The sequence below is a fragment of the Priestia sp. P5 genome (assembly GCF_029522155.1).
In the GTDB taxonomy this organism is placed as follows: Bacteria; Bacillota; Bacilli; order Bacillales; family Bacillaceae_H; genus Priestia; species Priestia megaterium_E.
In genome coordinates, this window is the sequence record NZ_JAKWFJ010000010.1 from 1 (window position 1) to 49,375 (window position 49,375).

Genomic DNA, 49,375 nt, shown 5'->3' on the forward strand with positions numbered 1-49,375 from the left:
CCGTTCCCATACCGAACACGGAAGTTAAGCTCTTTAGCGCCAATGGTAGTTGGGACTTTGTCCCTGTGAGAGTAGGACGTTGCCAGGCACCTGAAAAAGGACTAGCTATTTTAGCTAGTCCTTTTTTTATTATTCACAGAGTATAAGCTATCTACATAAAATGGGGTAAATGAACTGCATAAAGACGTTACATCTTGTCGATACTTAATTAGTGGAGGTGGAGAGTAATGGAAAAACAAATTAAAACATGTTCCGTTTGTCATGAACAGCATACAAAGGGTATTGAGGTGTTTTCCAGCTTTATATGCCAACACTGCGAGATAGAGATTGTAGAGGTGGATTCATCTCATTTTCGTTATCAATTGTTAGTAGATCAATTAAAGAGAATATCAGGAGCGTTTTCTTACTAAAAGCCCTTTTTTATAAGGGCTTCTTTATATGGCTCAAAAAAATCAACTAAGTTTGTTATAATGAAAGAAAAATCAATTTTGATAGGAAAAATACTTACATATTCTTTTATCAAGTTAACAATGTTATATTTACAAAAAGTAAGGAATGGATGTATGGATACATATTTACCTTTATATAACCGTTTAGTAAGGCACAGCGAAAAGAGGTCACTCTCTTATCACGTGCCCGGCCATAAAAATGGTCAAATTCTACCTTCACATATTCAGTCTTCTTACGCAGACTTTTTGCAATATGATCTAACAGAAATTAGCGGATTAGATGATTTACATGAAGCAGAATCTGTTATTAAAGAAGCACAAGAGTTAACGGCAAAGTTGTATGGAGTAGATGAAAGCTTTTTTTTAGTTAATGGTTCTACTGTAGGCAATCTCGCCGCGATTTTATCTCTTTGTCAAGAAGGAGATAAAATTGCTGTTCAAAGAGATTCTCATAAATCTATTTTTAATGCTATTGCTTTATCAAAGGCATCACCTATTTTTTTAGCTCCTGAAATAGATTCAAAAACACATCTTAGTACAGGTGTATCCATTAAAACAATTAAAGCAGCTTTAGAGGGTTCTCAGGATATAAAAGCATTTGTATTAACAAATCCTACTTACTACGGGGTAGCGCGAGATTTAAAGGAGATCATTGATTTTATTCATGGCTACAATATTCCTATAATTATTGATGAAGCTCATGGAGCCCACTTTATTTTAGGTAATCCTTTTCCGTCGTCAGCTGTTACGTATGGAGCGGATCTTGTTGTTCAGTCAGCACATAAAACGCTGCCAGCTATGACTATGGGTTCTTATTTACATATGCAGGGGACGTTGATAAATAAGCAAAGCGTTCGGCATTACCTACAAGTACTGCAGTCAAGCAGTCCCTCATACCCTATTATGGCTTCTCTCGATTTAGCAAGGTATTATCTGCAGCAGTTTACTCAGCATGATATTGATAGAATGACTGACAATATTCATTCGTTTGTTGAAAAGATTAATGAGATTGATACACTTTCAACTATTGATGTGGAAACAGATCAAACTGTTACCGACCTTTTGAAAATGACGTTGACTTGTTCGGCTGCAACAGGATATCATTTGCAAAAGGAACTGGAAAAGCAAGATATTTATACAGAACTAGCTGACGTTAACTATGTATTGTTTGTTCTACCTTTAAGCAGCAGATGGGATTTTAATGATACAATTAAGCGGGTTAGACAAGCAGTAGAGAATATACAGCGTAAGTCATATGAAAAACCACTAATCAAACCATTTCGTTTTTCAAGAGCAACGGTTCTCCTGCCTATGGAAGAAAGAAAACTAAGATCAAAGCATATGTGTTCGTTTGAAGAAGCGATTGGGCGTGTAAGTGCACAATCTGTTATTCCATATCCTCCTGGAATTCCTATTTTAATGGAGGGAGAAACGATTACGAGCAATCATATTGACTATATTTTGCATATTCAAAGGTTAAATGGTCATATTCAGGGCGGCTCTTGTATGGAAGAAGGAAAGATAGAAGTATTTAAATAGAGAAAGGAATTTATACATGTCAGGAACGTTTATTACATTCGAAGGGTCAGAAGGTGCTGGTAAGACGACGATCATCCATATGGTTCAACAAAAATTAATACAAGAGGGCTATAATATTGTATTAACAAGAGAGCCTGGAGGCATACGAATTGCTGAACAAATTCGTGAAATCATCTTAAATCCATCTAATACGGAAATGGATGCCAGAACCGAAGCACTTCTTTATGCTGCGGCTAGAAGACAACATCTTGTAGAAAAAGTGATTCCTGAGCTAAATAAAGGGAATATAGTATTATGCGACCGTTTTATTGATAGCTCACTTGCTTATCAAGGAAATGCGCGGGGTATAGGCGTAGAAGATATTTTTGCTATCAATCAATTTGCTATTGAGCAAACGATGCCACAGGCCACTTTATATTTTGACATTGAGCCTGAGGTAGGGTTAGAAAGAATTAATAAAGGTCGAAAAGATGAGATTAATCGATTAGATTTAGAATCCTTAGACTTTCATTACAAAGTACGAGATGGATATTTATCTCTTTTGAGTGAATTTCCAGAGCGTATTCGACGAATTGATGCAAATCAATCCGTTGAAAAAGTCTGTGAAGAAGCTTATAAACAAATAAAATTGATTTTAAAATAAATACAGATGATCGTTATTCTTGCTATACTATTCTTAACAAAAAAGTAAAATGAGGTGTTATTCATGAAATTAGTAATGGCCGTTATTCAAGATTCAGATAGCTCAAAGCTTTTAAATGCACTTGTAGAAAGAGGGTTTCGTTCAACCAAATTATCAAGTACGGGCGGATTTTTAAAATCAGGGAATACAACAATTATGATTGGTACAGATGATCATAAAGTAGATGAAGTACTTGATATTATTAAGGGCCAATGTGAAAACCGCAGACAGATGATTTCTCCTGTGGCACCGATGGGCGGTAATGCAGATTCATACATTCCGTATCCTGTTGAAGTTGAAGTGGGCGGAGCTACAGTATTCGTACTACCAGTAGATCAATTTCATCAATTTTAAGAGAGAAGATTTTAAATAGAAAGTGATGATTGAATGGGAAATACATGGGAACAGCTTGAAGCTCTTCAGCCGAACGTATTAAAGATTTTACAAAACAGCTTGCTTAAAGAGCGAGTTGCTCATGCTTATTTATTTGAAGGAAGCAAAGGAACAGGTAAAAAACAAATTAGTTTTTTGTTTGCTAAAGCACTGTTTTGCCAAAATCCAGTTAATCATAGGCCATGCCATGAGTGCAGTAACTGCCGGCGAATTGATTCAGGTAATCATCCAGATATTCACTTGATTGAGCCAGCTGGTCTATCGATTAAAAAAGAGCAAATTCAATTCTTGCAATCAGAATTCACAAAAACCGGTGTTGAATCTAATAAAAAGTTATATATTGTGAATCATGTTGATAAAATGACAGTAAGCGCAGCAAATAGTTTACTGAAATTTTTAGAAGAGCCTGGCAACGGAACTTATGCAGTTTTATTAACAGAAAATATACAGCGCTTATTAGATACGATTATCTCACGTTGCCAAGTAATATCATTTCGATCTCTTACACCAGAACAGTTAGCTGAAAAACTAGTAGAAAATGGCCTTTCCGCAGTAGATGCGTCCATCTTGTCTAATTTAACAAACAGCATTGATGAAGCAATTGAATTAAGTAAAGATGAATGGTTTGGACTTGCAATAAAGTTAGTGATACAATTATATGAAGTGTTAACAACGAGACCTCAACAAGCTCTTCTTTTTATTCATGAAAAGTGGGTAACACATTTTAAAGAAAAAGAACAAGCACATATTGGTTTAACTTTATTGATGCTTCTTTATCGTGATTTGTTGACGCTGCAAGTTGGACAAGAGTCTAAAATCGTCTATCGTCATAAAATAGAAGAATTAAAACAGCAAGCTCTTCAGACAACGCAGGAAAAAGCGATTTATCGCTTAGAGGTTATCTTGAAGGCCAAAAATAAATTAAATTCAAATATGAATCTACAGTTATTAATGGAACAGCTGGTGTTGGATTTGCAGGAGGGATAAAAGCTTGTATGATGTAGTAGGCGTTCGCTTTAAAAAAGCGGGAAAAATATATTATTTTGACCCTGGAGAACTTACAATTCCAGATGGTGAGTTTGTTATTGTAGAAACAGTTCGTGGTGTTGAATTTGGCAGAGTGGTTATTAATAAGAAGCAAGTAAGTGAACACGATGTCGTACTTCCTTTGAAAAAAGTAATCCGCATTGCTGAACAAAAAGACAGGCTGATTGTGGATGAAAATAAACAGGCTGCTAGAGAAGCGTATGACGTATGCGTGCAAAAAATTCAATCACACGATTTAGATATGAAGTTAGTAGATGTAGAATATACGTTTGATCGTAATAAAGTCATTTTTTATTTTACAGCAGATGGCCGTATTGATTTTAGAGAGTTAGTTAAAGATTTAGCTGCTATTTTCCGTACGCGAATTGAGCTTCGTCAAATCGGTGTACGAGACGAGGCAAAACTGTTGGGCGGGATAGGTCCTTGTGGCCGTATGCTATGTTGCTCAACGTTTTTAGGTGATTTTGAGCCGGTTTCTATTAAGATGGCCAAAGACCAAAACCTATCGCTTAATCCAACGAAAATTTCTGGTTTATGCGGACGTTTGATGTGTTGTTTAAAATATGAAAATGATGAGTATGAAACGGCAAAAGAACAGCTTCCTGATATAGGCTCAACAATTAAAACTTCAGATGGTTCAGGACGTGTAGTGGGTTTGAATATTTTGGAAAGAATTATTCAAGTGGAACTGTCAGATCACGAACAAATTTTAGAGTATACTCTGGATGAGATCAATAATGAAGGTGCTGTTTCGTTTCAAGCCACAGATTAACGAGGTGGGCAAAGGTGGATAAAAAAGAGATTTTTGATTCGGTGACAAACATGGAGGAACAAATTGGTCATTTATATAAGCAGTTAGGTGAGTTGAAAGAGCATCTTGCTGAGCTAATTGAAGAAAATCATCACCTGCAAATAGAAAATGATCATTTGCGCCGTCGCCTTGACCAGACAAACTTCGAAACGAAGCTGAAAAATAGACATTCAAAAGCAAGCGCTCAAACAAAAGAGCAAAAACAAATTGATATCGGAGAAGGATATGACAATTTGGCTCGCCTTTACCAAGAGGGTTTTCATATTTGTAACATTCATTATGGAAGTGTGCGTAAAGATGGGGACTGTTTGTTTTGCTTGTCATTTTTAAATAAAAAGTAACAACACCTCTCCCTTTTGGAGAGGTTCTTTTTATGAGTAAAAGATGTAAATAATAGATGTACAAGGAGAAGAACGACTATGGTTGAGTTATATGGAGATGAACGTTTAGATTATCTATTAGCCGATGAGGAGATGCGCATTATTCAAAGTCCGTCTGTCTTTTCCTTTTCATTGGATGCTGTGCTTTTATCTCACTTTGCTTATGTCCCAATTCGTAAAGGTAACTTGGTTGATTTATGTTCAGGAAACGGTGTAATCCCACTGTTTTTATCTAAACGAACAAAGGGAAAAATCATTGGTGTAGAAATTCAAGAACGGCTACACAGTATGGCGCAAAGAAGTATTGCGTATAATCAGCTCGATGGGCAGATTAAAATGATACATGGTGATTTAAAAAATTCGCCTCAAGAACTGGGTTATGGAAAATATGATGTTGTAACATGTAATCCTCCTTATTTCACCACATCCAATAAAGAAGAGATAAATGAAAACGAACATTTTGCAATCGCTCGCCACGAAATTCATTGTTCGTTGGAAGATGTGATTAGAACCAGCAGCCAACTAGTGAAGCAAGGCGGAAAAGTGGCATTAGTTCACCGTCCAGGAAGACTATTAGATATCGTTACGTTAATGAGGCAGTACCGTTTAGAGCCAAAGAGACTTCAGTTTGTCTATCCTAAAGATGGGAAAGAAGCAAATACACTTTTAATTGAAGGTACGAAGGATGGAAGTCCAGATTTAAAGATTCTTCCTCCGCTGGTGGTCTACCAAGACAATGATGAATACACGGATGAATTAAAAAGGATTTTATATGGGACAAAATAATCATTATTTTTACGTAGTTGAATGCAAGGACTGTACGTATTACGCTGGTTACACGAATAATTTGCAAAAACGTATTTCTGTCCATAATGAAGGGAAAGGGGCAAAATATACGAGAGCAAGAAGGCCTGTTTCATTAATTTGGCATGAGGTGTTTACTTCTAAAACAGAAGCTATGAAAAAAGAGTATTGGTTCAAACAGTTAAGCAGAGTGCAAAAACAGGCTTACATTCGAAGGGAGCAAGAAAAGCAGAATGAAATCACAAAAAAGTTATGATGTATCAAATGAACGAGGCGTTTTATATTTAGTTCCCACTCCTATTGGAAACTTAGAGGATATGACATTTCGTGCGATTCGAATTTTAAAAGAAGTTGATTATATTGCCGCAGAAGATACGAGACAAACGAAAAAACTATGTAACCACTTTGAGATTGATACGCCTATTACAAGTTATCATGAACATAATAAACATACAAAAAGTGAACAGCTGTTAAGCGACTTAGACGGTGAAAAAAATATTGCTTTAGTAAGCGACGCGGGCATGCCTTGTATTTCAGATCCTGGTTATGAGTTAGTGGTAGCTGCCGTTAAAGAAGGATATACGGTTGTTCCGCTGCCGGGGCCTAACGCAGCATTAACAGCTTTAATTGCTTCTGGACTACCTACGGGGCAGTTTTATTTTTATGGATTTTTAAATAGAAATAAAAAACAGCGTAAAGAACAGCTTCAAGAGCTTCAGTATATTAAGGAAAGCATGATATTTTATGAAGCCCCTCATCGATTAAAAGAAACGCTAAAGAGTATAGAAGAAATTTTAGGGAACCGATCTATTGTGTTATGTAGAGAGTTAACAAAACGCTATGAAGAATTTTTAAGAGGAAGCGTATTAGAAGCAATTGAATGGACAAATGCCACAGATATTAGAGGCGAATTCTGCTTAATTCTTGAAGGGACAAATGAAGAAGCACCAGATGAAAGTAATCTATGGTGGGAGCAGCTCACCATTATCGAGCATGTTGATCACTATGTAGAAGAAGGGCTTTCAAACAAAGAAGCGATTAAGCAAGTAGCAAAAGACCGAGATGTGTCAAAGCGAGACATTTATAGTGAATATCACGTACATTAAAAAAAGCTGTCTATCATAGACAGCTTTTCGTTTTATTTAGAAGCTTGTAAAGAATCTTGAAGTTCTTTCATGATTTGTTCTGCACCTTCACGGCTTAGAATTAATTTGCCGCTAGCAAGTTGAATGTTATCATCAGATACTTCACCTGTTACTTGGCAAGTCATGTTTGGTTTGTATTTTTTTAAGATGATGCGCTCTTCATCTACATAGATTTCTAGAGCATCTTTCTCTGCAATTCCTAATGTACGACGTAATTCAATTGGAATTACTACGCGTCCTAATTCATCAACTTTACGAACAATACCTGTAGATTTCATGTTAATCGTTCTCCTCTCAGTAATCATTTTTCTATGTTATTACTTTCGTCATTATTCGACAATTTCAACGTACTTTCATAATACCAGCGTTTCCAAAACTAGTCAATCATTTTACATGTAAAAAAATGTAGCTGGGAAAAATTTTTTTCTCGACTTGTTTACAAGCTAATTGTGACCGTCAGTCAAGGAATGACAAGGGATTTCATTGGAAAAAAGATTAATCGTCTAAATAGCTTGATATTAACTATTTTGAAGATAGGGTAAATATAATTCGACATAAAACGACAAAATTAGACCTATTTGTCGTTTTCATCAAAGTGACTTTTTGAATGAGGGTATATTTTATATAAAAATAGGGCGAAGCTGATACAATTAAAAGGATTATTTTTTGGAAAAATAACGATTATTTAAAAATGAAGTGAATCCGTCATATTCCCGTGTATATAGGAAGAGAATGTTTTGAAATTATCATGTAAAATAGTATGATAGATAGTAGAATAAGAAGACAGGGTTTATATGATTACGTACATATAAATCAAAATGTTGAAATGGAATGTTGGAGGTTATGAACATGGCAGATGGAAATAATACATTTTATATTACTACGCCGATTTATTATCCGAGTGGTAAATTACATATAGGGCATGCATACACGACGGTAGCGGGAGATGCAATGGCTCGTTATAAACGTTTGAGAGGGTTTGACGTACGTTATTTAACAGGTACGGATGAACATGGTCAAAAAATTCAGCGAAAAGCAGAAGAGAAAAACGTGACACCTCAGCAATACGTAGATGATATTGTATCTGGAATCAAAGAGCTGTGGGATAAGATGGATATTTCGTATGACGATTTTATCCGTACAACAGAACCAAGACATAAAGAAATCGTGGAAAAGATTTTCGCGCGCCTTTTAGAACAAGGTGACATTTATCTTGATGAGTATGAAGGTTGGTATTCAGTTCCCGATGAGACGTACTATACAGAGCATCAGCTAGTAGATCCAATCGTTGAAAATGGAAAAGTTGTAGGCGGAAAAAGCCCGGATAGCGGACACCCTGTAGAGCTCGTTCGAGAAGAGTCCTATTTCTTTAAAATGGGGAAATACGTAGATCGTTTACTAGCTTTTTATGAAGAAAACCCTTCATTTATTCAACCAGAGTCCCGTAAAAACGAAATGATCAATAATTTTATTAAGCCTGGTCTTGAAGACTTAGCTGTTTCTCGTACGACGTTTGATTGGGGGGTAAAAGTTCCAGGTAACCCAAAACACGTTATTTACGTATGGATTGATGCGCTTTCTAACTATATCACCTCTCTTGGGTATGGTACAGAGAACGATGAAAACTATCGAAAATATTGGCCGGCTAACGTACATTTAGTAGGAAAAGAAATCGTACGTTTCCATACTATTTATTGGCCAATCATGTTGATGGCACTTGATTTGCCACTTCCTAAGAAAGTATTTGCTCACGGCTGGTTATTAATGAAAGACGGAAAGATGTCGAAGTCAAAAGGGAATGTAGTAGACCCAGTGACATTGATTGATCGCTATGGACTAGATGCCCTTCGTTACTACTTACTTCGTGAAGTTCCATTCGGTTCAGACGGTGTATTCACACCAGAAGCGTTTGTTGAACGTATTAACTTTGACTTAGCAAATGACCTTGGCAACCTAGTTAATCGTACAGTGGCGATGATTAATAAGTATTTTGATGGTGTTATTCCGACTTATGAAGGCAATGTAACAGAGTTTGATGCACTTATCGTCCAAGCTCAAAAAGATACAGTGAATAAATATGAAGAAGCGATGGAAGATATGGAGTTTTCAGTGGCTCTTGCTTCTATCTGGCAATATGTAAGCCGCACGAATAAATACATTGATGAAACGCAGCCTTGGGCGTTAGCAAAAGATGAGAATAAGCGTGCAGAACTTGCTTCTGTTATGACACATCTAGCTGAATCAATTCGTCACATTGCGGTATTACTGCAGCCATTCTTAACACGTACACCTGAGAAAATTTTTGCTCAGATTGGTGTAAAAGAAGATGTATTAAAAACGTGGGAAAGCACTACGCGTTTTAATATGCTTAAAGAAGGCACAAAAGTAGAAAAAGGTGAGCCAATGTTCCCTCGTCTAGATCGAGAAGAAGAGGTAGCGTTTATTAAAGAGCAGATGCAAGGAAGTGCTCCAAAGGAAGAAAAACCTGTTGTGAAGGAAGAGCCTTCTGAAGAGATTACAATTGATGATTTCATGAAAGTAGAGCTTCGTGTAGCGCAAGTTACGCAAGTAGAACCAGTTAAAAAGGCAGATAAACTATTAAAGCTTCAGCTTGATCTTGGCTATGAAAAACGCCAGGTTGTATCAGGTATTGCCAAGTTTTATAAGCCTGAAGAATTAGTAGGTCGAAAAGTAATTTGTGTAACCAACTTAAAACCTGTGAAACTGCGCGGTGAACTATCACAAGGAATGATTTTAGCGGGTGAAGATGAGAATGGTCTTTCACTAGCAAGCGTAGATCAAAACTTAGCAAATGGCACGAAGATAAAATAAGTATAGGTAAAAGGGGTGTTTCACGTGTAACATGCGAGGACCCCCTTTTATTCATGGAAAGGATCGATTAGATGTTATTTGATACACATGTTCATTTAAACGCAGAACAGTATGAAGATGATTTGCAAGAAGTAATTAATCGTGCGTTAGAAAAAGGTGTTCAAAACATGGTAGTTGTTGGATTCGATGAACCTACCATCAAAAAGGCTATTCAAATAGCTGAAACGTATGACTTTATCTATGCTAGTGTAGGATGGCATCCAGTAGATGCAGTTGATATGACGGATGAGCACTTAGCTTGGATTGAAGAGTTAGCTCAGCATCCGAAAGTTGTTGCTTTAGGAGAAATGGGATTAGACTACCATTGGGATAAATCACCTAAAGAAGTTCAAAAAGACGTATTTCGCCGTCAAATTCGCTTAGCTCGCAAAGTGAATTTACCTATCATTATTCATAATCGTGATGCAACAGAAGACGTGGTAACCATTTTAAAAGAAGAGCACGTAGAAGAAGTAGGTGGGATTATGCATTGCTTCACGGGCAGTATTGAAGTAGCGAAGCAGTGTATGGATATGAATATGTATATTTCTTTTGGTGGACCTGTTACTTTTAAAAATGCGAAAAAACCAAAAGAAGTTGCTACAGAGCTTCCTTTAGATAAACTATTAATTGAAACAGACTGTCCTTATTTAACTCCTCATCCATTCCGCGGCAAGCGCAATGAACCTGGTTATGTTTCATACGTAGCAGAGCAAATTGCAGAGTTAAAAGGGATAACGTATGAAGAATTAGCTGATATTACAACAGCTAACGCCAAAAAGCTATTTGGCATTAATGATTAAAACTTTTTCTCATATAACAATCATTTTCGTGTTAAAGTAAAGATAGGCGCAGAGGAGAATGTTATCCTCTGCCTTTTTCAGTTAAAATAACAGGTAGATGCTTTTTAATTTAGTTGATAATAAGATAAAACGTTGATTTCATAGAAGAAAAATGATGTGAGTAACCAGCATTTCATTTTTACTGAAAAGCAAATGAACAAAACTGAATGTTTTGGAGGAAGCAATGAAGATTAAAGAAATTATTGTAGTAGAAGGCCGAGATGACACTGTAGCGATTAAACGTGCAGTGGATGCGGATACCATCGAGACAAATGGATCAGCTGTAAATGAAGAAACCATTGAGAAAGTAAAATTAGCTCAAAAAACAAGAGGCGTGATTATTTTTACAGATCCAGATTATCCGGGACAGCGAATTCGAAATATTGTTTCAGAACGTGTTCCAGGATGTAAACACGCATTTTTAGATAAAGAAGAGGCTCGCCCTAAAAATGGCAAAGGTATTGGAGTTGAACATGCTTCTATTGCGTCTATTCAAAAAGCACTAAAAGATGTGAAGCAAGAGTGGATGGGGGCAGCTATGGAGATTTCTCAAGAGGATTTAATCGTAGCTCGTTTGATAGGAGATAGTAAAGCTAAGTCTCGACGTGAAAGAATAGGAAAGTTATTAAAAATTGGTTATGCCAACGGAAAGCAGCTCCATAAACGCTTACAGATGTTCCAAATTTCAAAAGAGGACTTTATCAGAGCTGTTGAGCAGATAAATAAGGAGGAAAAGGGATCTTGTTAAAAGATATTGCAACGCCTAATCGAACCAAGGAAATTTTAAAGAAATACGGTTTTACATTTAAAAAGAGTTTGGGACAAAATTTTTTAATTGATACGAACATTTTACATCGTATTGTTGATCATGCGGAAATAACAGAAGAAACGGGAGCTATTGAAATTGGACCTGGTATCGGGGCCTTAACTGAACAGCTAGCAAAGCGCGCAAAAAAAGTACTGGCATTTGAAATCGATCAGCGTCTGCTTCCGATTTTAGCTGATACGCTTTCTCCTTACCCAAATGCAAAAGTTATTCATCAAGATGTGTTAAAAGCGGATTTAAAAGGAACGCTCGAACAAGAATTCGAAAACATAGAAGATTTAATGGTCGTTGCGAATTTACCCTATTACGTGACGACACCCATTTTGATGAAATTATTAGAAGAGCAAATTCCGGTACGTGGAATCGTCGTTATGCTTCAAAAAGAAGTTGCTGACCGTATAGCAGCTAAACCGGGAACAAAAGAGTACGGTTCACTTTCTATTGCGATTCAATACTATACAGAGGCTGAGACGGTTATGATTGTGCCTAAAACAGTGTTTAATCCGCAGCCTAATGTAGACTCAGCTGTTATTCGATTGTTAAGAAGACCGAAGCCAGCGGTAGAAGTACAAGATGAAGCATTCTTCTTTCAAGTTGTACGAGCAAGTTTCGGACAGCGTCGAAAAACAATTTTAAACAATCTAGTGAACAACTTGCCAAATGGGAAGCAGAAAAAAGCGGACATTGAGCAAGCACTTTCAACTGCTGAAATTGATCCGAAACGAAGAGGCGAAACGTTATCTATTCAAGAATTCGGAAAGCTAAGTGATCAACTTTTAAAATCATTTCGCTAAATTATCACATTTTTATCATGAAGTCATAGGCTATGAAGAGAATTTATTTTTGAAGTAGCAAAGACGGAGTGAAGCATATGAACATCAAAATTGGTGATATAGTTACACGACCTTCTTATCAAAGAGATTTGCTTTTTCGTGTTATAGCTATTAACGACAGCGAAGCGGGGAAATATGCGACTTTAATAGGAGAAGACGTTCGGTTGATTGCCGACGCTCCTTGTACAGATCTAGAGGTTGTGGATGCTAAAGAACAGGATCAAAGAAAAAAACAAGAAGAAGAACTTTTAGAAAGATCCTTGGAGCTTATTCAACAGGATTATCGGCTCGTTCGAGAGAAAACTGAATATAGCATGACTAATGGATACAGCCATTCACATCGCTTATTTCAAATTCCAGGAAAGGTCCTGCACGTAGACGGAGACCCTAATTATTTACGTAAATGTTTGTTGGTTTACGAAAAAATTGGTGTTCCTGTTTATGGTGTTCATTGCGTTGAGTCAGAAATGCCGGAGAAGGTTGGAAAGCTAATTGAGGATGTAAGACCCGATATTCTAGTGCTGACAGGTCATGATGCCTATTCCAAAGGAAAAGGAAATAAAGATGATCTTCTTGCTTATAGACATTCCAAGCACTATATTCAAACAGTCCAAGAAGCAAGAAAAAGAGTTGGTAATTTAGATCAGCTGGTGATTTTTGCAGGTGCCTGTCAATCGCATTTTGAATTATTGATTCAAGCTGGAGCAAACTTTGCTAGTTCACCTTCACGTGTAAATATTCATGCTCTTGACCCTGTGTATGTAGTAGCAAAACTAAGTTTTACTCCTTTCACGGATCGTATTAATGTATGGGACGTCTTACGTAATACATTAACGGGTGCTAAAGGTTTAGGAGGAGTAGAAACAAAAGGGCTGCTTCGCACGGGCATGCCTTATGAAAGCGATGAGTAGAAATAAAAACAACTGGTTACAGCATGTACACGCATGATGTGCAACCAGTTGTTTTTTCGTATGAAGCCAAAGTATACGCTTAATTAAACAAAATCATTTTCAATATTTGCTAAAGATATACATATTTCGTTGAAAAACGAGCATACTAACAGCGAAATGTAGATTCATGTTGAAAATTATTTATTGACACAATTAGAGATAGATTGTTATAATTTTATGTTTTTGACTATTTTTCTAACATGTGTTATACTATACATAGTGAGGTGGACCAATATGGCGAAAACTTTGTCTGATATTAAGCAAGCGCTGGATTTGCACCTAGGCCAACGATTAACTTTAAAAGCAAACGGTGGTCGTAGAAAAACAGTAGAACGTTCAGGTGTATTAACAGAAACGTACCCATCTGTTTTTATCGTTGAATTAGATCAAGAGGAAAACTCTTTGGAGCGCGTTTCGTATAGTTACGCAGATGTGTTAACGGAAACAGTGCAACTAAAATTTTTCTAAGAATGACATAGGCAATATAGCAAGTGGTGATGAGCAGTGGACATTGGTTTACTGCTTTTTTATTGGTCTTTTTTTCAAATTATATATACATTATTTTTTATACATACTATACATATCGTCCTCGCGTTTCTTATGTAAAAGAGCGAGGAGATTCAGGTTGAAATTTCATTTTATACGTAAAGGAGCCATGTGCAATGTCAAGGCGTAGAGGGATTATGTCATCGAAGCTGAAAGAAGAATTGGCTAAAGAACTTGGTTTTTACGATACTGTACAAGCAGAAGGCTGGGGCGCTATTCGGGCAAAAGACGCAGGCAATATGGTGAAGCGAGCTGTAGAGCTTGCACAGCAGCAGCTAAAGCAATAGCGTAGTGAAAATCAATGCTTATACGATTATTTAAAGTGAAATGAGGAAAACCGAAGTGTATAACCGCTTCGGTTTTTTTGTCCCAAAATGAAAGAGAAAACAGAGGATTAAACAAAGATGTTTAAATGAACAGCTATATCTTGTTCATTTTATGATAAAATAGCGTTAAACTCGATAAGATGAAGTAGGTGAAGTAAGTTGAAATTAATGGTGAAAGCACCGGCTAAAATAAATTTGTCACTTGATGTGTTACATAAACGTCCAGATGGTTACCATGAAGTTAAGATGATTATGACAACAATTGATTTAGCGGACAGAATTGAACTTTCTGACCGTGAAGATGGACGAATTGTTATTTATTCTCATAATCGCTTTGTTCCAGATGACCAGCGAAATCTCGCTTATCAGGCAGCGCAGGTTTTGAAGCGACGTTATAACATTTCAAAAGGTGTAAATATATTAATTGATAAACATATTCCAGTAGCTGCTGGATTAGCTGGAGGCAGCAGTGACGCGGCTGCTACATTACGCGGTTTAAATACGTTATGGGAATTAGGGTTATCATTGGACACACTTGCAGAAATAGGGGCTGAGATTGGCTCTGACGTATCTTTTTGCGTGTACGGAGGGACAGCTCTTGCTACAGGGCGCGGAGAGATTGTAGAGCATATTGAGGCACCTCCAAGCTGCTGGGTGATTTTGGCTAAGCCTGAAATAGGTGTTTCTACAGCAGATGTATATCGAAACTTAAAAATTGAAGAGATGGATCATCCTAAAGTAGATGAGATGGTTCACGCCATACAATCAGGAAATTATGATGAAATGTGTAGCCTTGTCGGAAATGTATTGGAAGCAGTAACGCTGAAAATGCATCCGGAAGTAGCTCTCATTAAAGAACAAATAAAGCGTTTTGGCGCCGATGCTGTGCTCATGAGCGGCAGTGGGCCAACTGTATTCGGACTTGTACAGCATGATTCACGTATGCACCGCATTTATAATGGATTACGTGGCTTTTGTGATAAAGTTTATGCAGTTAGGCTACTAGGTGAACGAATAACGCTTGAATAAATCCGTATGTTAATGTTATATTTACATTACAATATTCGGATTTTCAGGAGGATGTTATGAAGTTTCGACGTAGTGGACGATTAATTGATATGACCAACTATTTCATTCAAAACCCTCAGCGTCTTATCCCTCTTACGTATTTTGCAGATAAATATGATTCCGCAAAATCATCGATTAGCGAAGATATGGCGATTATTAAACAAACTTTTGAACAGCAGGGTATCGGAACTTTGGTTACGCTACCAGGGGCTGCCGGCGGAGTTAAATTCATTCCAAAGATGACGAATGAAGAAGCCGGTCAGCTTGTTCAAGAATTATGTGGGTTGATTGAAAAACCTGAGCGTTTATTGCCAGGTGGATATTTATATTTAACTGATATTTTAGGGAACCCCCGCGTTGTGAATAAAATCGGTCGCTTGTATGCGTCGCTTTTTGCTAACCGCAAAATCGATGTGGTGATGACTGTAGCAACAAAAGGTATTCCTATTGCGTATGCGGTAGCTCAGTATTTAGACGTGCCCGTTGTTATTGTGCGCAGAGACAGTAAAGTAACTGAAGGATCGACCGTTAGTATTAACTACGTGTCGGGTTCATCTAAGCGCATTCAAACGATGCTGTTAGCTAAAAGAAGTTTAGCGGTGGGGTCAAATGTACTCATCATTGATGATTTCATGAAAGCTGGCGGTACTGTAAATGGAATGGTTAGCTTGCTTGAAGAGTTCGATGCAACTGTTGCTGGTATTGGAGTTTTAGTAGAATCAGAAGATATTGAAGAACGTTTAGTGGATGAGTATGTGTCCCTTGTACAATTAACAGATGTAAATATCAAAGATAAACAAATTCGTGTACAAGAAGGCAATTACTTAAAATATATTTGATCAAGTAAGGGAGAGGAACATATGTTACAGGTTCAAACAAAAAATGCACCGCAAGCTATTGGTCCATATTCACAGGGAATTGTTGTGAATAACTTGTTTTACAGTTCAGGTCAAATTCCACTTCGTCCAGATGGTACGTTGGTCGAAGGAGATGTTCAAGTACAAGCTACTCAAGTATTTGAAAATCTAAAAGCAGTTCTTGAAGAAGCTGGAGCTTCTCTAAATACAGTTGTAAAGGCAACCGTGTTCATTAAAGATATGAACGACTTCGCAGCGTTAAATGAAGTCTATGGCGACTACTTCGGGGACCATAAGCCGGCACGTTCATGTGTAGAAGTAGCGAGACTACCTAAAGATGTACTTGTTGAAATTGAAGTTATTGCGCTCGTTAAAGGGTAATTAAATTAACAAATTTCTAACAAAAAGCAAGTAACTTCCAATTGTTCACTTTTTTTGCGAAAATTTTCTAAAAATTTTTTCTGAATAGCAGGAAAACACAAAATTCTGTGGAATTAAGTATGTAAAGCTTCGCATAGAAAAAGGTGGTGAACAAGATGGAAGTAACTGACGTAAGATTACGCCGCGTGAACACTGAAGGACGTATGAGAGCGATTGCTTCAATCACATTAGATGGTGAATTTGTTGTTCATGATATTCGTGTGATTGATGGTAATAATGGCTTATTTGTAGCCATGCCAAGTAAACGTACACCGGATGGTGAGTTCCGTGATATTGCACATCCAATCAATTCAAATACTCGCGGAAAGATTCAAGATGCTGTTTTAGCAGAATATCATCGTTTAGGTGAGGTAGAAGTTGAATTCGAAGAAGCGGGTGCTTCGTAAACATATGATACATTAAGAGTCTACTGAAAAGTAGGCTCTTTTCTTTTTGATTACCACTTATATAATTTCACACCTTTGTAAAACTTTAGCATTACCAAAAAATAAAATTCATGACTTATAAATGATTCCTTGAAATGCTGTCATTTTTGATATAATATTCTTAATGGATAAAAAGGTAAAATTGGAGGCCTGTTATGTCAAAAAGATATGCAGTCATATTGGCAGCTGGTCAGGGTACACGTATGAAGTCATCTTTATATAAAGTGTTACACCCTGTGTGTGGCAAACCGATGGTGCAACACGTAATTGATCAGTTATCACGTTTAGATTTAACAAATTTAATTACAGTTGTAGGTCACGGTGCCGAAAAAGTGAAATCACATGTTGGAGATAAAAGCTTATTTGCTTTACAAGAAGAGCAGTTAGGAACAGCTCATGCAGTAATGCAAGCAGAATCTTTACTTGCACATGAAAAAGGTACGACAATTGTTGTATGTGGAGATACTCCGCTTATTACAGCTGAAACAATTGAATCTTTATTAAAGCATCATGAAGCAACAAATGCAATGGCAACTATTTTAACAGCTCATGCAGAAGATCCAACAGGATATGGACGCATCATTCGAAATGAACAAGGGTCTGTTGAAAAGATTGTGGAGCATAAAGATGCCACAGAACAAGAGCGTCTTGTACAGGAAATTAATACTGGTACGTATTGTTTTGATAATGAGAAATTATTTGAGACACTTTCAAAAGTTTCAAATGATAATGTACAGGGAGAGTATTATTTACCTGATGTTATCGAAATTCTAAAAAATGAAGGTCAAATTATTTCTGCATATCAAACATCCGATTTTGCTGAAACATTGGGCGTTAATGATCGATTTGCTCTGTCTCAAGCAGAAGAAACAATGAAAAAGCGCATCAACAAGCAGCAGATGTTAAATGGAGTGACGATTGTGGATCCTTCTAACACGTACATTTCAGCAGATGCTGTCATTGGCAGAGATACGGTTATTTATCCTGGTACGGTTATTCAAGGAACAGTTGTAATTGGAGAGAATTGTGAAGTAGGACCTAACAGTGAAATTAAAGACTGCAAAATAGGTAATAATACTTCTATTCGCCATTCTGTTGCTCACGATAGTGAAATTGGTCACGAAGTCACAATTGGCCCATTTGCACATATTCGTCCTCAATCATTAATTGGAGATGAAGTGCGCGTAGGAAACTTTGTAGAAATTAAAAAAGCATCTTTTGGAAAAGGTAGCAAAGCTTCTCATTTAAGTTATATTGGAGACGCAGAGGTCGGAAAAGGTGTAAACTTAGGATGCGGATCTATTACAGTTAACTACGATGGGAAAAATAAATTTTTAACAAAGATTGAAGATGGGGCATTCGTAGGATGTAACTCGAACTTAATTGCACCTGTAACAATTGGTGAAGGTGCCTATGTTGCAGCTGGTTCAACCGTAACGGATGATGTGCCAGGAAAAGCATTATCAATTGCTCGTGCGAAACAAGTAAATAAAGAAAACTATGCTGAAAAGCTTGATATTAATAAAAAATCCTGACGGAGGTTTCACAATAAAATGTCAAATGTATATGCTGATGAAAATTTAAAGTTATTTACGCTAAATTCAAACAAGGCTTTAGCTGAAGAGATCGCAAAAGTAATTGGTGTGGAATTAGGTAAATGTTCGGTTGATCGTTTCAGTGACGGTGAAATTCAAATTAACATTGAAGAAAGTATCCGTGGTTGTGATGTATTTATCATTCAATCAACAAGTGCTCCGGTTAACGAACACTTAATGGAATTATTAATTATGATTGATGCATTAAAACGTGCATCAGCTAAAACAATTAACATCGTTATGCCTTACTATGGCTATGCTCGTCAGGATCGTAAAGCTCGTGCACGTGAACCAATCACTGCCAAATTAGCAGCAAATATCATTGAAAAAGCGGGAGCTACTCGTATTATCACATTAGATTTACATGCTCCTCAAATTCAAGGTTTCTTCGATATTCCAATTGACCATTTAGTAGGTGTTCCAATTTTAGGTGAATACTTCAAGAGTAAAAACCTTGATGACGTTGTTGTTGTATCTCCGGACCACGGTGGCGTAACGCGTGCTCGCCGTTTAGCGGAACGTCTAAAAGCGCCGATTGCTATCATTGACAAACGTCGTCCTCGTCCAAACGTAGCAGAAGTTATGAACATTGTTGGACAAGTGGAAGGAAAAACAGCAATCTTGATTGATGACATGATTGATACAGCCGGTACAATTACAATTGGTGCGAGTGCATTAATTGAAGCAGGTGCAAAAGAAGTATATGCTTGTTGTACACATCCAGTGCTTTCAGGCCCTGCAATTGAGCGTATTCAAAACTCTACAATCAAAGAGCTAGCTGTAACAAACTCTATTGCTTTAACAGAAGATAAGAAAATTGGTAAAGTAACAGAACTTTCAGTAGCTCCGTTAATTGGTGAAGCGATTATTCGTGTTCACGAAGAGCAATCAGTTAGTACGTTATTTGATTGATAAACAGAACCTCTTTCCATTTGGAAAGAGGTTTTTTTGAAAAAAATTAAATGCGCTAATCCTTTGTTTTAAAGGGATTTGGACAGGATGAACAAAGATATATTACTGTTCAAACTGGGTTTCATGTTTAGCAACCTTCTAAAAAGGGTACATTTTAAGTAGAAAACATACTGGAAGGTGAATAAAATGAGTATTTCAATTCAAGCAAATAAAAGAACGGATTTCAAAAATTCTACAAATAGAAAGATTCGCGACGAAGGAAACTTCCCAGCGGTTGTTTACGGAAATAAAACAGAATCCACACCTATTTACTTAAACAGTGCTGATTTTATTAAGACTATTCGTGAAGCAGGGCGCAATGGAGTGTTAACATTACAAGTGGATAAGCAAAAATATTCCGTAATGTTACATGATATTCAAACTGATCCATTAAAAAACGAAATTGTCCACGCCGATTTCCAAGTGGTCGACATGAAGAAAGAAATTGATACTGAAGTTTCTTTATCTCTAGTAGGAGAAGCAAAAGGAACAAAAGAAGGCGGCGTATTACAGCAGTCTCTATATGAAATTTCATTAAAAGGCTTGCCGCAAGATATCCCATCATCTATTGATGTAGATGTATCAGATTTAGGAATTAATGATACAATCACAGTAGCGGATATTAAGGTAGATAAAAAGCTAGAAATTACGCATGATGCAGAAGATACAGTTGCTTCTGTACTACCTCCTCAACAGGAAGAAGAGCCGGACAGCGGCGAAGTTCAGGATGCTGAAGGCGATGTTGAAGCAACAAAAGAAAAAGATAGCGAAGAATAATATAAAAAGACGTAACCAAAAGGTTACGTCTTTTTGTGTGAATTGATTATAATAAAAGTGATACTATATAGTAATGTAAAACATTAAAGACATTTACCTATTATGTACAACTTACATAGAGTGGAAAGGAGTATTTATTTTGAAATTAATCGTTGGTTTAGGGAATCCTGGAAAAGAATATGACCGAACTCGTCATAACATAGGATTTATGGCAATTGATAAAATTGCTGAACAGTTTATGATTTCATTAGATAAAACAAAGTTTAACGGAATATATGGAACAGGTATAATAAAAGGAGAAAAAGTCATATTATTAAAGCCTCTAACATATATGAATTTATCAGGAGAAAGTATTCGCCCTTTAATGGACTATTTTGATATAGACGTCGAAGACTTGCTTGTTATTTACGATGACTTAGATTTACCGTGCGGAAAAGTAAGATTGCGTACAAAAGGAAGTCCAGGCGGCCATAACGGAATAAAATCAATTATTCAGCATTTAAAAACCCAAGAATTTAACCGAATTCGTATTGGAATTGATCGTCCGCAAAACGGTATGAAAGTAGTTGATTACGTACTAGGGCGCTTTACAGAAGATGAAATGGTTCATATGGAAGAAGCGATGAAAACGTCTGTACACGCGAGTGAAGATTTTTTAGGTAAACCGTTCTTAGAAGTAATGAATCGCTATAATTAAGTAGAATAAAATTTCTCTCAATCGTCCATACTAACACTAAAAGATTTGGGAGGATTTGTATGTCTATTCATTATTTCTGTAGACATTGTGGCGCAAAAGTCGGTATGATAGAAAAGACAGCTCACAATACGGAAGCACTCGGTTTTAATCACCTGACCGCAGATGAACGAAAAGACTTTATTCACTACCATAATAGTGGAGATATCGTGGTTAAAATTATTTGTGAAGACTGTCAAGAAGCGCTAGAACGAAATCCAGACTATCATCAGTACGAAACATTTATACAATAAAAAGCTTTGGTCTCAAACCAAAGCGTTTTTCTGTTTAGTTTAGACATATCATGGGAGGAGGGAATTCCTTTGCGAGGGATTAGACAGCAATTTGAAGAAAATAAAGAAATTGGAGCTGTTGTCAGCAGTTTAGAAGAAGGTTTGAAAGAACAGTTAGTAACGGGAATTTCCGGTTCAGCTCGATCTGTATTAATGGCACTCTTAAATGAGGATAAAAAATACCCCTTATTAGTAGTGACCCATAATTTATATCAAGCCCAAAAAGTGTATGAAGACCTTTTGCATCTTTTACCGGAAAAAGACGTTTTCTTATACCCTGTTAACGATTTAGTTGCTACAGAAGTGGGGATTGCAAGTCCAGAATTAAAGGCTCAGCGAATTGAAGTACTCAATTATTGGAGTCAACATACAGGTGGAGTAGTTGTAACACCGCTTGCAGGAATTCGAAAGCTGCTGCCTCCTAAAGCAAGATGGGAGCAAACACAGCTGCCGTTTCAAATGGGAATTGACATCGACGTTGATCATTATTTAAAAAGGTTAGTTGAGTTGGGCTATGAGCGGGCATCAATGGTTTCAGCTCCGGGTGAGTTTAGTGTGCGCGGAGGAATCATTGACATTTATCCGTTAACAGAAGAGCTACCTGTCCGAATTGAACTATTTGATACGGAGATTGATTCCATTCGTACTTTTACAATCGAGGATCAACGCTCTCAAGAGCAGTTAAAAGAAATTTCAATTGGCCCTGCTACGGAAATCATTGTGAACCAAAATGAAGTAGCCCAAGGAATTGAAGAACTAGAAGCACAGCTGGCTTCGACGCTGCAACAAGTGAAAAATGCAGCGCTAAAAGCTACCTTAACAGAAAATATTAAAGGTGAAATTGAACAGCTGCGTCAAGGTCAACTTCTTGAAAATATGTTCAAGTATTTATCATTCTTCTACGAATCGCCTGCTAGTTTACTAGATTATTTACCAGAAGGCGGCCTTGTCATCTTTGATGAGACCACTCGAATTCAAGAAACGTCTGATCAGCTTGAAACAGAGGAAGCTGAATGGATAACCGAATTATTAGGACAGGGGCAAATTGTTCGAGACGTTCAATTATCTCATAAGCTCCCATCTCTTATTCAGCGAGCAAAACATCAGTTTTTATATTTATCGTTATTTTTGAAGCACGTATCGTATACGAGTCCGCAAAATATTATTAATATTTCATGTAAGCAGATGCAGCAGTTTTACGGCCAAATGAACTTATTAAAAAGTGAAATTGAACGTTGGAAAAATGCTAATTATACGGTAGTCCTCTTAGGAGCAGATAAAGAGCGCGTGAAAAAACTTGAAGGTGTGCTAGCAGATTATGATATTGATTCATCTATTTTAGATGGAAATGGTCAGCTTGTGCCAGGTCTTGTTCAAATTATTGAAGGCGATTTACAAATGGGCTTTGAACTGCCGATGCAAAAATTAGCTGTTTTAACCGAGGAAGAATTGTTTAAAAAACGGGTAAAGAAATCAAAGCGTCGTCAAAAGCTTTCCAATGCAGAGCGTATTAAAAGCTATTCAGAGTTAAACGTAGGTGACTATGTCGTTCACGTGAACCACGGTATCGGCCGTTACTTAGGAATGGAAACGTTAGAGATTAACGGTAATCATAAAGATTATATCCATATCAAATATGAAGGCTCTGACAAGCTGTACGTTCCTGTTGAACAGATTGATCAAGTACAAAAATATGTAGGGTCTGAAGGGAAAGAGCCAAAAGTATATAAACTTGGCGGAAATGACTGGAAGAAAGTGAAACGAAAAGTTGAGTCTTCTGTTCAAGACATCGCTGATGACTTAATTAAACTGTATGCAGAGCGTGAAGCAAGTAAAGGTTATGCATTTTCTCCGGATGGCGATTTACAGAGAGAATTTGAAACAGCTTTCCCTTATCAAGAAACCGAAGATCAGCTTCGTTCTGTACAAGAAATTAAAAAGGATATGGAACATGAAAGACCAATGGATCGTCTGCTTTGCGGAGACGTTGGATACGGAAAAACGGAAGTAGCCATTCGTGCTGCGTTTAAAGCTGTGACAGATGGAAAACAAGTGGCTATTTTAGTGCCAACCACTATTTTAGCTCAGCAGCATTATGAAACCATCCGTGAGCGTTTTCAAGACTATCCAATCAACATTGGGCTATTGAGCCGCTTTCGCAGCCGTAAACAGCAGCAAGAAACAATTAAAGGGCTAAAAAACGGGACCGTAGATGTAGTGATTGGTACACATCGTTTACTATCTAAAGACGTGATTTATAAAGATTTAGGATTGTTAGTTATCGATGAAGAGCAGCGTTTTGGTGTAACGCACAAGGAAAAAATCAAGCAAATGAAAGCAAACGTTGATGTCCTTACACTTACAGCAACACCTATTCCACGAACATTACATATGTCTATGTTGGGCGTAAGGGATTTGTCTGTTATTGAAACGCCGCCTGAAAATCGTTTTCCGGTTCAAACATATGTAGTGGAGTATAATCCGGTTCTAGTTCGTGAAGCGATTGAGCGTGAGTTAGCGCGTGATGGCCAAGTCTACTTTTTATATAATCGCGTAGAGGATATTGAACGAAAAGCAGAAGAAATTTCGATGCTTGTGCCTGATGCTAGGGTAACGTATGCCCACGGAAAAATGAATGAAACGGAACTCGAAGCGGTTATTTTAAGCTTTTTAGAAGGCGAATATGACGTGATTGTGAGTACAACCATTATCGAAACGGGAGTAGATATTCCAAATGTAAATACACTTATTGTCAACAACGCTGATAAGATGGGATTATCACAACTGTATCAATTAAGAGGGCGTGTAGGTCGTTCAAATCGCGTGGCATATGCGTACTTTACGTATCACAAAGACAAAGTACTGACAGAAGTAGCTGAAAAGCGTCTGCAAGCTATTAAAGAATTCACCGAATTAGGTTCTGGTTTTAAAATTGCTATGCGTGATCTTTCAATACGTGGCGCCGGAAACTTACTAGGCGCTCAGCAGCATGGATTTATCGATTCTGTCGGTTTCGATCTCTACTCTCAAATGCTTAAAGAAGCGATAGAGGAAAGACGCGGGTCTGACGGAGAAAATGTGAAATTTAATGTAGAAATGAATCTGGACTTAGACGCGTATATTCCTGATCAGTACATTACAGACGGCCGCTTGAAAATTGAGATGTATAAGCGCTTTAGAGGAATTGAAGCGCTAGAAGATATTCAGGAATTGCAGGATGAAATGATTGATCGTTTTGGAGAGTATCCGGCTGAGGTTGAGTATTTGTTTAAAGTAGCGGAAACAAAAGTATATGCAACGCAGAACTTAGTAGAATCTATTCTTCAGTCAAAACAAGAAATTTCTATTCTGCTGTCTGAAGAAGCGAGCTCAACGGTAGACGGCCAAAAATTATTCATGCTAGGTGATCAATTTGGCAGAATGGTCAGCTTAGGTATGGAAGGCAAGAAAGTAAAATTAGTGGTTAATGTTAAAGGACTTGCTCAAAAAGAATGGCTCAATATTGTGTATCAGTTAGTAAAAGGAGTAGCCACTGTTAAAAAAGAACAAGTTACGAATTAAAAAGAAGGCTCATTTTTGAGCCTTCTTTTTATATAGCCGAAATAAAAATACCCAAATCCCCATGTTTTGGCGGTTTTTTGGACATTTTTTTAATAAAAGCACACTTTTTAACAAAAAAAGAGATGGTTGGTGAATAGAAGTTGTAGAGTGAAGAATACTAACCTCAACAAAGGTGAACCTTTTATCATATAGCCATCAGTGATATTCACCAACTATTTTAATCATCATATGAAAGAGAGGCTTCAATAAATGAAAGCAACAGGTATTGTTCGTCGTATTGATGATTTGGGTCGCGTTGTGATTCCAAAAGAAATTAGAAGAACGCTTCGCATTCGAGAGGGAGATCCGCTAGAGATTTTCGTTGATCGCGATGGAGAAGTTATTTTAAAGAAATATTCGCCAATTAGTGAATTGGGAGACTTTGCAAAAGAGTATGGCGAAGCGCTGTACGATAGCTTAGGTCATCCTGTACTTATTTGTGACCGCGATGTATTTATTGCGGTAGCAGGAAGTTCTAAAAAAGAATACTTAAATAAAAACATTAGTTCGTTAGTGGAATCTGTTATGGAAAGCCGCAGTTCTTCTTTAGTAACTGATGGGAAAAACCTAGAATTTGTCGATGGATACGAAGAAAATATTTCTTCTTACACAATCGGTCCGATTATTGCAAATGGAGATCCGATTGGAGCCGTGGTCATTTTCTCAAAAGATAAGTCTCTTGGTGAAGTAGAGCATAAAGCAGCCGAAACAGCAGCTAGCTTCTTATCTCGTCAAATGGAGCAGTAAGCGTAATTATCTTTATTTTACATTATTTACTGAAAAGGTAGCAGTTTCTGCTGCCTTTTTTCATGCTGTCTTACCTTAGAAATAAACAGAACATGGTATAATGGTACGGTATTTTATTTATTGGAAAGTGCAGGATGTTTTATAAGAACAAAGCTCTATTCTATTGCGGTTAGCGGCTAATAAAAAGAGCTGTTTATATCATTACAAGCTGCAGGTGAAAGGTGTAGGAATGCAGAAACAGTCAAAGCTCTATTCTATTTTTAACGGCGCCGTTATTTTAACGCTCGCAGGTTTATTTACGAAAATCTTAAGTGCCACTTATCGTATTCCATATCACCATATTGCGGGAGATATAGGGTTTTATATCTATCAGCAAGTTTATCCGCTATATGGAATTGCGCTACAGCTAGGTACATATGGTTTCCCTGTAATTATTTCAAAGTTAGTAGCTGAGTATGCGGTAACAAATCGGAGAAAGGAAATCCGAGGAATACTTCAAGTTTCGTTTGCTTTTTTGTTTGTAGTAGGCTGCACGATATTTGCTTTTGAATATATTTTCGCAGAAACGATTGCCGAGTGGATGGGAGATCGTAAGTTAACGGTTCTCATTCAAATTATTTCATTTTCCTTTTTACTTATTCCGTTTATTGCTGTTATTCGTGGTTATTATCAAGGATTACATAATATGTTTCCTACAGCGCTGTCTCAAATTGCAGAACAAGTTGTACGGGTAGGGACTATTTTGTGTCTGTCTATTTTTTTGATCCAACATGGGTATGATTTATATACTGCAGGGGCGGGAGCTATTTTTGGTTCTATAACAGGCGGTATAACATCCCTTATTATTTTATTTTTATTTGTTTTTAGAACAAAAACAAATTCTAAGGGAGTATTTCAACGCATAAAAAAAGCAGACATCAAGAGAATATTTAAAATCCTTGTTATTCAAGGCTTATTAATTTGTATTAGCGGTATGGGTCTGCTGTTTATCCAGCTTATTGACTCCTTTACTTTATATTCTAGTCTGACGGCGCACGGCATGGCTGAAAAAGCTTCACAAATTTTAAAAGGTATTTACGACCGCGGGCTTCCGTTGATTCAATTAGGTACAGTAGTAGGTACAGCTTTTTCGCTTTCGCTTGTACCTGTTATTTCTTCAGCCATTGCGAAAAGGAATCTATCATTTGTGGTTGAAAAAGTTCAGCTGTCTCTCCGTCTATCGCTTGTAGTCGGAGTTGGAGCAGCTTTTGGCTTGATTGCGCTGATGAAACCCATTAATATGCTTTTATACGGTGACTCCCACGGAACGGGCGTTTTACAAATTTTGAGCTTGTTAGTTATATTTACAACAGTAGCAGCAACTGCTGGAGCTGTACTGCAGGGGACGGGAGCTGTTTTTGCGCCTGTAATAGCCGTTATCGCTGGCATGGCAGTCAAACTGATATTGAATCTTTGGCTAATACCAGATTTTCAAACTATAGGAGCAGCCATTGCTTCCTCAGCTGGATTCGCTATCGTTGCAGCAATCAATCTATTTTGTCTGTATAAAAAGCTAGCTGTACCTCTTGTTCCGAAAAAGGCGAGTGGCGGTATTTTTATAACGGGCATAGCAATGGTCGTTCTTTTGCAAAGCTATTTATTTTGTTTACATCACTTTGTATGGTCTAATGGTTTAGATACAAGCAAACAAGTGGTTGAAACCGGAGCTGGTGTTTTAATAGGCGGTTTGTTTTATTTGTTTATCATTATGAAACAACACATTTTTACCGAAGAGGAATTACGTTTACTTCCAATGGGAAGTGTTTTAGCTAAATACGTATTAAAAAATAAATAAGAAGGTGAAGCAATGACAGGTAAAGTAACAGTTATTGGTTTAGGAGCAGGCGATTTAGAACAGCTACCTGTAGGCATTTATCGCTTGCTACAGCAGGAGAAGCATATTTATATGCGCACAAAAGAACATCCTGTAATCAAAGAATTAGAAAGTGAAGGCTTGACGTATGTATCCTATGATGACATATACGAATCGTATGATGCATTTGAAGAGGTATATGAACATATATCAAATGATTTAATCGATAAAGCTTCAATAGAAGAAGTGGTGTATGCCGTTCCTGGGCACCCTTTAGTGGCAGAACGTACGGTTCAATTACTTTTACAAAAAGGAAAAGAACGAGGCATTCCTGTTGAAATTAAAGGAGGACAAAGCTTCTTAGACCCGATTTTTGGTGCGCTAAAGATCGATCCTATTGAAGGGTTTCAGCTGCTAGACGGAACAGACTTAAAGAGAAGCGAAATAGAGTTAACGGGTCATGTTCTAATTGCTCAAGTATACGATCAGTTCGTTGCCTCAGAGGTAAAGCTCACGCTGATGGAACATGTTCCTGATGATTACCTCGTTTACATTGTAACAGCAGCGGGAAGCAGTGAAGAAAAAATCCAGCCGGTCAAGCTGTATGAATTGGATAGAGAAATGTCGCTCAATAACTTAACGACTATTTATGTCCCTCCAGTAGCAGACGAAACAATTTTATATCATCAATTTGACGCATTCAGAAGGATTATTGCCACGCTTAGAGGGCCAAACGGATGTCCTTGGGATCAAAAACAAACGCATGAATCGCTCAAGCGCTATTTGCTAGAAGAGTCTTATGAGTTATTAGATGCAATTGACCGTCAAGATGACGATAATATGATTGAAGAGCTCGGTGATGTATTGCTGCAAGTATTGCTTCATGCACAAATCGGTGAAGATGAAGGAATGTTTTCAATTGATGATGTCATTCGCAGTGTTTCAGAGAAAATGGTAAGACGCCATCCGCATGTATTTGGGGACGTGAGCGTGAATGATGCAGATGAGGTCTTAAAAAATTGGGATGAAATCAAAAAAGAAGAAAAAGGAGAGGAACCTTCTTCTCTGTTAGCTTCTGTACCTGAGGCTATGCCTTCTTTAATGAAAGCGCATGGATACCAAAAACAAGCTGCAAAAGTTGGTTTCGATTGGTCAGAAGTTGAACCTATGTGGGAAAAAGTACAGGAAGAACTTGCTGAATTCCAAGAGGAAGTACAGCATGCTGATAAAGAAAAAATGAGCGATGAATTTGGAGATATTTTATTTGCTTTAGTGAATATTGCAAGATTTTATAAAATTGACTCTGAAGCTGCATTAGCTAAAACGAATACAAAATTTTTAAATCGATTTCAATATATTGAAGAAAAAGTGAGAGCTTCTGAAAAACCATTTGAATCTTTTTCGTCAGAAGAGTTAGACGAATTTTGGGAAGAAGCCAAAAAAACAGGTTTGTAAAACAGAAAGGTGAGGGAATTATGAGGTTAGATAAATTTTTAAAAGTATCACGTTTAATTAAGCGCCGTACATTGGCAAAAGAAGTATCAGACAAGGGCCGTATTACGATTAATGGTATCGTTGCAAAAGCAAGCACAAATGTGAAAGTAGGAGATGAATTAGCCATCACATTTGGCACGAAGAAAATTACCGTTAAAATAGAGGCTCTTCAAGAAGCAGCTAAAAAAGAAGAAGCAGCTAATTTGTACTCAATTGTCAAAGAAGAGCGTATTTCCTCTGAAGTATAACTGATGAAGGCTTGTTCTAAATCAGCTTTCTCATTCATATGTTTTAAACAACAGATAACAAGAGCGAATGCTCTTAATGAATGAGGTGGGGATGAAGATATGAGCCAATTTTACGAAACAAGCAATTCAAACAAAGACCATACTCCAAATCATGATTTAGTGATGAAGGGTCGGCGTCTCTTAGATATCACGGGTGTGAAGCAGGTAGAGAGCTTTGACAATGAGGAATTTTTACTTGAAACAGTGATGGGTTTCTTGTCAGTTAGAGGGCAAAATCTGCAAATGAAAAATTTAGACGTTGATCAAGGAATTGTATCGATAAAAGGAAAAATCTTTGATATAGTTTACTTAGATGAGAACCAATCGGAGAAGGCTAAAGGATTCTTTAGTAAGTTGTTTCGATGAGTTTAAACATTCAGCTCTATACAATGCTTGCGATGGTATCGATGGGAAGCGGTTTAGGTGCTTCTCTCGATACTTATCGTTACTTTGTTAATCGCTCTAAATCACGCCCATGGTTTGTATTTGTGAATGACGTATTGTTTTGGATGGTGCAAGCTCTTCTCATTTTTTATGTGTTGTTTTTAGTGAATGAAGGAGAACTGCGTTTGTATGCGTTTCTTGCTTTGTTTTGCGGCTTTGCTGCGTATCAAAGCTTATTTCAATCACTGTATTTAAAAGTATTAACATTTACTGTCTCGAGCGTATTAAGTTTATATCGAGGTGTTTTAACGCTTAGTAATATTTTTTTGGTCAAGCCTATCCGCTTCTTTATTCATATTCTACTTGTAGTCGCTTTAGGAATCTACCGAGCCGTTCATAAGCTGCTCGTATTCTGTCTAAAGCTTATTTACGTACCGACCAGGTGGGTTCTTTTCGTATTTTGGAGAATGATGCCTAAACCTGTAAAACGATTTTTACATATGGGTTTTCGGTATATAGAAGGAATTTACAATCGTGCAAAGAATATGATAATGAGAATCGTTGCATGGGTGAACACTTTAAAAAACAAGGGGGACGACTAATTCAATGAGTGCGGTACGAAAAAAAAAGGTCGCGAAGTTAAATACTGATTATAGCCACAAACAAGAGCAAATTAAACAAAATACAGATCGAAAGCGTATCGGTTTAATTAGGCGTTTGACTGTTTTCGGAGTGTTGGCCTTAATCATTGGTGGATTGATGGTATCAGCTTTAATTACGCAAACCTCAGCTATTGAGAACAAAAAAGCTGAGAAGGTGAAATTAGAACAGCAGCTGACAAAATTACAAAGCAAGCAAAAGCAGTTAAAAGGTGAAGTCGTCAAGTTAAATGACGATGATTATATTAAAAAGATTGCCCGCAGAGATTATTTTTTATCAGAAGACGGGGAAATTATCTTTAATGTAAAAAAAGACTAAACGTATGGTTCGTTGACAGTGTATTTTTGCTTTTTGTATAATATAATAAATTGATTTCTTTTATCATTTAAGGAGGAGCATTTTTTTTATGTCAATCGAAGTAGGCAGCAAGTTACAGGGAAAGGTAACAGGTATTACGAACTTTGGAGCTTTTGTTGAGTTACCAGGAGGTTCAACAGGCTTGGTTCATATCAGTGAAGTAGCTGATAATTACGTAAAGGACATTAACGACCATTTAAAAGTGGGCGACGAAGTTGAAGTCAAAGTAATTAACGTTGAGAAAGATGGTAAAATCGGTCTTTCAATTAAGAAAGCGGTAGACAAACCAGAACGTCCAGAAAGACCAGAGCGTCCTGCAAGAGCGCCACGCTCAGACCGTCCACGTGATTCACGCCCACAACGTAATAACAATCGTGGTGGCGGTAATGATTTCCGTACAAAAGAAACATTCGAACAAAAAATGAATCGTTTCTTAAAAGACAGTGAAGAACGTTTATCTTCCCTAAAACGCCATACCGAATCAAAACGCGGTGGACGCGGTGCAAAACGCGGTTAACTTGCTGCTTATATCAAATAGATAGCGAGTTTTTGGAAAGTACCTTTTATCTAAAAGGTGCTTTTTTTATATGTAAAAAAGAGTAGAAAAAAAGCATGTACTGTTGTACATGCTTTTTGATGACCCGTACGGGATTCGAACCCGTGTTACCGCCGTGAAAGGGCGGTGTCTTAACCGCTTGACCAACGGGCCGTTATTCGAGTAGCGGCGGAGGGGATCGAACCCCCGACCTCACGGGTATGAACCGTACGCTCTAGCCAGCTGAGCTACACCGCCATTATACGTTCTCTAAAAGACATTTATAATAATATAAAAAAGCTGGGATATTGTCAATAACTTTTTTATTATTTTTATAGACTTTTATTTGCTTTTAAAAAAGAATGATGAGTATAGGCTTTAACAGTATCTCTGATATTTTTTAAATCGCCATGTAAGATTGTACATCTTTTTGTATAGTTTTCAATATAATACTAGAAAATAGTCGAACGATTATAGGTATTTTGCTAGTCCGTTTGACAAAATTTCACCTTTCGCCGCGATATAATAACGAATAAGTATAATTAGCGGGTGGTGGGAGAATGCAAAAGACGGAAAGAGATTTTGCAAGTCCAACAACAGAGGCGGTATTTAACCGAACTAGATTAGAAATGTCCCGTGTATTTACAAAGGCGGGTATGAAAACGGAAAAGGTGTTATTTCAATGGGGATTGTTGCTGCTAGTCGTAGGTTTTTTATTAGGACGAGCGTTAATTTTAATGAAAATCATGCCATTTGCTTTGCCATTCTTTGCAGCTGTAATGGCTATAAAGAAAGAAAAAGCACCGTTAGCAAGTTTAGCCGTATTGGCAGGGGCATTTAGTGTTTCCATTCAAAATGGAGGTACCGTATTTGCTACACTATTTGTTTTCTTACTAATTCATCGATTTAGCGGCATACTGACAATGGATCCGTTAAAAAAGCTGCCGTTCACTGTATTTAGCGCGATGTTACTTACAAAACTAACTATTTTTTATGTGTTTACCAAGGAATTCACTATGTATGATTTTACATTTGTGGCAGTAGAAGCAGGGTTGAGCTTTATCTTAACAATGATTTTCTTACAAAGCGTGCCTTTAATTTCATACCGAAAGAGAAAACAATCATTAAAAACAGAAGAAGTGATCTCTCTTATTATTTTGTTGGCATCTGTTATGACGGGGACAATAGGGTGGATGATTTACGGGCTTTCGGCTGAACATATATTATCTCGTTACTTAGTATTAGTTTTTGCGTTTGTATCTGGCCCTACGATAGGAGCTACGGTAGGGGTCGTAACCGGTTTAATTTTAAGCTTCGCGAATGTTTCCAGTTTGTATGAAATGAGTTTACTCGCTTTTTCCGGCTTGCTTGGAGGACTTTTAAAAGACGGTAAAAAGCTAGGGGCAGCTCTTGGGCTGGTTGTTGGTTCATTGCTAATTGGCCTATATGCTCAGGCAGATCAAGGTTTGACGACTAATTTGTATGAATCACTGACGGCCGTTGTCCTATTTTTATTAACCCCATCTTTTGTTTTGAAAAACTTAAGTAAACTAGTACCAGGGACATCTGAAAACATGCTTGAACAACAGCAGTACGTGCGCAAGATCCGAGATGTAACAGCGAATCGCGTAGAACAGTTCTCAAATGTTTTTCAAGCACTTTCCAAAAGCTTCACGCAAAATGGATTTTATGATGAAAAGCCAAGCGCGGATAAAGAAGTCGATTATTTCTTAAGCAGCGTTACCGAAAGGACGTGCCAATTTTGTTTTAAAAAAGAACAATGTTGGGCACAGCAGTTTGATACAACCTATGAATATATGAAGGAAATTATGCTTGAAGTTGATAATGGCACTCTTGAGCAAAATCCAAGACTAATTCGAGAAATGGACAAACATTGTGTGAAATCGAAAAAAGTCATCGATGTGATTGAGCATGAACTTACGTATTTTAAAGCCAATCAGCACTTAAAAGCCCAAATTCAAGAAAGTAGAAGGATTGTAGCAGAACAGCTTCACGGTGTTTCTGAAGTCATGGGGAATTTTGCAAAAGAAATTAAGCGAGAGCGCGAAAATTTAAATGTACAAGAAGAACAGATTTTAGAAGCTCTTCGTAACTTTGGGATGGAAATCAATCAAATTGAAATTTATAGCTTAGAACCTGGAAATGTAGATATTGAAATGTGGGTGCCATATTGTCACGGAAGAGGAGAATGCGAGAAGATTATTGCGCCAATGCTTACAGATATTTTAGGTGAAAGTATTGTAGTAAAGAACGAAGAATGTGCTAAATATCCTCAAGGCTATTGCCACGTTTCGTTTGGCTGTACAAAAGCGTACGTTGTTGATACAGGCGTAGCACATGCTGCTAAAGGCGGAGGGTTTGTATCCGGTGACAGCTACTCCATGATTGAGCTAAACGCCGGTAAGTATGCACTAGCTATTAGCGATGGTATGGGGAATGGAGAGCGTGCCCACTATGAAAGCAGCGAAACGCTTCAGCTGTTAAAACAAATTTTACAAACAGGAATAGAAGAGACAATTGCAATTAAATCGATTAACTCTATTTTATCGCTGCGTACAAACGATGAGATCTTTTCTACGTTAGACTTAGCGATGATTGACTTACAAGATGCTAATGTAAACTTCTTGAAAATCGGTTCTACACCAAGCTTTATCAAACGTGGAGATAAGGTGATTAAAATACAGGCAAGTAATTTGCCAATGGGCATTATTGAAGAATTTGAAGTGGATGTTGTGAATGAACAAATGAAGGCGGAAGACTTATTAATTATGATGAGTGACGGCGTATTTGAAGGACCGAAACACGTTGAGAACTACGAAATGTGGATGAAGCGAAAAATTGGCGAGCTTCAAACAAACGATCCACAAGAAATTGCAGACTTAATTATGGAAGAAGTTATTCGAACAAAATCAGGTTTAATTGAAGATGATATGACGGTAGTTGTGGCAAAACTTCAGCACAATACCCCGAAATGGTCATCGATTCCTTCTTACGCTTATCGTAAAAAAGCACAATAGTTAGATAGAAGTATATTTTATCTCCTCCTCGTCTATCATGTTAATACTGATAATGAGGAGGGGATTTTTTTATGAAAAAAGGTACATTGAAACAGATGTTGGTCATTACGGACGGTGGTTCGAATACAGGTGAAGATCCGGTAGCAATGGCAGCACTGGCTAAAGAACAAGGGATTAGTGTAAACGTTATTGGTGTGATGGAAGAGGACACAATTGATGAGCAAAGCACGAATGAAATAGAAGGCATTGCCATGTCAGGCGGTGGCGTGAGTCAAATTGTTTACGTAAAACAGCTTTCTCAAACTGTTCAAATGGTTACAAGACAGGCAATGACGCAAACACTTCAAGGCGTTGTAAATAAAGAACTTCAGCAAATTCTAGGTTCCTCTAATTCAAGATTAGAAGAGTTATCTCCTGAGAAGCGAGGAGAAATCATGGAAGTCGTTGATGAGCTTGGCGAAACGGTTGACTTAGAGATTCTTATTTTAGTTGACATGAGCGGAAGTATGAAAAATAAGCTTCCTACTGTAAAGGAGTCGCTGTTAGATTTATCGTTAAGCTTGAATGCTCGGATGGGGCATAATCAATTTTCAATCTTTTTATTTCCTGGGAAAAAGAAAGATGTAGAGAAGCTAATGGACTGGAATCCAAGATTAGAGTCGCTTTCAACGATTTTTCCAAAACTAACAGCAGGAGGTATTACGCCTACTGGACCGGCTATCAAAGAGGCTACTCATTATTTCACCAAAAAGCGCTCATTGAGAGGGTTGTTGAAAAATAATGAACAATACATTGAAGAATCAGGTATGTAACCTATCTCCGGGAACAGAAATTCAAGGGAAATGGCATCACGTCCATTATAAAATTCTTGAGAAATTAGGCGTGGGGGCAACTGGAGTTGTCTATTTAGTTCAATTAGTAAACGGAACGCTAGCAGCGTTAAAAATAAGCTTTTCCAACATGTCTGTTACAGCAGAAGTGAATGTATTAAAAAAGCTCTCTCAAGTCAAAGACAAAGTGCTAGGACCGCGCTTACTTGATGTAGATGATTGGAGCTATGGTTCTCATGCTCTTTCCTTCTATGTAATGGAGTATGTGAAAGGGCAGCCTCTCCTTTCCTTTATCTCAACAAGAGGGACAGAATGGCTGCAAGTATTTGCAAGTCAGCTCTTAACAGACTTGGAAAACCTTCATGAAGAAGGTTGGGTATTTGGCGATTTAAAACCAGAAAACCTGGTCGTAACATCTAACCCTGTAAAAGTTCGATGGATTGACGTGGGAGGAACAACTCTGCAAGGGCGGTCAATAAAAGAATTTACCGACTTTTATGATCGAGCGCACTGGGGGCTTGGCTCCCGAAAAGCAGAACCGACCTATGATTTGTTTGCTGCATCTATGGTTTTGATTCACGCAGCTTATGGCAAGCGAATTAATAAAACAGACAAACCGGCTGAACAATTAACACAATTTATATTAACAACAAAGCAGTTGGAACCTTTCGGAGACGTTTTGTATCAAGCGGTTACGGGAAAGTATAAGTCAGCTAAAGAAATGAAAATAGAGGTGTTATCGGTCGAAAAAAGAAGAGGGGCAAAAAGTAAAGGAACAAAGCCTCAAAACGTTCGTCAACCGTCTGCCCCTCGTGTTAAAGTAAAGAAGAAGCGTTCTCACGTGTTAGAGACGCTACTACTTTGTACGTCCGTAATGTTGATTTATATTTTATATCTATTTATTCAAGTGCTATAAAGTTTGGAGAAATTGTGAAACTTTCCTTATAGTCATTCGTATAAAGTAAATTAATGATACATTATTGCGTGTACATTATAAGGATGAGTCATTCCTATGGAAAAGCAAGTGAACAATTTTATGACAAAACATCAGTTATTATCCGCAGGCTCTACGGTGGTTGTAGGTATTTCTGGTGGTCCTGATTCTTTAGCACTGCTGCATTTCTTATGGAGTCTGAAAGAGCAAAAATCTCTCACGATTATTGCTGCTCATGTTGATCATATGTTCCGGGGCAAAGAGTCACAGCAAGATATGGAATATGTGCAGAACTACTGCAAACAATTGAATATTAAATGTGAGGCGAAGCAGATTGATGTTACTGCCTATCAGAAGGAAAGAAAGTTATCTTCTCAAGTAGCAGCCAGAGAATGCCGCTATACATTTTTTACTCATGTTATGAAGAAGCACAAAGCAAATCTTCTTGCATTAGGACATCACGGAGATGATCAGATTGAAACGATGTTAATGCGAATGGTCCGAGGTAGTACGATGAATGGATACGCAGGGATGCAGCCCAAGCGGCCATATGCGGATGGATTTATTATTAGGCCGTTCCTAGCCGTAACGAAAGAAGAAATCAATCGCTACTGTAAGCTACATGGGCTTACCCCTCGGATTGATCCGAGTAATGAGAAAGACTCGTACACGAGAAATCGGTTTCGCCATTACGTTTTGCCATTTTTAAAGCAAGAAAACGCAGCTGTACATGAAAAATTTCAACAATTTAGCGAGAACTTGCATGAAGATCAAGCATACTTAGAGGAATTAACGACCGATGTGATGAATAAAGTAATGAGAAAGAAATTGCAAAATGAAATTCTCATTGATAGAGATTGTTTTCTAAGGATACGCAAGCCTTTACAAAGGCGTGGTATTCAACTAATATTAAACTATCTCTATAAAGAAATTCCTCCAACCCTTTCCTCAACGCATGTTGACACGTTAGTAGGATTTTGTGAAAGTGAAAAACCGTCTGGGACGCTTGACTTTCCAAATGGTTTACGTATTATCCGATCTTACAACGACTGTCTTTTCACCTTTAATGAGGGGGACATCGAACCATATGAATTTATTGTTCCGATTCCAGGGGTCGTCGAGCTTCCAAATGGTCACCAGCTTATTTGTGAAATACATAATAAAGTCGAAGATATAAAAGGAAACGATGTTTTTCTTTTAGATGAAGCTCACGATTTACAATCATTAAAGGTAAGGACACGAAAAAATGGCGATAAAATGCGAGTAAAGGGCATGAAGGGACATAAAAAAGTAAAGGATATTTTTATCGATGAAAAAATCCCTTTACACTTCAGAGATCATTGGCCGGTAGTGGAAGATAGCCAAGGAACTATTTTGTGGCTACCTGGTTTGAAAAAATCTGCTTATGAACTGCATACACATAAGTCCAGATATGTTATTTTATACTATAAGTAGCGAAAACTTCTAGGAGGCAAGTAAGGAATGAAGCAGGATATTCAAGAAATTTTGATTTCAGAAGAAGAAATACAACAGAAAGTAAAAGAATTGGGTAAGCTATTATCTGAGGAATACGCTGACCGTTTTCCTTTGGTAATCGGTGTATTAAAAGGCGCTATGCCTTTTATGTCTGATCTAATTAAGCGTGTTGATACATATTTAGAAATGGATTTTATGGATGTATCAAGTTATGGCAATGCGATGGTTTCTTCTGGTGAAGTAAAAATCCTAAAAGATTTAGATACATCAGTTGAAGGTCGAGACATTCTTATCTTAGAGGATATTATCGACAGCGGCTTAACGCTTAGCTATCTTGTAGAGTTATTCAAGTACCGTAAAGCTAAGTCAATTAAGATTGTCACACTCTTAGACAAACCAACAGGTCGTAAAGCATCTATTAAAGCAGATTACGTTGGATTTGAAGTACCTGATGCATTCGTAGTAGGGTATGGATTAGATTATCAAGAAAAATATCGTAACCTGCCGTATATTGGGGTTCTTAAACCGCAAGTATACAGCAATTAATAAGCACATATCCAAGTGCAATTTATTGGATAGGATAAATGTTCTATGTTAGTATTGAATACAGTATTTGTTTATCGTGGGAGGAGGTAAGAAATGAATCGGATCTTCCGTAATACCATCTTTTATTTACTTATATTTTTAGTCATTATTGGCGTGGTAAGCTTCTTTAGTGGCTCTAATCAAAAAGCAGAACCAATGAGATACGATACATTTGTTCAACACTTAGACAAAGGTGATGTGAAATCACTCTCTATGAAGCCTGAAAGAGGCGTGTATGTTGTGCAAGGGAAGTTAGATTCTTATAAAAAGGATCAAACGTTCCAAACTTACATCGTAGATGGTGACAAAGCACTTGATCGTATTGACGCTGCTTCAGAAAATAATCAAGTAGAAGTTGATTTTAAACCTGCTGATGAAACAAGCGGCTGGGTAACGTTCTTTACGTCAATCATTCCGTTTGTTATTATTTTCATCCTATTCTTCTTCTTACTGAACCAAGCTCAAGGTGGCGGAAGCCGCGTTATGAACTTCGGTAAAAGTAAGGCTAAGCTTTACAGTGAAGAAAAGAAAAAGGTTAAATTTAAAGACGTAGCTGGTGCAGACGAAGAAAAGCAAGAACTTGTGGAAGTTGTTGAGTTCTTAAAAGATCCTCGTAAGTTCGCAGAGCTAGGTGCAAGAATTCCGAAGGGTGTCTTACTTGTGGGACCTCCTGGTACTGGTAAAACATTATTAGCAAGAGCTGTTGCTGGTGAAGCAGGCGTTCCTTTCTTCTCTATCAGTGGTTCAGACTTTGTTGAAATGTTTGTTGGGGTCGGTGCTTCTCGTGTTCGTGATTTATTCGAAAATGCGAAGAAGAATGCTCCATGTATTATCTTTATTGATGAAATCGATGCTGTAGGTCGTCAACGTGGCGCAGGTCTTGGTGGCGGACACGATGAGCGTGAACAAACATTGAACCAATTGCTTGTTGAGATGGATGGTTTTGGTGCTAACGAAGGTATCATTATCATTGCAGCAACAAACCGCCCGGATATTTTAGATCCAGCGTTATTACGTCCAGGCCGCTTCGACCGTCAAATTACGGTAGATCGTCCAGATGTAAATGGCCGTGAAGCAGTGCTTAAAGTACATGCTCGCAATAAGCCTTTAGATGAATCAGTAAACTTAAAAGCAATTGCTATGCGTACGCCAGGTTTCTCAGGTGCAGATCTCGAAAACTTGTTAAACGAAGCTGCCTTAGTAGCTGCTAGACAGGACAAAAAGAAAATTGAAATGGTTGACATTGACGAAGCAACAGACCGCGTAATTGCAGGTCCAGCTAAGAAAAGTCGAGTTATTTCTAAAAAAGAACGCAATATTGTTGCTTATCATGAAGCAGGACATACAATTATCGGTGTCGTATTAGACGAAGCTGATATGGTACATAAAGTAACCATTGTTCCACGTGGGCAAGCTGGTGGATATGCTGTTATGTTACCAAAAGAAGATCGCTACTTTATGACGAAGCCAGAGCTGCTGGATAAAATTGTTGGATTGCTTGGTGGTCGCGTAGCTGAGGAAATTATTTTCGGCGAAGTGAGTACAGGTGCTCACAATGACTTCCAGCGTGCAACAAGCATCGCTCGTAAAATGGTAACAGAATACGGTATGAGTGAAAAGTTAGGACCAATGCAATTCGGTCAATCACAACAAGGCCAAGTATTCTTAGGTCGTGATTTACACAGTGAACAAAACTACAGTGATGCGATTGCTCATGAAATTGATAATGAAATTCAACGTTTCATTAAAGAAAGCTATGAGCGTGCGAAGCAGATCTTAACGGAAAACCGTGACAAGTTAGAGCTTGTAGCTCAAACATTGTTAGAAGTAGAAACGTTAGACGCTGAGCAAATCAACCACTTAGTAGATCATGGAACTCTTCCAGATCGTTCTAGTCACGTAACAGATGAAGATGTTAAAGTAAACATCCAAACAAAGACAGACGACGAAGAGCCAAAAGCATAAGAAAATAAAAATCAGTGGAGATATTCTCCACTGATTTTTTTAATGGGCAAAAGTTAGGTTTGGTAAAAGGTTTTCGTATATATGGTGGATAAGTAGGATATCCACTAGAGAATCGTGTCATTATATTCCTATTTTATCTAGAATATACACGTCTATTTACCAGTTATGGTATGATGGTTTCAGTGTGAATACTGAATTTATATAAAGTGGTGATTGAAATGATTTTTGTATTAGATGTTGGAAATACGAATACGGTATTAGGTGTATACGATGGAGATGAATTAAAGTATCACTGGCGTGTAGAAACAAGCCGTAATAAAACAGAAGACGAGTATGGCATGACAATCAAAGCCTTGCTTGAGCACGTTAGTTTATCTTTTAAAGATATTCATGGTATTATTATTTCCTCTGTTGTTCCTCCTATTATGTTTGCATTGGAGAGAATGTGTCAAAAGTATTTTCATTTAAAGCCGCTTGTTGTTGGTCCTGGAATTAAGACGGGTTTAAATATTAAATATGAAAATCCGCGTGAAGTGGGAGCAGACCGTATTGTAAATGCTGTTGCTGGAATTCAGCTGTACGGAAGCCCTTTAATTATCGTTGATTTTGGTACCGCAACCACGTATTGCTATATTGATGAAAATAAGCAATATATGGGTGGTGCGATTGCCCCTGGTATTAATATTTCGACAGAAGCTCTTTATTCAAGAGCATCTAAGCTTCCGCGAATTGAAATTGCGCGACCAAATAGCATTGTGGGAAAAAATACAGTATCTGCGATGCAAGCAGGTATTTTATATGGATACGTTGGACAAGTAGAAGGAATTGTAGCAAGAATGAAAGAGCAAGCAACAGTAAATCCTAAAGTTATTGCTACTGGAGGACTCGCAACATTGATTGCTAAAGAGTCGGATATTATTGATATTGTGGATCCATTTTTGACTTTAAAAGGATTGCAAATAATTTATACAAAAAATATGGAGTAAGAGGTGTATATTATGGGTGACTATTTAGTAAAAGCACTAGCTTACAATAGTCAAGTTCGCGCTTATGCAGTAAAAACAACGGATACAGTTGGAGAAGCGCAGCGCCGTCACTATACATGGCCTACAGCTTCTGCAGCATTGGGACGTTCAATGACTGCGGGAGTCATGATGGGGGCTATGCTAAAGGGTGAGCAAAAGCTAACAATTAAAATTGAAGGCCGCGGCCCAATTGGCGTTATTTTAGTAGATAGCAATGCTAAAGGGGAAGTGCGTGGATATGTAACGAATCCACAAACGCACTTCGATTTAAATCAGCATGGAAAATTAGATGTAGCACGTGCTGTAGGTACAGATGGCACGCTAAGTGTCGTAAAAGATATCGGAATGCGTGATCAATTTAACGGACAAGTACCTATTGTATCGGGAGAATTAGGAGAAGATTTCACGTATTATTTCGTGACATCTGAACAAGTTCCATCTTCAGTAGGTGTAGGTGTACTTGTTAACCCTGATAACACAATCTTAGCTGCGGGCGGATTTATCATTCAGCTTCTGCCAGGAACAGATGATAAAACGATTACAGCTATTGAACAACGATTACAAACGATTGAGCCCATTTCAAAACTGATTCAAAAAGGTCTTTCTCCTGAGGAAATCTTAGAAGAAGTTCTTGGAAAAGAAAATGTAAAGTTTCTGGAGACAATGCCTGTAGAGTTCAAATGTCAGTGCTCAGAAGAAAGAATTGCTAATGCCATTATCAGCTTAGGAAAAGAAGAGATTCAATCAATGATTGAGGAAGACGGCCAAGCTGAAGCCCAGTGTCATTTCTGTAATGAAACCTATCGTTTTGATAAAAAGCAGCTTGAAGAAATGAAAGAACAAGCAATTTAAATGAAATAAAAGATTCTTAAAAGGCGTCATTTTATAAATGAGCGCCTTTTTTATAGATATCAAGTTCTATTTCTGTATATATTGATCTAAAAATATAACAAAATTAGGTAAATGGAAAGACAAAATGATTGACAATTTAGAAAACATCTGATAAATTGTATACAAAATCAATAAAATTAGTTGGTATTAGGAGTGGTCATATGGCACGTATTGCAAATTCAATTACAGAGTTAATTGGTCAAACACCAATCGTAAAACTAAACCGTCTAGTTGAAGAAGATATGGCGGATGTATATTTAAAATTAGAATTTATGAACCCAGGAAGCAGCGTAAAAGATCGTATCGCATTAGCAATGATTGAAGATGCGGAAGCAAAAGGTGTGTTAAAACCTGGCGACACAATCATTGAACCAACAAGCGGTAACACAGGAATTGGCTTAGCAATGGTAGCTGCAGCAAAAGGATACCGTGCTATTTTAACAATGCCTGAAACGATGAGTATTGAGCGTCGTAATCTGCTTCGTGCGTACGGTGCAGAGTTAGTGTTAACACCAGGTCCAGAAGGAATGAAAGGGGCGGTTAATAAAGCAACTGAGCTTGCAAAAGAGCACGGCTACTTTATTCCTCAACAGTTCCAAAACGAGGCAAACCCAGAAGTGCACCGTCAAACAACGGCTAAAGAGATCATCGAGCAGTTTGGCGATCAGCTAGATGGATTTGTGGCAGGTATCGGTACTGGCGGTACTATTACAGGTGCTGGTGAAGTGTTGAAAGAAAAGTACCCAAATATCAAAATTTATGCGGTAGAGCCAGCTGATTCTCCGATTTTAAGCGGTGGTCAACCAGGACCTCATAAAATTCAAGGAATTGGTGCAAACTTTGTTCCGGATACGCTTAACACAGAAGTATATGACGAAGTTGTCGCTGTTCAAAACGACCAAGCTTTTGAATATGCCCGTAAAGTAGCAAAAACAGAAGGTGTACTAGTAGGTATCTCTTCTGGGGCTGCGATTTATGCTGCGTTAAAGGCTGCAAAACAGCTTGGAAAAGGTAAAAAAGTGTTAGCGATTATTCCAAGTAACGGTGAGCGTTACTTAAGTACTCCGTTGTTCCAATTCGAAGAACAAACACAAGCATAAAAACGATAAAAAAACAGCTTCTATATGAAGCTGTTTTTTTTCATCTGAGAATCATGTAAAATGAAAGCAGGTGATTTATTTTTAGGAGAGTGAACAAATGCAGCAAAGAATGACTTGGGGCGAATCTATTTCTATCTCTAAAAACCAATGGTTCAAAAAATATCAAGAGTTGTCAAAAGAGGAACCGAATCATATCCTGCTTGAAAGCGGTCGAGGCGGAAAGTTTCAAATGATGGGATTAAAACCTGTAGCCATTTTGCGAGGCGAACAAAACGAGCTTCATATCAAAATGGATGGCCAAGCTACTGTTCAAAAAGGTAATCCGCTTCATCTTATGCGAGACTGGGTGAAGAAGTTTGAAGCGGAGGTGAATCCAGATCTTCCTCCTTTTCAAGGTGGAGCAATTGGCTTTATTAGCTATGATTATATCCGCTATGTAGAAACTATACCTGAACTTGCTGAAGATTCATTGAAAACGCCGGACGTTTATTTCCTTATTTTCGATGACGTATTTGTATACGATCAAGAAAAGGAAAAGCTCTGGATTATCGTTAATGACGAAGCAGATTGTAAAGAGCAGGCACATAAGCGTATTGATCAATACAAAAAGGACTGGATGGAGGCAAGTGCTGAAGGACTCTCATATGAGCGGATTCATCGTGTTGCCGAAAAGAGTGAGGTTTCGATGTCTGAAGCTGCTTTTTCAGATGCCACAACTCGCGTACATGAGTACATTGGGCAAGGCGATGTGTTTCAAGTGAACTTATCTGTTCGACAGTCTCAACAGCTTCAAACTCATCCTATGCATATCTACGAACAGGTACGAAAAATCAACCCGTCTCCTTACATGTCTTATATGCAGACAGAAGAATTTCACATTGTGAGCTGTTCACCAGAACTATTAGTGAAAAAAGCCGGTGATGAAATCAGTACGAGACCGATTGCGGGAACGCGCTCTCGAGGTAAGGATGATCAAGAAGACCAACAGTTAGCGGATGAGCTTATTCATAACGAAAAAGAGCGTGCAGAGCATGTGATGCTTGTCGACTTGGAGCGTAATGATCTTGGTAGAGTAAGCGAATATGGTACGGTTCATGTTGACGAGTTTATGGTTATTGAAAAGTATTCACATGTGATGCATATTGTGTCTAATGTAAAAGGCAAGCTCGCGCGCAATAAAGATTTTGTAGATATTGTAGATGCGGTTTTTCCTGGAGGAACGATTACTGGAGCACCTAAAGTTCGTACAATGGAAATCATTGAAGAACTTGAACCAGTTCGACGAGGAATTTATACAGGATCGATTGGTTGGATTGGGTTCAATGGAGATATGGAATTAAATATTGCGATTCGCACTATGATTATTCAAGACGGCCAAGCTTATGTGCAGGCTGGTGCGGGTGTTGTGATTGATTCAAATCCGAAACACGAATACAAAGAATCACTGAAAAAAGCAATTGCACTATGGAAAGCAAAAGAGCAGAGCGAAAATGAGCTGAGTGAGGGTGAGTAAAGATGATATTAATGATTGATAATTATGATTCTTTTACGTTTAATTTAGTACAGTATTTAGGTGAGCTAGGGCATGAGCTTCTTGTAAAAAGAAATGATGAAATTACACTTTCTGAAATTGAAGTGCTAAATCCAGATTTCTTGATGATCTCCCCGGGACCATGCAGTCCTAACGAAGCGGGAATCAGTCTAGAAGCCATCGAGTATTTTGCAGGTAAGATTCCAATATTTGGCGTATGCTTAGGGCATCAGTCGATTGGGCAAGCTTTTGGAGGGAATGTGATTCGTGCGGATAAATTAATGCACGGTAAAACATCTGAAATGCATCATGATGGCCGTACTATCTTTAAAGGTCTTGATAATCCGTTCACGGCAACGCGATATCATTCTTTGATTGTAGAAAAAAGTTCACTGCCGGATTGTTTTGAAATTTCAGCGTGGACAGCAGAAGATGAAATTATGGCGATTCGCCATAAATCATTACCTATTGAAGGGGTACAGTTCCACCCTGAATCTATCATGACTTCTTACGGTAAAGAAATGCTGAAGAATTTTATTGAAACTTACGAAAAAAAGCGAGTGTAATGATATGTATATATACGTAAATGGCGAAGTAAAGCCTGCATCTGAAGCCACTATTTCTCCGTTTGATCACGGATATATGTATGGACTAGGGCTGTTTGAAACATTACGAGTTTATGAAGGTCATCCATTTTTAGTGGAAGATCATCTGGATCGACTGCGTAGCAGCTTACATGAATTAAATATTGTATGGGACTACTCTACACAGGACGTGTTGGGAATCATTAATAGTCTGTTAATGAAAAACAATGAGAGAAATGCGTATGTTCGATTAAATGTCTCAGCAGGAAATGGCGGAATTGGATTGCAAGTGGAAGAATACGATAAGCCATCTACAATCGTATATATGAAATCAATGCCTCATCCATCGAGCCCCCTTGTAAAAGAGGGGCTTATTCTTGAGACGAAACGAAATACGCCTGAAGGAACCATGAGGTTGAAGTCTCATCATTATTTAAATAATGTACTAGCTAAACGAGAAGTTGGTTCAGACTTAAATAAAGAGGGTATCTTTTTAACAAAAGAAGGGTTCTTAGCCGAAGGTATTGTGTCAAATTTATTTTTTGTAAAAGATGATTGTGTATATACGCCGTCTCTTGAAACAGGTATCTTAAATGGAATTACGAGACAGTTTATCTTTACGCTTTTACAAAAGAAAAACATAGAGGTTGTAGAAGGCTTATTTACGGTGGAACAGCTCTTAGAGGGTGATGAAGCTTTCGTTACAAATTCCATTCAAGAAATCGTACCTCTTCGAAGTATAAAGGATAAGCAGTTTTCAGTAGGAGACCATACGCTGACAGCTCAGTTGCAAAAAGAGTATCGCTCTTACACGATGTCGCTAATGAGTCGACACGAGCTACATGTATAAAAGCAAAAGGAGAGGCTAAAGATGGATAAAATTTATGTGAATGATATGCGTTTCTATGGATATCATGGCGTATTTCCAGAAGAAAATAAATTAGGGCAGCGTTTTCACGTGGATTTAACTGTAGAACTGGATTTAAAGCAGGCTGGTACTACGGATAATTTAGAATACTCGGTGAGCTATGCAGATTTATACCAAACATGTCAGGAAGTTGTAGAGAAGCGCACGTTCAATTTAGTTGAAACGGTGGCCGAAACGATTGCATCTGAATTGCTTGCTAATTACGAACTCGTGCAGGCTTGTACAGTAAAGGTATATAAGCCCGATCCGCCAATTCCGGGTTATTATCAATCGGTAGCTATTGAAATTAAAAGGAGCCGTTGAATGACAACAGAAGCATATATTGCATTAGGATCAAATATTGAAAATCGAATGGAACATTTGAAGTCCGGAGTTACAGGCTTGATGAAGCACTCTGAGATTAAGGTAGTGGCTGTTTCATCTGTTTATGAAACGGCCCCGGTCGGGTATACGAATCAAGCAAGCTTTTTAAACATGGTAGTAAAAATACAAACAACGTATTCGTCAGAGCGCCTTTTAGATTGTTTGCAAGCCATTGAACAAGCGGCAGGCCGAAAAAGAGAGATTGTATGGGGACCTAGAACCCTTGATTTAGATATCTTACTTTATAGTAATGAAGTCATTCATACGGATAGACTGAGCGTCCCTCATCCCCGAATGTTTGAACGGGCGTTTGTGATGGTTCCTCTAAACGAACTAGCTCCATCTCTTATTCTCCCTGTAGCAGAAGAAAAAGTCGAAATCATCACAACACGTTTATCGGATTTAAAAGATGTAAAATTATTTCGAGAGCAAACAACTGGTATACTAGACATGTTCGAAAATAATAGTAATGATTTGCATAAGTGAAAATGAATCTTATTAGTTGATTCATTTTTAGATTGGCGTAAAGTAGAGTTCTGAGTAAAAACTTTGAGATTTGGGTTCGCAGGTTGTTGGTCTATTCGGTAGCTTGTTAGAGAAATCGAAGAAAAAGAGAAGCACAGCGAGAATAAAGCGATTTGACATAGAGAAACGACTGAACCTATAATAATTTTAAAGAAACGTAGTAGTTGCCAGTAAACATGCTGGCCTTTTTTCTGTTTCGGAAAACTTAATTATACGATGGAGATGAGTAAACGATGAGTCATGAAGAATTAAATGATCAATTTCTCGTTCGTCGCGAAAAAATGAGCAACCTACGAGATCAAGGTATTGATCCGTTTGGTCAACGTTTTGAACGTACACATACATCACAGCAATTAATTAGTGAGTATGACGAGTTAACAAAAGAACAGTTAGAAGAAAATGAAGTGCCTGTGTCATTAGCTGGTCGTATTATGACAAAGCGTGGAAAAGGAAAAGCAGGTTTCGCTCACGTTCAAGATTTAACAGGACAAATTCAGCTTTATGTACGTAAAGATGCAATTGGCGAAGAACAGTACGAAATCTTCAGCAGCGTAGATATCGGTGACTTGGTAGGGGTTGAAGGTGTTTTATTCAAAACAAAAGTTGGCGAACTTTCTATTAAAGTAAAAGATTTTACGTTACTAACAAAAGCGCTTCGTCCACTTCCAGATAAATATCATGGTTTAAAAGATATTGAACAGCGTTACCGTCAACGTTACTTAGATTTAATTACAAACCCAGAAAGTAAACAAACATTTATCTCAAGAAGCCGTATTATTCAATCGATGCGCCGTTACTTAGATAATCATGGATATTTAGAAGTTGAAACACCGATGATGCATTCAATCGCAGGTGGAGCAGCAGCTCGTCCGTTTGTGACACACCACAATGCGCTTGATATGGAACTTTATATGCGTATTGCGATTGAACTTCATTTAAAACGTTTAATCGTAGGTGGATTAGAAAAAGTATATGAAATTGGCCGTGTATTCCGTAATGAAGGTGTATCTACACGTCACAATCCTGAATTTACAATGATTGAATTGTACGAAGCGTATGCGGACTACAAAGATATCATGGCTTTAACAGAGAACTTAATTGCACATATTGCGCAAGAAGTACTTGGCACAACAAAGATTCAGTATGGCGATCAAGAGGTAGATTTAACTCCAGAGTGGACAAGACTTCATATGGTCGATGCTATTAAACAATATACGGGCGTAGACTTCTGGGGAGAAACATCTGTTGAAGAAGCTCGTGCTTTAGCGAAAGAACACGGGGTAGAAATCAATGAACATATGCAATATGGACATATTGTAAATGAATTCTTTGAACAAAAAGTAGAAGAGCAGTTAATTCAACCAACGTTCATTTACGGACATCCTGTAGAGATCTCTCCATTGGCTAAGAAAAATGCGGAAGATCCACGTTTTACTGACCGTTTTGAGCTGTTTATCGTTGCACGTGAACACGCGAACGCATTTACAGAGCTAAATGATCCAATTGACCAACGTGAGCGTTTTGAAGCTCAGTTGAAAGAGAAAGAGCAAGGAAACGATGAAGCACATGAGATGGATGATGACTTCATTGAGGCATTAGAATATGGTATGCCACCTACAGGTGGTCTAGGAATCGGTATTGACCGCCTTGTTATGTTACTAACAAATGCACCGTCAATCCGTGATGTACTATTATTCCCACATATGCGTCAACGCTAAAAAAGAGATGGCTACGGCCATCTTTTTTTAGTTAATAATATTAGAAAATTTAAACTTTTAATTTACCCCTTGTTTTTATGAAAACGATTTGGTATATTTATATATGTTGCTAACGCAGACAAGCGAAAACAACAAAAAGAAATAAAAAAGTTGTTGACATTACGTTAATAACTTGATAAGATAGTAAAGTCGCTTAAGAGCGGCGGTTGAACTTTGAAAACTGAACAAAGCGACAAACGTCAACGTTAATTTTTATTTTTAAATTGAGCAAGTCAAACATTTCTTCGGAGAGTTTGATCCTGGCTCAGGATGAACGCTGGCGGCGTGCCTAATACATGCAAGTCGAGCGAACTGATTAGAAGCTTGCTTCTATGACGTTAGC

51 protein-coding genes, 2 tRNA genes and 2 rRNA genes are annotated in these 49,375 nt (G+C 37.7%); 52 read left to right on the forward strand and 3 right to left on the reverse strand.

Annotation, left to right across the window (positions count from 1 at the left end; genetic code table 11):
- From rrf to rsmI, 11 genes are all read left to right on the forward strand, one after another.
- A 5S ribosomal RNA gene (rrf, locus tag MMB69_RS26490) occupies positions 1-88 on the forward strand; the annotation flags it as partial.
- Positions 89-227: 139 nt separating this feature from the next.
- Positions 228-410, forward strand: a complete 183-nt coding sequence (locus tag MMB69_RS26495; protein WP_025753140.1) for a sigma factor G inhibitor Gin — start codon at positions 228-230, stop codon at positions 408-410.
- Between the two features lie 153 nt (positions 411-563).
- Positions 564-1,988, forward strand: a complete 1,425-nt coding sequence (locus MMB69_RS26500) for an aminotransferase class I/II-fold pyridoxal phosphate-dependent enzyme (protein ID WP_221785744.1) — start codon at positions 564-566, stop codon at positions 1,986-1,988.
- A gap of 16 nt (positions 1,989-2,004) precedes the next feature.
- Positions 2,005-2,631, forward strand: coding sequence for a dTMP kinase (gene tmk, locus MMB69_RS26505; RefSeq protein WP_277448700.1), 627 nt, complete (start codon positions 2,005-2,007; stop codon positions 2,629-2,631).
- Positions 2,632-2,694: 63 nt separating this feature from the next.
- Complete coding sequence (locus MMB69_RS26510; RefSeq protein ID WP_013054845.1) at positions 2,695-3,024, forward strand: cyclic-di-AMP receptor; 330 nt, start codon at positions 2,695-2,697, stop codon at positions 3,022-3,024.
- 33 nt (positions 3,025-3,057) lie between these two features.
- The gene (holB, locus tag MMB69_RS26515) at positions 3,058-4,050 is read left to right on the forward strand and encodes a DNA polymerase III subunit delta' (RefSeq protein ID WP_025753146.1); all 993 of its coding nucleotides are present in this window, start codon (positions 3,058-3,060) and stop codon (positions 4,048-4,050) included.
- 4 nt (positions 4,051-4,054) lie between these two features.
- Entirely contained in the window at positions 4,055-4,882 is an 828-nt protein-coding gene (locus tag MMB69_RS26520; RefSeq protein WP_013054847.1) for a PSP1 domain-containing protein, read from the forward strand.
- Between the two features lie 14 nt (positions 4,883-4,896).
- Positions 4,897-5,262, forward strand: coding sequence for a DNA replication initiation control protein YabA (gene yabA / locus MMB69_RS26525; protein WP_013054848.1), 366 nt, complete (start codon positions 4,897-4,899; stop codon positions 5,260-5,262).
- A 78-nt stretch (positions 5,263-5,340) separates the two neighbouring features.
- Positions 5,341-6,087, forward strand: a complete 747-nt coding sequence (locus tag MMB69_RS26530) for a tRNA1(Val) (adenine(37)-N6)-methyltransferase (protein ID WP_221785743.1) — start codon at positions 5,341-5,343, stop codon at positions 6,085-6,087.
- Positions 6,074-6,361 (forward strand): GIY-YIG nuclease family protein, encoded by a 288-nt coding sequence (locus tag MMB69_RS26535; protein ID WP_221785742.1) that lies wholly within the window; start codon positions 6,074-6,076, stop codon positions 6,359-6,361. Before MMB69_RS26530 ends, MMB69_RS26535 begins: the two co-directional genes overlap by 14 nt.
- On the forward strand, positions 6,339-7,211 hold the full coding sequence (gene rsmI / locus MMB69_RS26540; RefSeq protein WP_028410355.1) for a 16S rRNA (cytidine(1402)-2'-O)-methyltransferase: 873 nt from the start codon (positions 6,339-6,341) through the stop codon (positions 7,209-7,211). The genes MMB69_RS26535 and rsmI overlap by 23 nt, the downstream gene beginning before the upstream one ends.
- A gap of 32 nt (positions 7,212-7,243) precedes the next feature.
- Here rsmI and MMB69_RS26545 read toward each other — a convergent pair whose 3' ends face one another.
- Complete coding sequence (locus MMB69_RS26545) at positions 7,244-7,534, reverse strand: AbrB/MazE/SpoVT family DNA-binding domain-containing protein (RefSeq protein ID WP_170836841.1); 291 nt, start codon at positions 7,532-7,534, stop codon at positions 7,244-7,246.
- A gap of 565 nt (positions 7,535-8,099) precedes the next feature.
- On the opposite strand from MMB69_RS26545, the gene metG reads away from it, so the two are divergent.
- From metG to MMB69_RS26670, 25 genes are all read left to right on the forward strand, one after another.
- The gene (gene metG / locus MMB69_RS26550) at positions 8,100-10,082 is read left to right on the forward strand and encodes a methionine--tRNA ligase (RefSeq protein ID WP_014462067.1); all 1,983 of its coding nucleotides are present in this window, start codon (positions 8,100-8,102) and stop codon (positions 10,080-10,082) included.
- 71 nt (positions 10,083-10,153) lie between these two features.
- Positions 10,154-10,924 carry a TatD family hydrolase gene (locus MMB69_RS26555; RefSeq protein WP_057237546.1) on the forward strand — a complete coding sequence of 257 codons (771 nt, stop codon included), beginning with the start codon at positions 10,154-10,156 and terminating at the stop codon, positions 10,922-10,924.
- A 223-nt stretch (positions 10,925-11,147) separates the two neighbouring features.
- Positions 11,148-11,711 carry a ribonuclease M5 gene (gene rnmV / locus MMB69_RS26560; protein WP_013081337.1) on the forward strand — a complete coding sequence of 188 codons (564 nt, stop codon included), beginning with the start codon at positions 11,148-11,150 and terminating at the stop codon, positions 11,709-11,711.
- Positions 11,705-12,583: a 16S rRNA (adenine(1518)-N(6)/adenine(1519)-N(6))-dimethyltransferase RsmA gene (gene rsmA, locus MMB69_RS26565; protein ID WP_028410352.1), complete on the forward strand. Its 879-nt coding sequence runs from the start codon at positions 11,705-11,707 to the stop codon at positions 12,581-12,583. Before rnmV ends, rsmA begins: the two co-directional genes overlap by 7 nt.
- Before the next feature lie 77 nt (positions 12,584-12,660).
- Complete coding sequence (gene yabG / locus MMB69_RS26570; RefSeq protein WP_025601509.1) at positions 12,661-13,533, forward strand: sporulation peptidase YabG; 873 nt, start codon at positions 12,661-12,663, stop codon at positions 13,531-13,533.
- A 273-nt stretch (positions 13,534-13,806) separates the two neighbouring features.
- Positions 13,807-14,040 (forward strand): biofilm formation stimulator Veg, encoded by a 234-nt coding sequence (gene veg, locus MMB69_RS26575; protein WP_013054859.1) that lies wholly within the window; start codon positions 13,807-13,809, stop codon positions 14,038-14,040.
- A 194-nt stretch (positions 14,041-14,234) separates the two neighbouring features.
- Entirely contained in the window at positions 14,235-14,405 is a 171-nt protein-coding gene (locus MMB69_RS26580; RefSeq protein WP_013054860.1) for a small, acid-soluble spore protein, alpha/beta type, read from the forward strand.
- Positions 14,406-14,603: 198 nt separating this feature from the next.
- A complete protein-coding gene (gene ispE / locus MMB69_RS26585; RefSeq protein WP_221785741.1) occupies positions 14,604-15,473 on the forward strand; it encodes a 4-(cytidine 5'-diphospho)-2-C-methyl-D-erythritol kinase in 870 nt (289 codons plus the stop codon).
- 56 nt (positions 15,474-15,529) lie between these two features.
- The gene (gene purR, locus MMB69_RS26590; RefSeq protein WP_013054862.1) at positions 15,530-16,351 is read left to right on the forward strand and encodes a pur operon repressor; all 822 of its coding nucleotides are present in this window, start codon (positions 15,530-15,532) and stop codon (positions 16,349-16,351) included.
- Positions 16,352-16,372: 21 nt separating this feature from the next.
- The gene (locus MMB69_RS26595) at positions 16,373-16,750 is read left to right on the forward strand and encodes a RidA family protein (protein ID WP_013054863.1); all 378 of its coding nucleotides are present in this window, start codon (positions 16,373-16,375) and stop codon (positions 16,748-16,750) included.
- A 155-nt stretch (positions 16,751-16,905) separates the two neighbouring features.
- Positions 16,906-17,196 carry a septation regulator SpoVG gene (gene spoVG, locus MMB69_RS26600; RefSeq protein ID WP_013054864.1) on the forward strand — a complete coding sequence of 97 codons (291 nt, stop codon included), beginning with the start codon at positions 16,906-16,908 and terminating at the stop codon, positions 17,194-17,196.
- A 194-nt stretch (positions 17,197-17,390) separates the two neighbouring features.
- A complete protein-coding gene (glmU, locus tag MMB69_RS26605; RefSeq protein ID WP_221785740.1) occupies positions 17,391-18,770 on the forward strand; it encodes a bifunctional UDP-N-acetylglucosamine diphosphorylase/glucosamine-1-phosphate N-acetyltransferase GlmU in 1,380 nt (459 codons plus the stop codon).
- 18 nt (positions 18,771-18,788) lie between these two features.
- Positions 18,789-19,742, forward strand: a complete 954-nt coding sequence (locus MMB69_RS26610) for a ribose-phosphate diphosphokinase (protein ID WP_014462059.1) — start codon at positions 18,789-18,791, stop codon at positions 19,740-19,742.
- A gap of 186 nt (positions 19,743-19,928) precedes the next feature.
- Positions 19,929-20,558, forward strand: coding sequence for a 50S ribosomal protein L25/general stress protein Ctc (locus tag MMB69_RS26615; RefSeq protein ID WP_014462058.1), 630 nt, complete (start codon positions 19,929-19,931; stop codon positions 20,556-20,558).
- Between the two features lie 139 nt (positions 20,559-20,697).
- A complete protein-coding gene (gene pth / locus MMB69_RS26620) occupies positions 20,698-21,255 on the forward strand; it encodes an aminoacyl-tRNA hydrolase (RefSeq protein ID WP_129705643.1) in 558 nt (185 codons plus the stop codon).
- Between the two features lie 59 nt (positions 21,256-21,314).
- Positions 21,315-21,545 carry an anti-sigma-F factor Fin gene (fin, locus tag MMB69_RS26625; RefSeq protein WP_013054869.1) on the forward strand — a complete coding sequence of 77 codons (231 nt, stop codon included), beginning with the start codon at positions 21,315-21,317 and terminating at the stop codon, positions 21,543-21,545.
- A gap of 69 nt (positions 21,546-21,614) precedes the next feature.
- Positions 21,615-25,145, forward strand: coding sequence for a transcription-repair coupling factor (mfd, locus tag MMB69_RS26630; protein WP_043979015.1), 3,531 nt, complete (start codon positions 21,615-21,617; stop codon positions 25,143-25,145).
- Between the two features lie 249 nt (positions 25,146-25,394).
- Complete coding sequence (gene spoVT / locus MMB69_RS26635) at positions 25,395-25,931, forward strand: stage V sporulation protein T (RefSeq protein ID WP_013054872.1); 537 nt, start codon at positions 25,395-25,397, stop codon at positions 25,929-25,931.
- Between the two features lie 229 nt (positions 25,932-26,160).
- Positions 26,161-27,765, forward strand: coding sequence for a putative polysaccharide biosynthesis protein (locus MMB69_RS26640; protein WP_221785739.1), 1,605 nt, complete (start codon positions 26,161-26,163; stop codon positions 27,763-27,765).
- Positions 27,766-27,777: 12 nt separating this feature from the next.
- Entirely contained in the window at positions 27,778-29,238 is a 1,461-nt protein-coding gene (yabN, locus tag MMB69_RS26645; RefSeq protein ID WP_277448701.1) for a bifunctional methyltransferase/pyrophosphohydrolase YabN, read from the forward strand.
- Between the two features lie 20 nt (positions 29,239-29,258).
- Positions 29,259-29,525 (forward strand): RNA-binding S4 domain-containing protein, encoded by a 267-nt coding sequence (locus tag MMB69_RS26650; RefSeq protein ID WP_013054875.1) that lies wholly within the window; start codon positions 29,259-29,261, stop codon positions 29,523-29,525.
- 99 nt (positions 29,526-29,624) lie between these two features.
- Entirely contained in the window at positions 29,625-29,930 is a 306-nt protein-coding gene (gene yabP / locus MMB69_RS26655; RefSeq protein WP_013054876.1) for a sporulation protein YabP, read from the forward strand.
- Complete coding sequence (yabQ, locus tag MMB69_RS26660) at positions 29,927-30,550, forward strand: spore cortex biosynthesis protein YabQ (protein WP_050691224.1); 624 nt, start codon at positions 29,927-29,929, stop codon at positions 30,548-30,550. The genes yabP and yabQ overlap by 4 nt, the downstream gene beginning before the upstream one ends.
- A 4-nt stretch (positions 30,551-30,554) precedes the next feature.
- Positions 30,555-30,926, forward strand: a complete 372-nt coding sequence (locus tag MMB69_RS26665) for an FtsB family cell division protein (RefSeq protein WP_221785737.1) — start codon at positions 30,555-30,557, stop codon at positions 30,924-30,926.
- Between the two features lie 88 nt (positions 30,927-31,014).
- Positions 31,015-31,482, forward strand: a complete 468-nt coding sequence (locus MMB69_RS26670; RefSeq protein ID WP_013054879.1) for a S1 domain-containing RNA-binding protein — start codon at positions 31,015-31,017, stop codon at positions 31,480-31,482.
- 120 nt (positions 31,483-31,602) lie between these two features.
- On the opposite strand, the gene MMB69_RS26675 is transcribed toward MMB69_RS26670, so the two are convergent.
- A tRNA-Glu gene (locus MMB69_RS26675) sits at positions 31,603-31,674 on the reverse strand.
- 10 nt (positions 31,675-31,684) lie between these two features.
- Positions 31,685-31,758 (reverse strand) — tRNA-Met (locus MMB69_RS26680).
- 302 nt (positions 31,759-32,060) lie between these two features.
- On the opposite strand from MMB69_RS26680, the gene spoIIE reads away from it, so the two are divergent.
- The 16 genes from spoIIE to MMB69_RS26760 all read left to right on the forward strand — a co-directional run.
- Positions 32,061-34,538, forward strand: coding sequence for a stage II sporulation protein E (spoIIE, locus tag MMB69_RS26685; protein ID WP_013054880.1), 2,478 nt, complete (start codon positions 32,061-32,063; stop codon positions 34,536-34,538).
- Positions 34,539-34,609: 71 nt separating this feature from the next.
- Entirely contained in the window at positions 34,610-35,350 is a 741-nt protein-coding gene (locus MMB69_RS26690) for a VWA domain-containing protein (RefSeq protein ID WP_013054881.1), read from the forward strand.
- Positions 35,319-36,284 (forward strand): protein kinase domain-containing protein, encoded by a 966-nt coding sequence (locus tag MMB69_RS26695; protein ID WP_221785736.1) that lies wholly within the window; start codon positions 35,319-35,321, stop codon positions 36,282-36,284. The genes MMB69_RS26690 and MMB69_RS26695 overlap by 32 nt, the downstream gene beginning before the upstream one ends.
- Before the next feature lie 96 nt (positions 36,285-36,380).
- Positions 36,381-37,757: a tRNA lysidine(34) synthetase TilS gene (gene tilS / locus MMB69_RS26700; protein ID WP_260506999.1), complete on the forward strand. Its 1,377-nt coding sequence runs from the start codon at positions 36,381-36,383 to the stop codon at positions 37,755-37,757.
- 27 nt (positions 37,758-37,784) lie between these two features.
- Positions 37,785-38,324, forward strand: coding sequence for a hypoxanthine phosphoribosyltransferase (hpt, locus tag MMB69_RS26705; protein WP_013054884.1), 540 nt, complete (start codon positions 37,785-37,787; stop codon positions 38,322-38,324).
- 93 nt (positions 38,325-38,417) lie between these two features.
- Positions 38,418-40,328 carry an ATP-dependent zinc metalloprotease FtsH gene (gene ftsH / locus MMB69_RS26710; protein ID WP_013054885.1) on the forward strand — a complete coding sequence of 637 codons (1,911 nt, stop codon included), beginning with the start codon at positions 38,418-38,420 and terminating at the stop codon, positions 40,326-40,328.
- A 218-nt stretch (positions 40,329-40,546) separates the two neighbouring features.
- Complete coding sequence (locus tag MMB69_RS26715) at positions 40,547-41,314, forward strand: type III pantothenate kinase (RefSeq protein WP_013054886.1); 768 nt, start codon at positions 40,547-40,549, stop codon at positions 41,312-41,314.
- Positions 41,315-41,326: 12 nt separating this feature from the next.
- Positions 41,327-42,205 carry an Hsp33 family molecular chaperone HslO gene (hslO, locus tag MMB69_RS26720; RefSeq protein ID WP_221785735.1) on the forward strand — a complete coding sequence of 293 codons (879 nt, stop codon included), beginning with the start codon at positions 41,327-41,329 and terminating at the stop codon, positions 42,203-42,205.
- 200 nt (positions 42,206-42,405) lie between these two features.
- The gene (cysK, locus tag MMB69_RS26725; RefSeq protein ID WP_013054888.1) at positions 42,406-43,344 is read left to right on the forward strand and encodes a cysteine synthase A; all 939 of its coding nucleotides are present in this window, start codon (positions 42,406-42,408) and stop codon (positions 43,342-43,344) included.
- Positions 43,345-43,441: 97 nt separating this feature from the next.
- Entirely contained in the window at positions 43,442-44,857 is a 1,416-nt protein-coding gene (pabB, locus tag MMB69_RS26730; RefSeq protein WP_221785734.1) for an aminodeoxychorismate synthase component I, read from the forward strand.
- Positions 44,858-44,859: 2 nt separating this feature from the next.
- On the forward strand, positions 44,860-45,441 hold the full coding sequence (gene pabA, locus MMB69_RS26735; protein WP_013054890.1) for an aminodeoxychorismate/anthranilate synthase component II: 582 nt from the start codon (positions 44,860-44,862) through the stop codon (positions 45,439-45,441).
- 4 nt (positions 45,442-45,445) lie between these two features.
- Entirely contained in the window at positions 45,446-46,309 is an 864-nt protein-coding gene (pabC, locus tag MMB69_RS26740; protein WP_277448703.1) for an aminodeoxychorismate lyase, read from the forward strand.
- 21 nt (positions 46,310-46,330) lie between these two features.
- Positions 46,331-46,690, forward strand: a complete 360-nt coding sequence (gene folB, locus MMB69_RS26745; RefSeq protein ID WP_221785732.1) for a dihydroneopterin aldolase — start codon at positions 46,331-46,333, stop codon at positions 46,688-46,690.
- Entirely contained in the window at positions 46,691-47,236 is a 546-nt protein-coding gene (folK, locus tag MMB69_RS26750; protein ID WP_277448704.1) for a 2-amino-4-hydroxy-6-hydroxymethyldihydropteridine diphosphokinase, read from the forward strand.
- Between the two features lie 272 nt (positions 47,237-47,508).
- Positions 47,509-48,993 carry a lysine--tRNA ligase gene (gene lysS / locus MMB69_RS26755; RefSeq protein WP_098623027.1) on the forward strand — a complete coding sequence of 495 codons (1,485 nt, stop codon included), beginning with the start codon at positions 47,509-47,511 and terminating at the stop codon, positions 48,991-48,993.
- Between the two features lie 281 nt (positions 48,994-49,274).
- Positions 49,275-49,375: ribosomal RNA gene (locus MMB69_RS26760) — 16S ribosomal RNA — on the forward strand; the annotation flags it as partial.

What these genes read in the sequence shown, in the direction of transcription:
- hslO (WP_221785735.1), top strand. Translation starts at nt 41,327, where the DNA reads ATGGGTGACTATTTAGTAAAAGCACTAGCTTACAATAGTCAAGTTCGC.
- yabP (WP_013054876.1), top strand. Translation starts at nt 29,625, where the DNA reads ATGAGCCAATTTTACGAAACAAGCAATTCAAACAAAGACCATACTCCA.
- ftsH (WP_013054885.1), top strand. Translation starts at nt 38,418, where the DNA reads ATGAATCGGATCTTCCGTAATACCATCTTTTATTTACTTATATTTTTA.
- spoVT (WP_013054872.1), top strand. Translation starts at nt 25,395, where the DNA reads ATGAAAGCAACAGGTATTGTTCGTCGTATTGATGATTTGGGTCGCGTT.
- MMB69_RS26580 (WP_013054860.1), top strand. Translation starts at nt 14,235, where the DNA reads ATGTCAAGGCGTAGAGGGATTATGTCATCGAAGCTGAAAGAAGAATTG.
- MMB69_RS26510 (WP_013054845.1), top strand. Translation starts at nt 2,695, where the DNA reads ATGAAATTAGTAATGGCCGTTATTCAAGATTCAGATAGCTCAAAGCTT.
- MMB69_RS26715 (WP_013054886.1), top strand. Translation starts at nt 40,547, where the DNA reads ATGATTTTTGTATTAGATGTTGGAAATACGAATACGGTATTAGGTGTA.
- MMB69_RS26650 (WP_013054875.1), top strand. Translation starts at nt 29,259, where the DNA reads ATGAGGTTAGATAAATTTTTAAAAGTATCACGTTTAATTAAGCGCCGT.
- metG (WP_014462067.1), top strand. Translation starts at nt 8,100, where the DNA reads ATGGCAGATGGAAATAATACATTTTATATTACTACGCCGATTTATTAT.
- MMB69_RS26665 (WP_221785737.1), top strand. Translation starts at nt 30,555, where the DNA reads ATGAGTGCGGTACGAAAAAAAAAGGTCGCGAAGTTAAATACTGATTAT.
- MMB69_RS26640 (WP_221785739.1), top strand. Translation starts at nt 26,161, where the DNA reads ATGCAGAAACAGTCAAAGCTCTATTCTATTTTTAACGGCGCCGTTATT.
- MMB69_RS26615 (WP_014462058.1), top strand. Translation starts at nt 19,929, where the DNA reads ATGAGTATTTCAATTCAAGCAAATAAAAGAACGGATTTCAAAAATTCT.
- yabN (WP_277448701.1), top strand. Translation starts at nt 27,778, where the DNA reads ATGACAGGTAAAGTAACAGTTATTGGTTTAGGAGCAGGCGATTTAGAA.
- folK (WP_277448704.1), top strand. Translation starts at nt 46,691, where the DNA reads ATGACAACAGAAGCATATATTGCATTAGGATCAAATATTGAAAATCGA.
- MMB69_RS26610 (WP_014462059.1), top strand. Translation starts at nt 18,789, where the DNA reads ATGTCAAATGTATATGCTGATGAAAATTTAAAGTTATTTACGCTAAAT.
- yabQ (WP_050691224.1), top strand. Translation starts at nt 29,927, where the DNA reads ATGAGTTTAAACATTCAGCTCTATACAATGCTTGCGATGGTATCGATG.
- folB (WP_221785732.1), top strand. Translation starts at nt 46,331, where the DNA reads ATGGATAAAATTTATGTGAATGATATGCGTTTCTATGGATATCATGGC.
- pabC (WP_277448703.1), top strand. Translation starts at nt 45,446, where the DNA reads ATGTATATATACGTAAATGGCGAAGTAAAGCCTGCATCTGAAGCCACT.
- spoVG (WP_013054864.1), top strand. Translation starts at nt 16,906, where the DNA reads ATGGAAGTAACTGACGTAAGATTACGCCGCGTGAACACTGAAGGACGT.
- MMB69_RS26530 (WP_221785743.1), top strand. Translation starts at nt 5,341, where the DNA reads ATGGTTGAGTTATATGGAGATGAACGTTTAGATTATCTATTAGCCGAT.
- rsmI (WP_028410355.1), top strand. Translation starts at nt 6,339, where the DNA reads ATGAAATCACAAAAAAGTTATGATGTATCAAATGAACGAGGCGTTTTA.
- rnmV (WP_013081337.1), top strand. Translation starts at nt 11,148, where the DNA reads ATGAAGATTAAAGAAATTATTGTAGTAGAAGGCCGAGATGACACTGTA.
- lysS (WP_098623027.1), top strand. Translation starts at nt 47,509, where the DNA reads ATGAGTCATGAAGAATTAAATGATCAATTTCTCGTTCGTCGCGAAAAA.
- MMB69_RS26535 (WP_221785742.1), top strand. Translation starts at nt 6,074, where the DNA reads ATGGGACAAAATAATCATTATTTTTACGTAGTTGAATGCAAGGACTGT.
- MMB69_RS26595 (WP_013054863.1), top strand. Translation starts at nt 16,373, where the DNA reads ATGTTACAGGTTCAAACAAAAAATGCACCGCAAGCTATTGGTCCATAT.
- MMB69_RS26500 (WP_221785744.1), top strand. Translation starts at nt 564, where the DNA reads ATGGATACATATTTACCTTTATATAACCGTTTAGTAAGGCACAGCGAA.
- MMB69_RS26695 (WP_221785736.1), top strand. Translation starts at nt 35,319, where the DNA reads ATGAACAATACATTGAAGAATCAGGTATGTAACCTATCTCCGGGAACA.
- MMB69_RS26670 (WP_013054879.1), top strand. Translation starts at nt 31,015, where the DNA reads ATGTCAATCGAAGTAGGCAGCAAGTTACAGGGAAAGGTAACAGGTATT.
- tilS (WP_260506999.1), top strand. Translation starts at nt 36,381, where the DNA reads ATGGAAAAGCAAGTGAACAATTTTATGACAAAACATCAGTTATTATCC.
- holB (WP_025753146.1), top strand. Translation starts at nt 3,058, where the DNA reads ATGGGAAATACATGGGAACAGCTTGAAGCTCTTCAGCCGAACGTATTA.
- MMB69_RS26495 (WP_025753140.1), top strand. Translation starts at nt 228, where the DNA reads ATGGAAAAACAAATTAAAACATGTTCCGTTTGTCATGAACAGCATACA.
- spoIIE (WP_013054880.1), top strand. Translation starts at nt 32,061, where the DNA reads ATGCAAAAGACGGAAAGAGATTTTGCAAGTCCAACAACAGAGGCGGTA.
- pabA (WP_013054890.1), top strand. Translation starts at nt 44,860, where the DNA reads ATGATATTAATGATTGATAATTATGATTCTTTTACGTTTAATTTAGTA.
- yabG (WP_025601509.1), top strand. Translation starts at nt 12,661, where the DNA reads ATGAACATCAAAATTGGTGATATAGTTACACGACCTTCTTATCAAAGA.
- MMB69_RS26690 (WP_013054881.1), top strand. Translation starts at nt 34,610, where the DNA reads ATGAAAAAAGGTACATTGAAACAGATGTTGGTCATTACGGACGGTGGT.
- fin (WP_013054869.1), top strand. Translation starts at nt 21,315, where the DNA reads ATGTCTATTCATTATTTCTGTAGACATTGTGGCGCAAAAGTCGGTATG.
- cysK (WP_013054888.1), top strand. Translation starts at nt 42,406, where the DNA reads ATGGCACGTATTGCAAATTCAATTACAGAGTTAATTGGTCAAACACCA.
- glmU (WP_221785740.1), top strand. Translation starts at nt 17,391, where the DNA reads ATGTCAAAAAGATATGCAGTCATATTGGCAGCTGGTCAGGGTACACGT.
- veg (WP_013054859.1), top strand. Translation starts at nt 13,807, where the DNA reads ATGGCGAAAACTTTGTCTGATATTAAGCAAGCGCTGGATTTGCACCTA.
- purR (WP_013054862.1), top strand. Translation starts at nt 15,530, where the DNA reads ATGAAGTTTCGACGTAGTGGACGATTAATTGATATGACCAACTATTTC.
- hpt (WP_013054884.1), top strand. Translation starts at nt 37,785, where the DNA reads ATGAAGCAGGATATTCAAGAAATTTTGATTTCAGAAGAAGAAATACAA.
- tmk (WP_277448700.1), top strand. Translation starts at nt 2,005, where the DNA reads ATGTCAGGAACGTTTATTACATTCGAAGGGTCAGAAGGTGCTGGTAAG.
- pabB (WP_221785734.1), top strand. Translation starts at nt 43,442, where the DNA reads ATGCAGCAAAGAATGACTTGGGGCGAATCTATTTCTATCTCTAAAAAC.
- MMB69_RS26555 (WP_057237546.1), top strand. Translation starts at nt 10,154, where the DNA reads ATGTTATTTGATACACATGTTCATTTAAACGCAGAACAGTATGAAGAT.